This is a genomic window from Enterobacter pseudoroggenkampii (genome assembly GCF_026420145.1).
Lineage (GTDB): Bacteria > Pseudomonadota > Gammaproteobacteria > Enterobacterales > Enterobacteriaceae > Enterobacter > Enterobacter pseudoroggenkampii.
On sequence record NZ_JAPMLV010000002.1, the window covers coordinates 461,373 to 505,675 of the forward strand.

The following is a 44,303-nucleotide window of genomic DNA, read 5'->3' on the forward strand; positions in this document are numbered from 1 at the left end:
TGGCACCAGAACGCGTACCACGCGCGCTTCGCGGCGACCTTTACGGTCAGCGCCCAGCGGCTGCGCCAGGATCTGGTCGCCGTGAATGCACATTTTCATCTGTTCAGATGAGAGATACAGATCGTCTTTACGGCCTTCCACGCGCAGGAAGCCGAAGCCATCGCGGTGACCAATGACGGTCCCTTTCAGCAGGTCGAGGCGTTCTGGCAGCGCGTAGCACTGGCGGCGGGTAAAGACCAGCTGCCCGTCACGCTCCATTGCGCGCAGGCGGCGGCGAAGGGCTTCAATTTGCTCTTCACCTTCAATGTTCAGTTCAACGGCAAGTTCTTCACGATTGGCGGGTTTTTCGCGTTTTGTTAAGTGTTCAATGATGAACTCGCGGCTGGGAATAGGATTCGCGTATTTTTCGGCTTCGCGTTCCTGGAAAGGATCATGTGACATGTCGGTTCCTCCGTTGTCAGCTCCGGTGGAAATTTTCTTCATTCCACCAGCAATAATTTATAAAGCGGTTGATTCTCTTCAACCAAATCGGCCAGCGTGTAGTTATCCAGTTCCATGAGAAAACTTTGCACGGCCTTTGAAAGCGCCTTTTTCAGGCGGCAAGCGGGCGTGATGTGGCAGAACTCGCTGCTGCAGTTCACCAGAGACAGCGGCTCCAGTTCACGTACCACATCGCCCACACGAATACTCTGTGCCGGTTTACCGAGACGGATCCCACCATTCTTCCCGCGGACGGCAGCAACGTACCCGGCACGACTAAGTTGATTGATTATTTTGACCATATGATTACGGGATACGCCGTAGACCTCTGTAACTTCAGAGATACTGGTCATCTTCCCCTCGGGTAACGACGCCATGTAAATCAGCGCACGTAAGCCGTAATCGGTGAAACTTGTTAACTGCACATCAACCTCAGGAAAAAAGGGAAAACGCGGTCAAACCGCAGAGATATTCATTAATGATGATAAACCAGCCAGATAGTTAGCGGCTAATTTATTTGACAGACGGGGCGAAAAAGCGGAGATCCAGGAGCGTTCGCCGGATGGCGCTACGCTTATCTGGCCTACGGGTCCCCCCGCAGGCCAGCATTCACGAAGATTATGCGTCGAACGGGTCGCGCAGGATCATCGTTTCAGTACGATCCGGGCCGGTAGAAATAATATCGATCGGCACTTCGGTCAGTTCTTCAATACGCTTGATGTAATCCAGCGCCGCCTGCGGCAGGCCGCTACGCTCTTTCACACCGAAAGTGGTCTCAGACCAGCCCGGCATGGTTTCGTAGATTGGCTCAATGCCTTCCCAGTCGTCAGCTGCCAGCGGAGTGGTGGTCACTTCGCGGCCGTCTGGCATACGGTAGCCTACGCAGATTTTCACTTCTTTCAGGCCGTCCAGTACGTCCAGCTTGGTCAGGCAGAAGCCAGAGAGGGAGTTGATCTGCACTGCACGACGTACTGCAACCGCATCCAGCCAGCCGGTACGACGACGACGACCGGTGGTCGCGCCAAACTCGTTACCTTGCTTGCACAGGAACTCGCCGGTTTCATCAAACAGCTCGGTCGGGAATGGACCCGCACCCACGCGAGTGGAGTACGCTTTGATGATGCCCAGAACGTAATCCACATAACGTGGACCCAGGCCAGAGCCGGTCGCCACGCCACCTGCAGTGGTGTTAGAGGAGGTGACGTACGGATAGGTACCGTGGTCGATGTCCAGCAGCGTACCCTGCGCGCCTTCGAACATGACGAAATCGCCACGCTTGCGCGCCTGGTCCAGCAAATCGGACACATCAACAACCATACCGGTCAGAATGTCAGCAATCGCCATGACGTCATCCAGCACTTTCTGGTAGTCAACAGCGTCAGCTTTGTAGAAGTTCACCAGCTGGAAGTTGTGATATTCCATCACTTCTTTCAGTTTTTCAGCGAAGGTTGCTTTGTCGAAGAGGTCACCTACGCGCAGACCGCGGCGTGCAACTTTATCTTCGTAAGCCGGGCCGATGCCACGACCGGTGGTACCGATCGCTTTCGCACCGCGCGCTTTCTCACGCGCGACGTCCAGCGCCACGTGATAATCCAGGATCAGCGGGCAGGCTTCGGAGAGCAGCAGACGCTCACGAACAGGGATACCACGGTCTTCCAGACCTTTCATCTCTTTCATCAGCGCAGCAGGAGACAGCACAACGCCGTTACCGATGATGCTGGTGACGTTATCACGAAGAATGCCTGATGGAATAAGATGGAGGACGGTTTTTTCACCGTTGATTACGAGAGTATGGCCTGCGTTGTGACCGCCCTGGTAGCGTACAACATATTTAGCCCGTTCAGTCAGAAGATCAACAATCTTCCCTTTACCTTCGTCACCCCATTGGGTGCCCAGTACGACGACGTTGTTACCCATTTTTTTCAAAATCACCGTTTGCTTAAAAATGGATTCTACCATCGCTTTTTCAGATATACAGCACTTTTTGACCTCAAAATACGCCGATTGCGCCTACTTTTTGATCAGCCAATCGTTTTCCTCAACATGTAGTAGATCACGATGCCCGCAACCACAAGACCACCGCCAAAACGACGCAAAATATTATCCGGCAGTTGGCTCATCGTGGCGATCATTCGACGCCAGGCGCGTGGATAGAGCATCGGTCCAAGGCCTTCCAGCACCAGGACCAAAGCCAGTGCGAGCCAGATCGTTGAATTCATTTTTATTCCTTATAAAAGAAAACCACCGCTCCGTTAAGAGCGGTGGTTTGAATACTCAAACGAGCCTGAGTTTATCGCGTTGCGTTAGTCGGCGTCTTCATATAACGGAAGAAATCGCTGTCCGGGCTGAGCACCATCACATCCTGATTGCTCTGGAAGCTATTCTCGTAAGCACGCAGGCTACGGATAAAGGCGTAGAAGTCAGGATCCTGGCTGAAGGCATCAGCGAACAGCTTTGCCGCTTCGGCATCACCTTCACCGCGCAGGATACGGCCCTGGCGCTCAGATTCCGCCAGCGTCTTGGTGACTTCGTAATCCGCTGCTGCACGCAGCTTCTCAGCCTCTTCCTGGCCCTGTGAACGGTGACGACGGGCTACCGCTTCACGCTCGGCGCGCATACGGTTGTAAATCGCCTCAGACACTTCTGCTGGCAAGTTGATCTGCTTGATACGCACGTCAACCACTTCGATACCCAGCGCAGCCATACTGTTCGGGTTGATCACCGGCACTTTACCGTTGGTCTCCGCCTGAACGCGTTCAGCCGCTTTGGCAATCGCATCATCTGCTGCCGGGGTTGAAACTTCGTCTTCCGTGCCCGCGGTACCGGAGTTCAGGGCATCGCGAACTTCCAGGGTCAGACGACCACGGGAGTCGGTCACGATGTCTTTCACATCCAAACGACCAATCTCGGAACGCAGACGGTCAGAGAACTTACGCTTCAGCAGCACTTCTGCCTGAGAAACGTCACCGCCGCCCGTTGCCAGGAAGTAACGGCTGAAATCGCTGATACGCCATTTGATATAGGAATCAACGATCAGGTCTTTCTTCTCTTTGGTCACGAAACGGTCAGCCTGGTTATCCATGGTCTGGATACGCGCATCAAGCGTTTTCACTGACTGAATGAACGGCACCTTGAAGTGCAGGCCCGGCTCGTAAATTACCGGGCGTTTGTCGCCATCACGCACGACGCTGCTGAACTGGAACTTGATCCCACGCTCGCCTTCTTTCACCACAAAGATCGAGGTATAAAGCACGACCAGTACGATGACGATGATCGCAATAACTGACTTACGCATCCTTATTCCCCCTGACGCTGGTAGTCGTTACGCTGCGCGTTAGCACGGCGTTGGTCCATAATGTCACCATCGTTCGAAGAAGGCGTTGTGTTCGTGCTGGCGCTGCCTGTTGAGGCTGGCGGCAGACGCAGCAGGTTGTTCGCGCCGCTGGTGTCGCCTTTCGCTGCTGGCGCAGAACTGCCTTTCAGCATCTGATCCAGCGGCAGAACCATCAGGTTTCCGCCTTTATTGTCGTTAACCAACACTTTGCGGGTGTGGCTCAGCACTTTTTCCATGGTCTCGATATAGAGACGCTCACGGGTAATTTCCGGTGCCGCTTTATATTCCGGCAGGATCTTCGCAAAGCGAGCCACTTCACCCTGAGCTTCCAGGATGGTCTGCGTCTTATACGCGCGCGCTTCTTCCAGAATACGCTGCGCCTGACCGTTAGCGCGTGGCTGAACTTCGTTGGTGTACGCTTCTGCTTCACGGATGTACTGCTGTTCGTTTTCACGGGCAGCAATCGCATCGTCAAATGCGGCTTTCACCTCTTCCGGCGGACGCGCAGCCTGGAAGTTGACGTCCAGCAGGGTGATACCCATGTTGTACGGACGAATGGTCTCTTCCAGCTCGCGCTGGGTATCGCTACGAATAACGGTACGACCTTCGGTCAGGATACGGTCCATGGTGTATTTACCGATCACACCGCGCAGGGCGCTGTCGGTCGCCTGACGCAGGCTGTCATCGGCGCTGGTCACGCTAAACAGATAACGCTCAGGATCGGTCACGCGGTACTGCACGTTCATCTCAACGCGCACCACGTTTTCGTCAGAGGTCAGCATCACGCCAGAGGCGGCCAGTTCACGGACGGATTCCACGTTTACCGCGGTCACGTCGTCAATGAAGGTCGGCTTCCAGTTCAGACCCGGCTCAACCAGATGGCTGAACTTGCCGAAACGGGTGACCACGCCGCGCTCTGCTTCTTTAATGGTGTAGAATCCGCTGGCTGCCCAGATGATGACCACCGCAGCGGCCACGATGCCCACTACGCGGCCCCCCATTGGCGGGCGCGAACTCTGAGTGGAATTGCCACCCGAGCCAGAACCTTTTCCTCCGCCAAGGCCACCAAGCTTCTTGCTCAGCTTGCGGAAGATATCATCCAGATCCGGCGGCCCCTGCTCGCGACCACCTTTGTTGCCATTTCCCTCAGAGTTGCCGCCAGGTTTGCTGCTTCCCCACGGGTCGCGGTCTTGTCCGTTATTACCGGGCTGATTCCACGCCATGTATATGCTCCATATTTGTTATGCAAGGGCGAATTATTCAGGCATCCCCTTTCTGATCAGACGATATAGTCGACCAGCGCAGGTTCTTGTTTACAGAGGCGACGCCAGTCAACGATCGGCATACGCACCTGCATCCCCACGCTGCCGTCATCCTCCATCCACTCTTTTTCTATCGCCTGAAGCTGATAAAACCGGCTGCGCAGCCTGCCTTCCTGTGGCGGCAGTCGCAGCGTGTGCTGAGCTACCTCACCGGAAAGACGTTCTGTCAAAGCCTGGAAAAGCAGTGGCACACCAATACCGGTCTGGGCAGAAAGCCAGACCCGAATCGGTTTGTTCTCTTCATCTCTGTCGATACGCGGTTCGAAATCGTCCAGCATATCGATCTTGTTCATGACCAACAGCGTGGGAATTTCGTGGGCGTCGATCTCTTCGAGCACCACGTTCACCGCGTCGATGTTCTCCTGCACGCGCACGTCTGCCGCATCAATCACGTGCAGCAGCAGCGTCGCCTGTCGCGTCTCCTGCAGGGTGGCCTTGAATGCCGCCACCAGGTCATGCGGCAGGTGACGGATAAACCCTACGGTATCCGCCAGCACCGTTTCACCGACGTCTGCGACGTCAATACGGCGCAGCGTAGGGTCCAGGGTCGCAAACAGCTGGTCTGCGGCATAAACCTGGGCCTCGGTTATCTGGTTAAACAGGGTGGATTTACCGGCGTTGGTATACCCCACCAGCGACACCGTCGGGATGTCGGCTTTCGTTCGTGCCCGACGCCCCTGCTCACGCTGTTTCTCAACCCTTTCCAGACGTGAGAGGATCTGGGTAATTCGGCCACGCAGCAAACGACGGTCGGTTTCGAGCTGGGTTTCACCCGGGCCGCGCAAACCAATCCCGCCTTTTTGTCTTTCAAGGTGTGTCCAGCCACGCACCAGACGCGTTGCCAGATGGCGCAGCTGCGCCAGCTCAACCTGCAGTTTCCCTTCGTGGGTACGTGCACGCTGAGCAAAAATATCTAAAATCAAACCCGTGCGATCGATAACACGGCATTCGCAAAGGGCTTCCAGGTTGCGCTCCTGGGCTGGAGACAGCGCATGATCAAACAACACGACTGACGCGCCGGTTGCTTTTACGGCATCCGCAATTTCGACTGCTTTACCTTCACCAACAAAATACTTTGGGTGCGGCGCTTTACGGCTACCGGTAATCACCTGCATTGCTTCGACACCGGCGGAAGAGACCAGAGATTCAAACTCCTGGAGGTCTTCCATATCTTTGTCTTGCGAAAAATAGATGTGTACCAGCACCGCCTGCTCACCGGCATCATAACGGTCAAACAAGCGTAAACCTCTCTAAAAAGATCAGCGGGGAACGCAGGATCCCTGGCTCCCCGTGTGGATAACAGTGCGAAACCTTATTCGGTTTCGTCGCTGTCCTGCGCCGGCGTTGAAGAGCCCTGCGCGCTGCTGCCATGATGGTAGTTACTACCAGTGCCGCCGCCAGCGTTATTGCTGTGATGAGATACCGGACGGGACGGAACAACAGTAGAAATAGCGTGCTTGTAGACCATCTGACTGACCGTGTTTTTCAACAGAATCACAAACTGATCGAAAGACTCAATCTGACCTTGCAGCTTAATACCATTCACCAAATAAATAGAAACTGGAACACGTTCCCGACGCAATGCGTTCAGGAACGGATCTTGTAAAGATTGCCCCTTAGCCATTCTATCTTTTCCTTATATGCTTGTTTTGTACTTAGAACCTTGCGATTCTGAAAAATTGCGCACGATACGTCTCAATTGTACACATTCAGTGAGCGATATCACCAACAACCTCAATCACTTCGTTTAACGCCTGTTGCGGTTTTTCACTGTCTAGCCAGTGAACGCCGTCCCAACCGCGCAACCAGGTGATCTGGCGCTTCGCTAACTGTCTCGTGGCGCAAACACCTCTATAAACCATTTCATCGTATGAAATCTCACCTTCAAGATACGACCACATCTGGCGGTATCCCACACAACGAATGGAAGGCATGTCCGTATGCAAATCTCCACGGGCAAATAACGCCCGCACTTCTGCTTCAAAATCTGAAGCTAACATCTGATGAAAACGCTGCTCAATTCGCTGATGGAGCAGTTCACGGCTCGCCGGGGCGATGGCGAACTGATGCACCTGATACGGCAGAGCGTCTCCTGACGTTTGCGTCAGTTCCGTTAAAGTTTTACCCGAAATGAAAAAAACTTCCAGTGCCCGGGAAAGCCTTTGCGGATCATTTGGATGGATCCGTGCTGCGGCAACCGGGTCAATTTCCGCCAGTTGCTGATGCAAAACGTCCCAACCCTGCTCTGCCGCCTGCTGCTCAATTTTCGCTCTTATTTCCGGATCCGCGGATGGCAGGGGTGACAACCCCTCCAGCAACGCCTTGAAATAGAGCATGGTTCCGCCAACCAACAGCGGTATACGTCCCGCCGCCGTTATCTCGGCCATCTCGGCTAAGGCATCCCGGCGGAAATCCGCTGCGGAGTACGCCTGAGCCGGGTCGAGAATATCCAGCAAACGGTGCGGTGCCGCACGCAGCTCTTCTGCGTCAGGCTTCGCCGTGCCGATGTCCATCCCCCGGTAGATGAGGGCGGAGTCGACGCTAATCAACTCTACAGGCAAAACTTTACGCAACTCAATGGCGAGCGCCGTTTTGCCGGAGGCCGTTGGGCCCATTAAAAAAATTGCCTTAGGCAGGCTCGCCTTACTTGCGTCAATCATGTTTCAGGGCGTTCATCGCCGTTTGTAAATCAACAGGTTGTAATAACCCACCCGGCGGCGTTTTCACCAGATGCGGACAGAGGCGTTCCACCTCCGCCAGCACGCTAATGGCCTGCGCCATACTCCACGGCGTGTGTTCGCTTGCCAGATGGCGGGCGATCCACTGCGCGGTGTTGGCGGCATCAAACGCTGTTTGCTGCGCCAGGTAGCCTATCAGTTCAGGAATCAAGTTTTGTAAATTTTGTTGGCGTAAGGGTAAAGGCACTGCACGAATTGTCACATGTTGTGGTTCGAGCACAGTTTCAATACCCATCTGCGCCAGCTGCGACTCGGCGCGCTGCAATACCCTTGTTTCATCAGGGGATATTTTCAGGCGAACCGGAATTAACAACGGCTGCGCGCAGGCGGCATTTTCGCCAGGCGTGAGCTGCACCTGCTTAAGCCAGCGTTCGGCGACCGGCAGTGCCAGAAGCATCAATTTGCCGTCACGCTCAAGCAGTGCCATATCCGGCGCGATAATCGTCAGCACCCGGCCAAAACTCTGGCTATGGCCGTCCAGAGAAGGCTGAGCGGCCGGAATGTGCTCTTTACGTTCCACGGCTGGCGTTTCCAGCAGCTTGCGGTACAACGCGCCCTGCTGCTTCTGATAGCCAGGCTGGGCATTCGGATAGTTCGCGCCCGTTGGACGCGGCGCGCTACCAGCCGGGGAGTAACGCGGGGCTTCCGGTTCACGCGCAACGGCAGGCTCCGCAAAATGGTTGCGCCCTGCCGCCACACGGTTTTCGGGCAGCGGACGCGGTGCAGGAGCGTCGTTCTCCAGCGGCAGCGTTGGCTCTGCCTGCTGCTGCAACACGGTGGCCACGCCCTGATAAATGAAGTCGTGAACCAGACGCGACTGGTGGAACCGCACCTCATGCTTGGCGGGATGGACGTTCACATCCACCTGATGGGGGTCGATGTCCAGATAAAGGACGAATGCAGGCTGCTGATCGGCACCCAGTTTGTCTTCGCAGGCCTGGCGAATCGCGTGATTGATGAGACGGTCGCGCATCATGCGGCCGTTGACGTAGCAATACTGGATCTCCGCAAACGCAGCACTGCTCGCGTTTGGATCGGCAACCCAGCCGCGCAGCGCCAGATCGCCGTGCTGCCACTCAATGGCCAGGGCCTGTTCAAGGAACGGCGTACCGCAGATCGCCCCCAAACGGCGCTCTTTCTGTCCACCTTCTGCCACCGCGCGATACTGGCGCATCACCTTGCCGTTGTGGCTGAGGTTGATGGTGACATCGAATCGCGCCAGTGCGATACGCCGGATGATCTCGTCGATATGGCCGAACTCGGTCTTCTCGGTACGCATAAACTTGCGTCGGGCGGGGGTGTTGTAGAAGAGATCTAATACTTCAAGCGTCGTGCCGACAGGGTGTGCTGCGGGTTTAACCGTGACATCCATATCGCGCCCTTCGGCGTAAGCCTGCCAGGCTTCCTGCTGTTCGGCGGTACGGGAGGTCAGCGTTAAGCGCGAAACCGAGCTGATACTGGCCAGCGCTTCACCGCGAAAACCGAGGCTAATAATCGCCTCCAGGTCATCCAGAGAGGCAATTTTACTGGTGGCGTGACGGGCCAGCGCCAGCGCGAGCTCGTCTTTTTTAATGCCACAGCCGTTGTCGCGAATGCGAATAAGCTTCGCGCCACCGCGTTCGATATCAATATCGATGCGGGTTGCGCCCGCATCGAGGCTGTTTTCCACCAGCTCCTTCACCACCGACGCAGGGCGTTCCACCACCTCACCGGCGGCGATTTGGTTCGCGAGCTGCGGCGGTAGAACCTGAATCGGCATGAATTCTCCTTAGTTGGTCGCGGTCATCTCACCCGGCAGCGCTGCGCTGGCCGTCTGGCCAGCACCACTCTGTGGCGCAGACTGCAGCGGATGGGCATCAAAGTATTTACGCAGACCGTTATAAATCGCTTCGGCAATTTGCTGCTGGTAGCTGTCGCTTCCCAGCAGACGCTCTTCACCGTTGTTACTGATAAAGCCCGTCTCTACGAGGATGGACGGAATATCCGGCGAGCGCAGAACGCCGAGGCTGGCATGTTCCGGACGACGCTTATGCAGCACGCCAACGCTTTGCAGCTGGTTCAATACGTTAGTGGCGACATCATACCCGACGCGCTGAGAATGACCGAACTGTAAATCCAGCACCGCCTGGCTGAGGTACGGATCGGACTGGCTGTTCGCCAGCACATCGCCCGCGCCGCCTAACAGTTCAGACTGCTTCTCATGCTCTTCCAGCCAGTTGGCCATTTCGCTGTTGGCGCGACGGTTTGACAGCACCCAAACCGAGGCGCCGGTCGCGCTACGATTCGGTGCGGCGTCCGCATGAATGGAGACCAGGAAGTTCGCGTTTTGCTTACGCGCCACATCCGAGCGTCCCATTACGGAGATAAAGTAATCCCCGTCGCGGGTCAACACGCCTTTAAACATCGGGTCGTCATTGAGTAGCGAACGCAGTTTACGCGCGATAGCGATCGTCACGTTTTTTTCTCGCGTGCCGCCAGGGCCAATCGCCCCCGGATCTTCCCCGCCGTGACCCGCATCAATGGCGATAATCACTTTGTCACCGCTGGCCGTCGCGCGTCGCGCGCTGGCAGCCGGACGCGTCACCGTATTGCTGCTGGTTGCCGCAGTAATGCGATCGTTCTGCGATTTAAACGGATTACGCGCAGGTTCAGAAGGACGGGGCGTATACACCGGTTCTTCCACACGCTTCGCTACGACCGGCGGCGGTGGAGGCGGTGGCGGTGCGTCGGCATTGATGGTAAAGACCACCGTATAGTTCGCTCCGTTTTGCTGCTTCACCGCCTTCGTTATGCCCTTTTCGGTCAGATCGACCACCAGGCGTAGCGACTGGCTATCCTGCGGTGTTCCCGAACGGATGCTTTTCACCAGGTTGTTACCGCTGAACCGCAGCGGTAGCCCCTGAATCACGCCTGTCTGTTTGATATCCAGCGCCACGCTGTGGCTGTCTGGCTGTGAAAACGCATATTCAGGATCGCCCATAAAGCTGAACGTGATCCGGGCCTGGCTTTCGCCGTTCGATACCTGAATATCTGAGAGGTTTGCCGCCCCGGCCTGCGCGCACAGCAGCACGGTGGCAGCCAACAACCAACCTTTAACGCGATTTATCATCCCGTCATCCCTACGCTTAACCGGCCAGTCGCGCCAGTAAGGAACTGCCTGATGAGGAAACAGCACTGATGCGTGCCTCACGCCCTTGTGCCTGGTAATCTAAGTGAATTTCGACATCCGGGTCAGGCAGCACACCCGCACCTTGTTGCGGCCACTCCACCAGGCAAATGGCGTCGTTGGCAAAATAATCACGGATCCCCATAAATTCCAGCTCCTCAGGATCCGCAAGGCGGTATAAATCGAAGTGGTACACCATGAGATTTTCAAGGGTGTACGGTTCTACCAGCGTGTAGGTTGGGCTTTTGACATTCCCGTTATGCCCTAACGCCTGCAAAAAACCCCGGCTAAAGGTGGTTTTACCCGCACCTAAATCACCATACAGATAAATGACGGTTGCCCCCTGACAGGCCTGCGCCACGCGCTTGCCGAGTTCTAAAGTGGCTTGTTCATCAGGTAAAGGAATCGCTCGATTAGTCATTTTCTACGTCAATCACATCCGGGTTAACAACACGCCGCAGCGTGCAAAAGAGATCGGTGGCCAGCATACCGCGTGTACCGTAACGCGCAGCCAGTTTATCCGCCGCAACGCCGTGAGCCACGCAGCCCGCGCAGGCTGCATCATAAAGGGGAAGTTTCTGTCCAAGCAATGCGCCGATGATGCCGGAAAGCACATCGCCCATGCCGCCGATCGCCATGCCCGCATTTCCGGCATCAATAATGCCCTGCGTCTCGTCACAGGCGACAACGGTTCCTGCCCCTTTCAAAACAGCAACACCTCCGTAACGTTTTACCAGACGCTGAGCAGAAAGTAAGCGATCGCTTTCAATTTCTGCCACGCTGCAGTTAAGCAGCCGCGCGGCTTCGCCGGGGTGTGGCGTCAGAATGCGATTGTGACGCTTATCCGGGTTTATTGCCAGAAGGTTAAGCGCGTCGGCATCCCACAGCATCGGTTTACGAAAATTCTCGACCTTTTGCAGGGCCTGTTTACCCCATGCCTGTTGCCCAAGCCCAGGGCCAATCACCACCACATCCGCCCATTCAAGGCTCTCTTCAAGCGACTGGGGCGTAAGCTCGTGCACCATCAACTCCGGTCGGGCAGTGATGATTGGCGCAATATTCTCAATGCGAGTGAGCACTCGCACTAATCCGGCGCCGCTGCGCAAAGCCGCTTCACCGGTCATGCGAATCGCACCTGCCGTACCGTGGTCGCCGCCCACAATGACCAGCCTGCCGTGATCGCCCTTATGGGACGTCGACCGGCGCGGCGGGAGCCACGCTGGGAGCTGCGAGGCGTCAAAGCGTGACAGTTTCGTTTCCTGCCCGGCGAGCCAGCTCTCCAGCCCCAGCGCACTGTGGTGCAACACGCCGACGACATCCCGCGCTTTGCCAGTCAGTAAACCCGGCTTCAGGGCAATGAAGGTCACCGTATGTGCCGCCTGAATCACCGCCCCCGGCGTCGCGCCGGTTTGTGCTATCAGTCCAGAGGGAATATCCAGGGCGACTACCGGCGCGGAATGTCTGTTAGCGTGTTCAATGAGTGCGGCAACGTTTTCGCGCGGCGCGCTGCGCAGCCCGGTGCCCAGCAGCCCGTCAACAATCAGATCAACATCCTCTGGCCAGACGATATCAGGCGCATGAATCACACCGCCTGCGTTCAGCCATGCCTCCCGCGCCGCGCTGGCCTCTTCCGGCAGCGGTTTATCACTTTCAAGAGCCAGCAAGGTCACGCGGAGACCCGCAGCCACCGCGAGACGGGCAACGACGTAGCCATCACCGCCGTTGTTGCCGTGACCGCACAGAATCAGCCAGTGGGCCGCCTGCGGGAAGGCGCTTCGGGCTACGTCAAACGCCGCCTCACCCGCGCGCAGCATCAGTTCATACAGGGTAATCCCGAGGCTGTCTGCGGCCTCTTTTTCGGCGCGCCGGAGGTCATCCGCATGCCAGATGGAATGTGGTATACTTGCGGGGTTTTTCTTCACCGTATGGTCCGTCATGTCACAGCCCCTCGATCTCAATGAATTAGCGCAAAAAATAAAACAGTGGGGTGCTGAGCTTGGCTTCCAGAAGGTGGGCATTACCGATACCGACCTTTCCGCCAGCGAGCCGAAACTGCAGGCCTGGCTGGACAAACAATACCACGGCGAAATGGAGTGGATGGCGCGCCATGGCATGATGCGCGCCCGTCCACACGAGCTTTTGCCGGGGACATTACGCGTCATCAGCGTGCGCATGAACTATCTGCCCGCCAACGCGGCCTTTGCGCGCACGCTAAAAAATCCCTCTTTGGGTTACGTCAGCCGGTACGCCCTGGGACGTGATTACCATAAGCTTTTGCGTAACCGTTTAAAAAAACTCGGGGAAACTATTCAGCAGCACTGTGTTTCGCTGAATTTTAGACCCTTTGTCGATTCTGCGCCTATTCTTGAGCGCCCGATTGCCGAAAAAGCCGGGCTTGGCTGGACAGGTAAGCACTCACTAATCCTCAGCCGCGACGCCGGATCGTTCTTCTTTCTGGGTGAACTGCTGATTGATTTACCGCTGCCGGTAGACGGCCCGGTAGAGGAAGACTGCGGCCGTTGCGTGGCCTGTATGACCATCTGCCCAACGGGCGCCATCGTTGAGCCTTACACCGTTGATGCCCGTCGCTGTATCTCCTACCTCACTATCGAACTGGAAGGGGCCATTCCAGAGGAGTTCCGACCGCTTATCGGCAACCGCATCTACGGCTGCGACGATTGCCAGCTCATCTGCCCGTGGAACCGCTATTCACAGCTTACGGACGAAGAGGATTTCAGCCCGCGTAAGGCGCTCCATGCGCCGCCGCTCATTGAGCTGTTCGCCTGGACCGAGGCCTGGTTCCTGAAGGTGACGGAAGGTTCGGCCATTCGCCGTATCGGGCATCTGCGCTGGCTGCGAAATGTGGCCGTCGCGCTGGGTAATGCCCCGTGGGATGAAGCGAACGTGCAGGCGCTTGAAAGCCGTAGAGGTGAGCACCCACTTCTTGATGAGCACATAGAATGGGCGATTGCGCAGCAAATTGAGAAACGTAATGCCTGCGTGGTCGAGGTGCAGCTACCGAAGAAACAGCGTCTGGTGAGGGTGATTGAAAAAGGGCTTCCGCGGGATGCCTGAACTATTCACAGCCTGTGAATAAAATTACAAACTCAAGCGCCATCTGGGCTGGAGAAGAGGTCAAGTGATCTCAATAACATTTTGAAATCAAATTTTATACTGTAAATACAGTGCTTTACGAAGATATTATTCACCATGCTAAGTTTTAACCCTGTTTCGGTTAAGCGCAGTTTCTGTGGATAACTCTGTTCACAAGAGTATTTCAGAGACAACAGAAAACGTCCCCAGCGATGCTTTTCGCTGTGGATATTTTAGAGATGAAGAAGAATTTGGAGCGGGAAACGAGACTCGAACTCGCGACCCCGACCTTGGCAAGGTCGTGCTCTACCAACTGAGCTATTCCCGCTTGGGTGGTCCGTGCTGTGGAAGCACTTTCAAATTTTGGAGCGGGAAACGAGACTCGAACTCGCGACCCCGACCTTGGCAAGGTCGTGCTCTACCAACTGAGCTATTCCCGCTTGGGCAGTCTGTGCTATGGAAGCACTTTCAAATTTTGGAGCGGGAAACGAGACTCGAACTCGCGACCCCGACCTTGGCAAGGTCGTGCTCTACCAACTGAGCTATTCCCGCAAATCTGCACTGCTTTTGTTGCTGTCGTAACGTGTAATTCTCTGTCGTTACGGGAGGCGCATTATACGAGAAATCCTTTTAGCTGCAACCCCCCTTAAAGCGATTTTTTCGAAATTAAGTTCAAATGCTTATTTAATCGGCAAGCTGAACAATTTAACGACAAAAACCCGGCCACGCAAGGCGCCGGATCGCAAAATCACAGCTTAATAAAGTTTTCGCGGTAGTAGGAAAGCTCCGCCACGGACTCTCGGATATCATCCATCGCCTGATGCGTGCCCTGTTTTTTAAAGCCGTCGAGGATTTCAGGCTTCCAGCGACGCGCCAGCTCTTTCAACGTGCTGACGTCCAGATAGCGGTAGTGGAAGTAAGACTCCAGCTCCGGCATGTACTTAAACAGGAAACGACGATCCTGGCCGATGCTATTCCCACAGATTGGCGATTTGCCTGCCGGAACCCACTGTTTCAGGAACTCAAGCGTCGCCAGCTCCGCCTCACGATCACCCATAGTGCTCGCCTTTACCCGCTCCACCAGACCGCTGCCGGTGTGGGTACGCACGTTCCACTCATCCATCAATGCCAGCTGGTCATCGGACTGATGCACCGCTATCGTTGGCCCTTCCGCCAGGATATTCAGGTTGGCGTCCGTCACCAGGGTTGCAATTTCAATAATGCGATCGCGCTCGGGATCCAGCCCGGTCATTTCGAGATCGATCCAAATCAGGTTGTTTTCATCCGCGCTCATGTTATTTTCCACCCTTCTCGCATAACCGGCAGTAGCAGGTTAACTAGTATTAATTAGAGTGTATCATAGAGGTTTTGCCCCCTACGGGCGACCAGGAGCCAGTGCGATTGAGTAAAAATAAACTCTCCAAAGGGCAGCAGCGCCGCGTGAATGCCAATCACCAGCGCCGTCTTAAAACCACTGCGGAGAAGGTCGATTACGACGACAACCTGTTTGGCGACCCAACGGAAGGCGTAGTCATCAGCCGTTTCGGTATGCACGCTGACGTGGAATCCGCCGATGGTGCGATTCACCGCTGCAACATCCGCCGGACCATTCGTTCTCTGGTGACCGGCGACCGCGTCGTCTGGCGGCCGGGTAAAGAGGCGGCGGAAGGCGTGACGGTAAAAGGCATCGTTGAAGCGGTCCATGAGCGCACGTCCGTATTAACCCGTCCCGATTTCTACGACGGGGTCAAACCGATTGCCGCCAACATTAACCAGATTGTTATCGTATCGGCGATTTTGCCCGAACTGTCGCTCAATATTATCGACCGATATCTCGTCGCCTGCGAAACGCTGCAGGTTGAACCGATTATCGTGCTGAACAAAATCGATCTGCTGGACGACGACGGCATGGCCTTCGTCAATGAGCAGATGGATATCTATCGCAAGATTGGCTACCGCGTTCTGATGGTCTCCAGCTATACCAAAGATGGCCTGAAACCGCTGGAAGAGGCGCTTACCGATCGCATCAGCATCTTTGCGGGCCAGTCCGGCGTGGGCAAATCGAGCCTGCTGAACAACCTGCTTGGCCTCCAGCAAGAGATCCTCACCAACGATGTCTCTGATGTCTCGGGCCTGGGCCAGCACACCACCACCGCGTCACGCCTGTATCACTTCCCGCACGGGGGCGATGTCATCGACTCCCCGGGCGTGCGAGAGTTCGGTTTATGGCACCTGGAGCCGGAACAAATCTTTAACGGATTTGTCGAATTCCATGATTATTTAGGCGCTTGCAAGTACCGCGACTGTAAACACGATAACGACCCAGGCTGCGCTATCCGTGAAGCGGTTGAGAAAGGCGAGATCGCGGAGACCCGCTTCGAGAATTACCACCGTATTCTTGAGAGCATGGATCAGGTAAAAACGCGTAAAAACTTTTCTGATTCTGATAACTGACAACTAAGCTAAGCATCGCTAAAATCGTCCCCTTTTTTCAGGTTCCGGCGGCATAACGCCGGATCAGGAACGACAAAACAATGGCCTGGAGGCTACCTTGTTAAACGCATTTAAACTTTCGCTTCAATACATTCTGCCAAAACTGTGGCTCACTCGCCTGGCGGGCTGGGGCGCAAGCAAACGCGCGGGCTGGCTGACCAAACTGGTCATCGACCTTTTCGTAAAATATTACAAGGTCGATATGAAAGAGGCGCAGAAGCCGGACACCGCCAGCTACCGCACCTTCAACGAATTCTTCGTGCGCCCGCTGCGTGACGACGTGCGCCCGCTGAACACCGACCCTAACGTCCTGGTGATGCCGGCAGACGGCGTCATTAGCCAGTTGGGTAACATCGAAGACGACAAAATTCTGCAGGCGAAGGGCCATAATTACAGCCTGGAAGCGCTGCTGGCGGGTAACTACCTGATGGCGGATCTGTTCCGCAACGGTACCTTTGCCACCACCTATCTGTCACCGCGCGACTACCACCGCGTGCACATGCCGTGTAACGGCATCCTGCGCGAGATGATTTACGTCCCGGGCGATCTGTTCTCCGTGAACCACCTGACCGCGCAGAACGTGCCGAACCTGTTTGCCCGTAACGAGCGCGTCATCTGTCTGTTTGATACTGAATTTGGCCCTATGGCACAGATTCTGGTGGGTGCAACCATCGTAGGCAGCATTGAAACTGTCTGGGCCGGCACCATCACTCCACCGCGTGAAGGCGTGATCAAACGCTGGACCTGGCCTGCCGGTGAAGCGGAAGGCTCTGTGGCCCTGCTGAAAGGTCAGGAAATGGGTCGCTTCAAGCTGGGCTCCACCGTGATCAACCTGTTTGCGCCAGGCAAAGTGAAGCTGGCTGAACAACTCGAAAGCCTGTCGGTCACCAAACTGGGCCAGCCGCTGGCGGTCTCGACAGAAACCTTCGTGACGCCAGAGGCAGAACCTGCTCCGCTGTCACAGGAAGAGATCCAGGCCGAGCACGACGCCAGCCCGCTGGTTGAAGACAAAAAAGACGAAGGCTAACAACAGAAGGATCGCTGACGTGCGCCCGATTATCGTTCTACTGATGGCCTGGTGCCTCAGCATGGGGGCGTACGCAGCGACAGCCCCCGACGCCAAACAGATAACCCAGGAACTGGAGCAGGCAAAAGCGGCCAAACCCGCTCAGCCAGAGACCGTCGAGTCGCTCCAGGCTGCTCTGAACGCGCTTGAGGAGCGGAAAGGCTCGCTTGAGCGCGCTCAGCAGTATCAGCAGGTTATCGACAACTTCCCCAAACTCTCCCAGACGCTGCGCGCGCAGCTCAATAATCTGCGTGACGAACCGCGCGATGTGCCGGCAGGCATGACCTCCGACGCGCTGAACCAGGAGATCCTGCAGGTCAGCAGCCAGCTTCTGGAAAAGAGCCGCCTTGCTCAGCAGGAGCAGGAGCGAGCGCGTGAAATTGCCGACTCCCTCAGCCAGCTTCCGCAGCAGCAAACCGACGCCCGTCGCCAGCTTAATGAAGTTGAGCGCCGCGTGGGTACGCAAAACGGCAACACGCCACAGGCGCAGGCCCAAAATCTGGGCCTGCAGGCAGAATCGGCTCGCCTGAAGGCCCTTGTCGATGAGCTGGAGCTGGCGCAGCTTTCCGCCAATAACCGCCAGGAGCTGTCACGAATGCGCTCTGAACTCGCTCAGAAGCAGAGCGAGCAGCTGGACGCTTACCTTCAGGCTCTGCGCAATCAGCTCAACAGTCAGCGCCAGCGTGAAGCGGAGCGCGCGCTGGAAAGTACCGAGCTGCTGGCGGAAAACAGCGATAACCTGCCTTCCGGCATCGTCCAGCAGTTTAAGGTCAACCGTGAGCTTTCTGCCGCGCTGAATCAGCAGGCGCAGCGTATGGATCTGGTTGCCTCGCAGCAGCGTCAGGCGACCAATCAAACCTTGCAGGTTCGTCAGGCGTTAAACACTCTGCGCGAGCAGTCCCAGTGGCTCGGGTCATCAAACCTGCTGGGCGAAGCATTGCGTGCCCAGGTCGCGCGCCTGCCGGAAATGCCTAAGCCGCAGCAGCTGGATACCGAGATGGCCCAGCTACGCGTTCAGCGCCTGCACTTTGAAGATCTTCTCAATAAACAGCCGCAAATCCGACAGATCCGTCAGGCTGATGGACAGCCGCTGACCAGCGAGCAAAACCGTATTCTGGAAGCCCAGTTGCGTACCCAGCGTGAATTGCTGAACTCTCTGCTGCAGGGCGGGGATACGCTGATTCTGGAGCTGACCAAGCTGAAGGTTTCTAACAGCCAGCTGGAAGATGCGCTGAAAGAGGTGAACGAGGCGACGCACCGTTATCTCTTCTGGACGTCCGACGTGCGTCCGATGACCTTCTCGTGGCCGATTGAGATTGTCCAGGACCTGCGCCGCCTGATTTCGCTGGATACCTTCAGCCAGTTGGGACAGGCCAGCGTGATGATGTTCACCAGCAAAGAGACCATTTTCCCGCTGCTGGGGGCGTTGATTCTGGTGGGCTTCAGCATTTACTCGCGCAGACATTTCACCCGTTTCCTGGAGCGTTCCAGCTCCAGGGTCGGGAAAGTTACCCAGGATCACTTCTGGCTGACGTTGCGCACCGTATTCTGGTCGATTCTTGTCGCCTCTCCGCTGCCGGTGTTGTGGATGACCCTGGGCTATGGCCTGCGGGAAGCCTGGCCCTATCCGCTCGCAGTAGCGATTGGCGATGGCGTCACCGCCACGGTGCCGCTGCTGTGGGTGGTGATGATATGCGCCACCTTCGCGCGCCCCAATGGCCTGTTCATCACCCACTTTGGCTGGCCGCGTAATCGCGTTGCGCGCGCCATGCGTTACTACCTGATGAGCATCGGGCTGATTGTGCCGCTGATTATGGCGCTGATCATGTTCGATAATCTCAACGACCGGGAATTCTCAGGCTCGCTGGGCCGCCTCTGCTTTATGCTGATATGCGGGGCGCTGGCCATCGTCACGCTCAGCCTGAAACGCGCGGGTATTCCGCTCTATCTGGATAAATCCGGCAGCGGCGACAACATGTTCAACCGGCTGCTCTGGAACCTGCTGCTTAGCGCGCCGCTGTTTGCAATGCTGGCAGCCGCGGTGGGCTATCTGGCAACCGCGCAGGCGCTGCTGGCGAGGCTAGAAACCTCGGTGGCCATCTGGTTCCTGCTTCTGGTGGTGTACCACGTGATCCGCCGCTGGATGCTGATCCAGCGCCGCCGTCTGGCGTTTGACCGTGCCAAGCACCGCCGGGCGGAGATCCTCGCCCAGCGCGCGCGGGGTGAGGAAGAGCCAAACCACGTCAACAGTACGGAAGGCACGACGGAAGCGGACGAGGTCGAGCTGGATCTGGATGCCATTAGCACCCAGTCCCTGCGCCTGGTTCGCTCCATCCTGATGCTGATTGCCCTCCTCTCGGTCATCTTCCTGTGGTCGGAGATCCACTCCGCGTTCGGCTTCCTGGAGAACATCTCTCTCTGGGACGTGACCTCCACGGTGCAGGGTGTTGAAAGCCTGGAGCCGATTACCCTGGGGGCGGTGCTGATTGCCATTCTGGTGCTGATCATCACCACCCAGCTGGTGCGTAACTTCCCGGCGCTGCTGGAGCTGGCGCTGCTGCAGCATCTGGATTTGACGCCGGGTACGGGCTATGCGATCACGACCATTACCAAATATCTGATCATGCTGTTTGGCGGGCTGGTTGGCTTCTCGATGATCGGTATTGAGTGGTCGAAGCTCCAGTGGCTGGTGGCAGCGCTCGGTGTAGGGTTAGGTTTTGGTTTACAGGAGATCTTCGCCAACTTCATCTCTGGCCTGATCATTCTGTTCGAAAAACCGATCCGTATTGGCGATACCGTCACGATCCGCGATCTGACCGGCAGCATCACGAAGATCAACACCCGTGCGACGACGATCAGCGACTGGGATCGGAAAGAGATCATCGTGCCAAACAAGGCGTTTATTACCGAGCAGTTCATCAACTGGTCGCTGTCAGACTCCGTTACCCGTGTGGTGCTGACGGTGCCGGCACCGTCGGACGCCAACAGCGAAGAGGTTACCCAGATCCTCTACACCGCCGCTGAGCGCTGCTCGCTGGTGATCGACAACCCGGCGCCGGAAGTCTTCCTTGTGGATTTACAGCAGGGGATCCAGATTTTCGAGCTGCGTATCTACGCCGCCGAAATGGGACACCGTATGCCGCTGCGCCATGAGATCCACCAGCTGATTCTGGCGGGCTTCCGCGAGCACGGTATTGATATGCCGTTCCCACCGTTCCAGATGCGTCTGGAAAGCCTGGACGGGCGTAAAACGGGAAGAACGCTGACGTCAGCGGCGCGTACGCGCCCGGCGGGCAGTTTATAACGCGTCTCCCCTCCCTTTCGGGAGGGGACTATTCCCGCTACGCCACTTCTGCGACGTATGCCATCGCGCGTCGACGGTAATTCTCATAAATCCCCATCGCCAGCAGCGAGAAGAAGATTGGGCCGCCCACCATCCACAGCGCGCTGTTCCAGTCGTTCGCCTCAATTACCGGCTGGATAATGGTGAAGATGTTGGCAAACGCCACCACCAGCACCACCACCGTGGTGGCCAGCAGCGTTGCCGCGCGGCTTTTAAAAATCACAAACGGACGTTCAAGATCCTGCTTCGCCTTAAAGAACGGGAACGCCAGGGTCAGGAACAGGTACGGCAGGGTCATCGACACGTTCGCCATCAGGGTTAGCTTGTTGTAAAACGCAGACGCCGTATCGCCGCCAAATGACACCAGCAGAATGAACACGCACACCAGCACACACTGCATCCACATGGCGTTGGCAGGCATGCCTGCGGTGTTCAGCTGGGTCATACGTGCTGGCCACAGCGCTTTTGGCGTACCCTGAATAATCGCTTTCAGCGGCGAATAGATCAGCGTGAAGAATGCGCCGGTATAGGCCAGGAACATCGACAGGCCGGTAATACGCGCGAACCAGACCCCCATTACCGATGCCGCCTCGGGACTCAGGTTCATCGCCTGCCCCAGCGTCATCCCCAGGCTTTTCATCAGCACATAGGTGATGTTGCCAAGGTTAGTGGTGTTGTTGCTCAGCACCTGCTGCCAGTTGGTGCTGACGCCCCAGAGAAAAATCGCCAGCGAATAGCCGATGGAAATCACGATGGCGGCAAAAATAATGCCTTTCGCAAAGTTCTTTTCCGGGTTTTCCGTCTTATCGACCAGGCCGCCTACGGCTTCAATACCGCCGTAAGCGAAGATGGCAAACACCACGAAGGAGAGCATCGCGAGCCCGGACTGGTAGCCCGGATTCGGCGAGGAGGCAAAGTTAACATCCTGTGCAAAATGACCACCGTTCAGGCACAGGATAGCGATGCTCACCAGCAGCAGCACCAGGTTCAATCCCATCACCGAGATCCCGCCCACGGCGGTAATCCGGGCAATTTTATTGATGCCTTTAGACGCCACCAGCGTCACGACAACCATCCAGCATACCGCCAGAATCCCGACGACCTGCGTGGAGCTCAGCCCGGCCAAAGACCAGACCTGCGTTTTATCGGCGCCGAAAAGAAACGTTGAGAACGGCACCCAGACTTTGGCCGCCGTACTCACCATCCAGACGACGTAGGATGAAAACCACATAAACGTGCCGATAAACGCATAGCGCGGCCCGACGCTGTTATTCATCCATGAGTAGATCCCACCCTCTTCTTTCCGGTAAGCCGAGCCCATCTCCGCCATCATCAGCGCAAACGGGATAAAGAAGAACAGAGCAGAAACGATATAAAACGGCGTCGCGCTGTAGCCCATCAGATAGAACGCTGACGGGCTGTTGGCAAAGCCAAAGACTGAGGTAAATATCATCAGGATGAGCCCGGTGAGGGTCATCTTTTTGAGTGACTGGGACATAGAACCATCCAAAGAGGAATTAAACTGCGCGGATGGTAGCAGAAGACCAGACAGATATTGTGGCTATACGGGGCAAATTAAGAAAAAGACCCGTGTATAGGGAATGTGGCAGTTTTTAATGTTGTCGTGCTGAAATGGAAAGGTTAATTGACAGGAATGGTAGGCCGGGTAAGCGCAGCGCCACCCGGCATTTTATTAGGCGCGATCGACCGTAAAGGCAATCACATCGCCAAGCTGCTCTGCGCCCAGGGCCAGCATGACCAGACGGTCAACACCCAGCGCCACGCCGGAGCAATCCGGCAGACCTGCTTTCAATGCTTCAAGCAGATTAACATCAATAGGCTGCTGCGGCAGACCGCGCGCGGCGCGCTTGCGGTTATCCTGCTCGAAGCGCTGCGCCTGCTCGCGAGCGTCGGTCAGTTCATGGAAGCCGTTCGCCAGCTCGATGCCTTTGTAATAGACCTCAAAACGCTCTGCGACACGATGATCTTCGGTACTGATCTGCGCCAGTGAGGCCTGGCTTGCCGGGAAGTGATAAACAAACGTCGGACGGTCTTTGCCAATCTGCGGTTCCACGCCGAAGGTGAACAGCAGCTGCAGCAGCGTGTCGCGATCCTCTTCGGTATCCGCCACGTTGCTCAGATCCAGTTTTGCCGCCACTTCGCGCAGCTGGGTTTTGTCCGCCGACAGCGGATCGATTTCCAGATGGCGCTGGAAAGCCTGCTGATAGGAAAGGGTTTCGGCTTCCGAGCAGTCCAGGACCTGCTGCAGCAGATCGTCCACCTCATTCATCAGGCGGTACATATCATAATGCGGGCGGTACCACTCCAGCATGGTGAATTCCGGGTTGTGGTGACGACCCATCTCTTCATTACGGAAACTGCGGCACAGCTGATAGACCGGACCACACCCCGCTGCCAGCAGGCGTTTCATGTGGTATTCCGGGCTGGTCATCAGATACAAATTCATGCCCTGAGAGTGGCCGGGGCCAACAAAACGGGTTTCAAACGGGACCAGATGAATATCCGTTACCGTTGCCTGACTCATGCACGGGGTTTCCACCTCCAGGACGCCGCGGTCGGCAAAGAAACGGCGGATCTCCGCCATAATTGCAGCGCGTTTTAACAGATTAGGGATGGATGCGCTCGGCTGCCAGGTGGCCGTTTCGCTCATGAGTTGTTCTCCGATTTCAGACAAGGGCACGAAGTCTACTCGTTAGCCGGGGCAGAGACAAATTTTGTGCAGTAAAAAAGCGCATTTCATTTAGGTGAACAATTGCGTGACGTATTTCATCAATCTTCATGATAAATCGCCTGACAGAACAGCAAAAAAATCGAACACGTCAAATTTCCCTGACATCTACACGGTTATACTGTTTTACCCATAAAGGAGCAGTGGAAACGCTTTCGCAATCGTCCTTTTGGACGGGTGAACTACCTTTAGTTTGTCGCGTTGCGAAATAACAAAAATCTGGAGGAATGTCGTGCAAACTTTTCAAGCCGATCTTGCCGTAATAGGCGCTGGCGGGGCTGGATTACGTGCTGCGATTGCTGCAGCACAAGCTAATCCCAACGCTAAAATCGCATTGATTTCAAAAGTCTATCCAATGCGTAGTCACACAGTGGCAGCAGAAGGAGGGTCCGCCGCCGTTGCGCAGGATCATGACAGCTTTGAATACCATTTCCACGACACGGTTGCAGGGGGCGACTGGCTTTGCGAACAGGATGTCGTTGACTACTTTGTGCACCATTGTCCAACGGAGATGACCCAGCTTGAACAGTGGGGATGTCCATGGAGCCGCCGTCCGGACGGCAGCGTCAACGTTCGCCGCTTCGGCGGCATGAAGATCGAACGCACCTGGTTCGCCGCCGATAAGACCGGCTTCCACATGCTGCACACCCTGTTCCAGACCTCCCTTCAGTTCCCACAAATCCAGCGCTTTGATGAGCATTTCGTCCTCGACATTCTGGTGGATGATGGACAGGCGCGCGGCCTGGTGGCGATGAACATGATGGAAGGCACGCTCGTCCAGATCCGCGCCAATGCGGTGGTGATGGCGACGGGCGGTGCGGGTCGCGTTTATCGTTATAACACCAACGGCGGCATCGTTACCGGCGACGGTATGGGCATGGCGCTCAGCCACGGCGTGCCGCTGCGCGATATGGAATTCGTGCAGTATCACCCAACCGGCCTGCCGGGCTCCGGCATTCTGATGACGGAAGGCTGCCGCGGTGAAGGCGGTATTCTGGTCAATAAAAACGGCTACCGCTATCTGCAGGATTACGGCATGGGCCCGGAAACCCCGCTCGGCGAGCCGAAGAACAAATACATGGAGCTCGGCCCGCGTGACAAAGTCTCTCAGGCTTTCTGGCACGAGTGGCGCAAAGGCAACACCATCTCCACGCCGCGCGGCGATGTGGTCTATCTCGACCTGCGTCATCTGGGCGAGAAGAAACTGCTGGAACGTCTGCCGTTCATCTGCGAGCTGGCGAAAGCCTACGTTGGCGTGGATCCGGTTAAAGAGCCGATCCCGGTGCGTCCAACCGCGCACTACACCATGGGCGGTATCGAAACCGATCAGCAGTGCGAAACCCGCATTAAAGGGCTGTTCGCCGTCGGCGAATGTTCTTCCGTTGGCCTGCACGGCGCTAACCGTCTCGGGTCTAACTCGCTGGCAGAGCTGGTTGTCTTTGGCCGCATGGCGGGCGAGCGCGCAATGGAGCGTGCGGCAACCGCAGGTGAAGCCAACGGTGCCGCGCTGGATGCGCAGGTCGCAGACGTTGAAAAACGCCTGAAAGATCTGGTGAACCAGGAGGGTAACGAGAACTGGTCTAAGATCCGCGACGAGATGGGCCTGTCGATGGAAGAAGGCTGCGGTATCTACCGTACCCCTGAGCTGATGCAAAAAACCGTCGACAAGCTGGCGGAACTGCAGGAGCGCTTCAAGCGCGTGCGCATCACCGACACCTCCAGCGTATTCAACACCGACCTGCTCTACACCATCGAGCTGGGCCACGGTCTGAACGTCGCGGAATGTATGGCGCACTCTGCGCTGGCGCGCAAAGAGTCGCGTGGGGCCCACCAGCGTCTGGACGAAGGCTGTACCGAACGTGACGACGTCAATTTCCTGAAACACACTCTCGCCTGGCGCGATGCGGATGGCACCACGCGTCTGGACTACAGCGACGTGAAAATCACCACGCTGCCGCCGGCAAAACGCGTGTACGGTGCAGAAGCAGAAGCCGCCGAGAAGAAGGAGAAGGCGAATGGCTGAGATGCAAAAAATGAAAGTTGAAGTGGTGCGCTACAATCCGGAAGTGGACGCCGCACCGCACAGCGCTTTCTATGAAGTGCCTTATGACGAGCAAACCTCCCTGCTGGACGCGCTCGGCTATATCAAAGACAACCTGGCGCCAGACCTGAGCTACCGCTGGTCCTGCCGCATGGCGATCTGCGGCTCCTGCGGCATGATGGTCAACAAGGTGCCGAAGCTGGCCTGTAAGACCTTCCTGCGCGAGTACACTAAAGGTATTAAGGTCGAAGCGCTGGGCAACTTCCCGATTGAACGCGATCTGGTGGTCGATATGACCCACTTTATCGAAAGCCTGGAAGCCATTAAGCCGTATATCATTGGTAACCCACGCACGCCGGATCAGGGGCCAAACACCCAGACCCCGGCGCAGATGGCGAAATACCATCAGTTCTCCGGCTGCATCAACTGCGGTCTTTGCTACGCCGCCTGTCCACAGTTTGGCCTGAACAAGGAGTTCATCGGCCCGGCCGCCATTACCCTGGCGCACCGCTATAACGAGGACAGCCGCGACCACGGTAAAAAAGAACGTATGGCGCAGCTTAACAGCCAGAACGGCGTCTGGAGCTGTACCTTTGTGGGCTACTGCTCCGAAGTCTGTCCGAAGCACGTCGACCCGGCCGCCGCTATTCAGCAGGGTAAAGTGGAAAGCTCGAAAGACTTTCTTATCGCTACCCTGAAACCACGCTAAGGAGTGCATGATGACGACTAAACGCAAAGCCTATGTGCGGCCAATGCCGTCCACCTGGTGGAAAAACCTGCCGTTTTATCGCTTCTATATGCTGCGTGAAGGCACGGCGGTACCGGCGGTCTGGTTCAGCCTTGAGCTGATGTACGGCGTTTTTGCCCTCAAGCACGGTCCGGAAACCTGGGCCAACTTTGTCGGTTTTCTGCAAAACCCGATCATCGTTGTGCTGAACCTGATCGTGCTCGCGGCCGCGCTGCTTCATACCAAAACGTGGTTTGAACTGGCGCCAAAAGCGGCGAACATCATCGTTAAAGACGAAAAAATGGGGCCAGAGCCGGTGATTAAAGGGCTCTGGGCGGTGACGATTCTGGTCACTGTGGTCATTCTGTTTGTCGCACTGTTCTGGTAAGGAGACACCTGTGATCAATCCAAATCCAAAACGTTCTGACGAGCCGGTCTTCTGGGGCCTGTTTGGCGCAGGCGGCATGTGGAGCGCCATCATCGCCCCCGTCATCATCCTGCTGGTCGGCATTATGCTGCCGCTGGGGCTGTTCCCGGGCGATGCGCTGAGCTACGAGCGCGTACTGGCGTTCGCGGGCAGCTTTATCGGTCGCGTGTTCATCTTCCTGATGATCGTCCTGCCGCTGTGGTGTGGTCTGCACCGTATTCACCATGCGATGCATGACCTGAAAATCCATGTCCCGAGCGGTAAATGGGTGTTCTACGGTCTGGCGACCATCCTGACCGTGGTGACGCTGATTGCCGTGGTCACCATCTGACGCTTCTGGCCCGCCATCCGGCGGGCCTTTTATTTCTGCATCTTCCCCACCAGCCACTGGGCAAACTCGCGCATTGCGGGCGTTTCTGTCCGTGACTGTAGTCTTGTGAGCCAGTAGCTGCCAAGGTCAATCTGCGTTGCAAACGGCTGCACGATGCGCTCGCTGCTGAGTAAATGGGTAAACATGTCGACAGGCGCAATGGCAATCCCGACGCCTGCCTGGGCCGCTTCCAGCATGGTCACGGACGAGTCAAACACCATCACCCGGTGCGTCGGCGAGGGAGGATGTTCACCCGCTGCCTGCATCCACGCAGCCCACTCGTCGCGTCGGTAGGAGCGCAGCAGGGTAAACTTCAGGATATCTGCCGGGCTTTTCAGGCAAGAGGCAATATCGGGTGTACAGAGCGCAGACAGCGGCGCGGCGCAAAGAAATTCAGCATCGGTTCCATGCCACGCACCGCCACCGTAGCGAATGGTGTAATCAAGTCCTTCAGCCGCCGGATCGACGCGATTGTTATGGGTGGAAAGCTGAAGATCAATATGCGGATAGCAGCGGCGAAAGTCCGCGAGCTCTGAGAATAAAACACCCGTGGCAAAGGTCCCTACCACACCTATTTTGAGCTTCTCCTGAGCGCGCTGGCTGGCAAAGCGATCCAGCATCCCGGCAATACGATCGAACGAGTCATTCAGCACCGGCAGCAAATTCTCGCCTTCGGTGGTCAACATCAGCCCGCGCGAAACGCGGACAAACAGCTGGCAATTAAGGTGCTGCTCCAGCGCCTTTACGTGCTGGCTAATCGCGGAATGGGTGACGTTCAGCTCGATTGCGGCATGCGTAAAACTGAGGTGCCTGGCAGCAGCTTCAAACGCCCGCAGGGAATTAAGAGGAAGATAGCTGCGCGTCATAGTCTCGTCCGTTAGAAAAATTAACAGCTAATGCTAAATTTAACCGTTTGTCAGCCATAGTCAAATCCAACAGACTACAGCGGTCTGACGGGCCCGGACACTCCCTTGAACCGCTATTACGGAAGATAACTGATGATGAAAAAATCCCTAAGCTGTGCCCTGCTGCTCAGCACCGCCTGCTCGGTATTGGCTGCACCGATGTCAGAAAAACAGCTGGCTGAGGTGGTGGAACGTACCGTTACGCCGTTGATGAAAGCGCAGGCCATCCCGGGTATGGCGGTGGCGGTGATTTATCAGGGTCAGCCGCACTACTTTACCTTCGGTAAAGCCGATGTTGCGGCAAACAAACCTGTCACCCCACAAACCTTGTTCGAACTGGGCTCTATAAGTAAAACCTTCACCGGCGTACTGGGTGGCGATGCCATTGCTCGCGGTGAAATATCGCTCGGCGATCCGGTGACAAAGTACTGGCCTGAGCTGACGGGCAAGCAGTGGCAGGGGATTCGCATGCTGGATCTGGCGACCTATACCGCAGGTGGTCTGCCGTTACAGGTACCGGATGAGGTCACGGATAACGCCTCCCTGCTGCGCTTTTATCAAAACTGGCAGCCGCAGTGGAAGCCGGGCACCACGCGTCTTTATGCCAATACCAGCATTGGTCTTTTTGGCGCGCTGGCGGTCAAACCTTCCGGCATGAGCTATGAGCAGGCCATAACGGCGCGGGTCTTTAAGCCGCTCAAGCTGAACCATACGTGGATTAACGTTCCGAAAGCGGAAGAGGCGCATTACGCCTGGGGATACCGTGACGGTAAAGCGGTCCACGTTTCGCCAGGCATGCTCGACGCGGAAGCCTATGGCGTAAAAACTAACGTGAAGGATATGGCAAGCTGGGTGATGGTGAACATGAAGCCTGACTCCCTTCAGGATACTTCACTCAGGCAAGGCATTGCCCTGGCGCAGTCTCGCTACTGGCGCGTGGGGGCCATGTATCAGGGGTTAGGCTGGGAAATGCTTAACTGGCCGGTCGATGCCAAAACCGTAGTTGAAGGTAGCGACAATAAGGTGGCGCTGGCACCGTTGCCTGCGAGAGAAGTAAATCCTCCGGCACCGCCGGTTAAGGCCTCCTGGGTTCATAAAACAGGCTCTACCGGCGGATTTGGCAGCTACGTGGCCTTTATACCTGAAAAGCAGCTCGGCATTGTGATGCTGGCAAATAAAAGCTATCCGAACCCTGCACGCGTTGATGCGGCATACCGCATCCTCGACGCGCTGCAGTAAAACATTGCCGGGTGGCGGCTTCGCCTTACCCGGCCTACAAAATCCACGGTGTGACGCCGTACAAAAACCACATTTTCCTTGCCGTCATCTACACTTAACAAAAAACAGTAAGGAAACTTATATGCGCATTTTGCCTGTTATTGCCGCGGTGACAGCCGCGTTTTTAGTGGTTGCCTGCAGTTCCCCTACCCCACCGCCTGGCGTTACCGTCGTCACGCCTTTTGATGCACAACGCTTCCTTGGAACATGGTATGAAATCGCGCGCCTCGACCACCGGTTTGAGCAGGGCTTAGAGAAGGTCACTGCGAATTACAGCCCGATGGATGATGGCGGTATTCAGGTGATCAACCGGGGCTATAACCCCGACCGGGAGATGTGGCAACAGTCGATTGGGAAAGCGTACTTCACGGGCGACCCGCGGCGGGCCGCGCTTAAAGTCTCGTTCTTTGGCCCGTTTTATGGCGGCTATAACGTGATCGCGCTCGACAGAGAGTACCGTCACGCGCTGGTCTGCGGGCCGGATCGCGACTATCTGTGGATACTTTCCCGCACGCCAACACTTTCACCAGAAATGAAGCAGCAGATGCTGGACGTCGCGACCCGGCAAGGGTTTGATGTGTCAAAACTTATCTGGGTGAAACAACCCCATTAATGGGTGCTGAGCTTCAGCCCAACGATCCCGGCCACAATCAAGGCGAGGCTGGCGATACGCGCCAGACTCGCTGACTCTCCCAGCAGCAAAATGCCGGTGATAGCGGCACCCACCGCGCCAATACCCGTCCAGACGGCATAAGCCGTTCCCACAGGCAGAGAGCGCATCGCCCAGGATAACAGAACGATACTGACTATCATGGCGGTAACGGTAATGACGCTGGGCGTCAGGCGGGTAAATCCGTGGGTGTACTTGAGACCAATCGCCCATACCACTTCGAGCAGGCCAGCAATAAAAAGAATGATCCAGGACATGTCAGGCTCCTTAACTTAATACAAGTTGGGGCCGTCCCCGGTGAAAGAAACGCTTACGGGTCGTCCCGTAAGGCAGAGATTACGCCACCTATTGTGGTTAGCGTGCTATTTTTTTTCAATCATTTTTTGCTGAACACGTTAAGGCAAGAAATAGCCGCAGTATGGCGCGGAGTTCCGGCTTTTAGCACTCATCCGACTTCTCTATGATGATGTGCTTTCTGATGGCAGGAAGCCAAACCACTAGCCGACTGCGAATAAAATATGTTCAAAATTCTTTTGATTGACCGTTGTCACTTCACCCGCACGGGGTTTGAAGCATGGCTCAATCATTCCGGTTTGTTCCCGGGACACTACGTTGTGACCGGGCTGAATAATCTGTTTCTTGCCAGAGAACACATTCTGCAATGGAAACCTACGCTGGTTATTGCTGACCTGTACGGCTTCAGGCAGGACATTCACCATTTTCAGCAGCTTTCTTCTCTGCTTAACGCCAGTGAACGCTTACCGTTTATTTTGCTGCAATCGGGAGAGGACAGCGGCATGACAGACTGGCTCGGACAGTTCCCGGTGTGGTCGTCGTTGTTGAAAAACGCCAGTCTCGAAGAAGTGGCAACGGTTATCAACGACGCATTGATCTCGCGCTCATGCGCAGAAAGGCCAGCGGCGGCCGCCCCCTTGCTGACCCGGCAGGAAGAGAAAGTGCTGACATTGTGGATGGACGGCGCGAGCAATCAAAAAATTGCCGCTCACCTGAGTATCAACGGAAAAACGGTCTATACCTATAAACGCAATATCCGCATGAAATTGCATATGGATACGCGTTTTTCTCCGTTTTTATCCCTGCAGGAATCGGAAAGCTGACGGTACGAAACCCGGCTGGTCCCGTACCGTTTATTCATTACTGCTGAGCTTTTGTTGCTGCACCAGAGATTGCGCTACCACCTTCAGAAATATCCTGACCGACGCCACGCGTGGTATTACAGGCCGTTAACACTGAAGAAAGTACCAAGACTGAAAAGATCGCTGCAATTGTCTTCTTAACCATAATATCTTCCTTTTATAGCCAAAGTTGTTTTGTGTATAGCAACTTAAGAATAGACAAGATCCCGCCGGTTGACGGAAAAGGACGCATTTTTAGGAAAATTAGACGAACTTAGCTGGCGGCGTGAGAAATGATATGACCGAGCTCCTGGATGTCTTGTCCCATTCCACGCGTGGTGTTACAGCCGGAAAGCAATGCGCAGGAAAGCGCTAACAGAAGCAGAATTTTCACGGTACGTTTCATCATCCCTGCCTGCAAGAATCAGGCGCAGCGGGCGCTGCGCCTTCAATCATACGTAAATTACTTCACGCGGGACACGTATTCGCCGGAGCGGGTATCCACTTTGATCACTTCGCCAGTCTGTACGAACAGTGGCACTTTAACCACGGCGCCGGTAGACAGTTTGGCTGGTTTACCGCCGGTACCTGCGGTATCACCTTTCAGACCTGGATCGGTTTCAACGATTTCCAGTTCTACGAAGTTTGGTGGGGTCACAGCGATAGGCTGACCGTTCCACAGGGTCACGATGCACTCAGCCTGATCCAGCAGCCATTTAGCGCTGTCACCTACCGCTTTCTCATCAGCAGACAGCTGTTCGAAAGTGGAGTTGTTCATGAAATGATAGAACTCACCGTCGTTGTACAGATAGGTCAGGTTCATATCAACAACATCAGCGCCTTCAGCGGAGTCAGTAGACTTGAAGGTTTTCTCAACACGGGTACCGGTCAGCAGACGGCGCAGCTTAACGCGTGCGAATGCCTGGCCTTTACCTGGTTTAACGAATTCGCTGGCTTCAACCGCGTACGGTTCGCCGTCCATCATGATTTTAAGACCAGCACGAAAATCGTTGCTATAGTACGTTGCCATAAGGCCCTCTAAATTTGTTAACTGGTAGCTAAGCCACAAAATGGCGCATATTGTAACCCTAAACACCCCGTCCAGAGAAGATTGGTTATCGCAACTTGCCGATGTAATCACCAGTCCTGATGAATTGCTGCGTCTTTTAGACCTCGATCAGCACCCAGAGTTGCTTGCAGGCCGCGAGGCAAAGCGCCTGTTCGCCCTGCGCGTTCCCCGCGCGTTTGTGGCGCGGATGGAGAAAGGCAATCCCGACGATCCGCTATTAAAACAAACGCTTACTTCGCAGGATGAGTTTGTCACCGCGCCGGGTTATAGCACCGATCCGCTGGAAGAGCAGAACAGCGTGGTGCCCGGTTTACTGCACAAGTATCTCAACCGCGCCCTGCTGCTGGTAAAAGGTGGCTGTGCGGTAAATTGTCGTTATTGCTTCCGTCGGCACTTCCCTTATGCCGAAAACCAGGGCAATAAACGCAACTGGCAGGTCGCGCTGGACTATATTGCCGCCCATCCGGAACTGGATGAGATTATTTTTTCCGGCGGCGACCCGCTGATGGCAAAAGATCATGAGCTGGACTGGCTGCTGACTCAGCTTGAAGCCATCCCGCACATTAAGCGCCTGCGCATTCACAGCCGTTTACCGATTGTTATTCCGGCACGTATCACGGACGGCCTGGTGTCACGCCTGGAGCAGTCCCGATTGCAGGTGCTGCTGGTGAACCATATTAACCACGCGAACGAAATTGACGATGCGTTTCGCGCGGCGATGGCGCGACTGCGTAAAGCGGGCGTGACGCTGCTGAACCAGAGCGTGCTGCTGCGCGGCGTCAATGACAGCGCCCGCGTGCTGGCCGATCTGAGCAATGCCCTGTTTGATGCGGGCGTGATGCCCTATTACCTGCACGTGCTGGATCGCGTTCAGGGCGCGGCCCATTTCATGGTGACGGACGAAGAAGCCCGGCAGATTATGCGCGAACTGTTAACGCTGGTTTCAGGCTATATGGTGCCGAAGCTGGCACGCGAGATTGGCGGAGAGCCGAGCAAGACGCCGCTGGATTTGCAGCTGCGGCAGCACTAGTTTCCCCTCACCCTAACCCTCTCCCACAGGGAGAGGGAAAAAGGCAATCAGTTCGGGCACTTGTAGACCTGGCCGCTCATCTGGCTGGCGGTCGGCACGAAGCTGGACAGCATACTCTGCGTTGGGCTGCTCACGCCGTAAATCACGTTGCCACCCATTGCCGCAGCCTGGTTACGCAGGGCATTCGCCGCACCGCGCATAGAGCCACCTTCTTCGCCATGCTGACCAGACATCCAGTTGCTTTGCTCACCGGTTGCCGTGCCTAACAGCTGGCATTCACTGCCTGGCTTATCTTCCACAAAGCGAACACCCTGGCCCGCTGCCGACAGCTCATTGCTGGAGCTACAACCCGCCAGCAGCAATGCTGCCCCTACAATCCCTGCACAGACTTTTACGCGCATGTTATTCCTCGTTTTCAATAAGCTGGACAGTAGTTGTCCGTGTGTAAATCTTATACCTAAAAGATGACCAAAAGAAAAACCCCCGAGCATTTCTGCCCGGGGGTTTTTCACATTCTACGACGTAGAGCGCACGATTACATCATGCCGCCCATTCCGCCCATGCCGCCCATACCAGCAGCACCTAAGTCAGGCGCATCGCCTTTTGGCAGGTCGGTCACCATGCACTCGGTGGTGATCATCAGACCAGCAACAGAGGCCGCATACTGCAGAGCAGAACGGGTTACTTTAGTTGGGTCCAGGATACCGAAGTCGATCATATTGCCGTATTCTTCGGTTGCCGCGTTGTAACCGTAGTTACCTTCGCCCGCTTTAACGTTGTTCGCCACAACAGATGGCTCTTCACCGGCGTTGGACACGATCTGACGCAGAGGCGCTTCCATTGCGCGCAGCGCAACTTTGATACCCACGTTCTGATCTTCGTTCTGAGCGGTCAGGCCAGCCAGTTTAGCGGCCACGCGCACCAGCGCAACGCCACCACCCGCAACCACGCCTTCTTCTACCGCAGCACGGGTCGCGTGCAGGGCATCGTCAACGCGTGCTTTTTTCTCTTTCATTTCAACTTCGGTCGCAGCACCAACTTTGATTACCGCAACGCCGCCAGCCAGTTTCGCTACGCGCTCCTGCAGTTTTTCACGGTCGTAATCGGAAGTCGCTTCTTCGATCTGCTTACGGATCTGACCCACGCGGCCCTGAATAGCAGCTTCTTCACCCACGCCATCAATGATGGTGGTGGTGTCTTTGTTGATCACAACGCGTTTCGCCTGGCCCAGGTCTTCCAGGGTCGCTTTTTCCAGCTCCATACCGATCTCTTCAGAGATCACGGTACCGCCGGTCAGGGTAGCGATATCCTGCAGCATGGCTTTACGGCGATCGCCGAAGCCAGGTGCTTTAACCGCAGCCACTTTCACGATGCCGCGCATGGTGTTAACCACCAGAGTTGCCAGCGCTTCGCCTTCAACGTCTTCAGCGATGATAACCAGCGGTTTGCCTGCTTTAGCAACGGCTTCCAGCACTGGCAGCATTTCGCGGATGTTGGAGATTTTCTTGTCAGCCAGCAGGATGAACGGGCTTTCCAGCTCAACAGCGCCAGTCTCTGGCTTGTTGATGAAGTATGGGGACAGGTAACCGCGGTCGAACTGCATACCTTCAACCACGTCCAGTTCGTCTTCCAGACCGGTACCGTCTTCAACGGTGATCACGCCTTCTTTACCGACTTTATCCATCGCTTCTGCGATCAGTTTACCTACGGTTTCGTCGGAGTTAGCGGAGATGGTACCAACCTGAGCAATGGCTTTAGAGTCAGAGCACGGTACGGACAGCGCTTTCAGTTCTTCAACAGCGGAGGCGACAGCTTTGTCGATACCACGTTTCAGATCCATTGGGTTCATGCCCGCAGCAACGGCTTTCAGACCTTCAGTGATGATAGCCTGCGCCAGAACGGTCGCGGTGGTGGTACCGTCGCCTGCAGCGTCGTTCGCTTTAGAGGCAACTTCTTTCACCATCTGCGCGCCCATGTTTTCGAACTTGTCTTCCAGCTCGATTTCACGTGCTACAGAAACACCATCTTTGGTGATGGTTGGCGCGCCGAAGGATTTATCCAGCACTACGTTACGGCCTTTCGGGCCCAGGGTCACTTTAACTGCATCTGCCAGTACGTTTACGCCGCGGAGCATTTTTACACGAGCGTCGTTACCGAATTTTACGTCTTTAGCTGCCATGTTCTTATTTCCTCAAATTCTCGTGCGTAAATTAAGCTTCAACAATTGCCAGAATGTCGCTCTCGGACATGATCAACACTTCTTCATTGTCGATCTTCTCGGATTTCACGCCGTAGCCATCGTTGAAAATTACGATGTCACCAACTTTAACGTCCAGCGGCTGCACAGTTCCGTTTTCCAGGATGCGGCCCTTACCGACAGCGATGATTTCGCCACGCGTTGATTTGGCTGCTGCAGAACCGGTCAGAACGATGCCGCCAGCAGACTTGGTTTCAACTTCTTTACGTTTGACGATCACACGATCATGTAACGGACGAATACTCATTGATAGCTCTCCTTTGAGAAAGTCATTATCAGTTATGGATGACGCCGGCCCGCAAGCGGTTTTCCGACTAGTGCCCTGAGAGATGGGGATAGCTTTTTACCCCTTCAAGGGGGAGTTGAAAAAAAAATTTGCGAAAGTGTTACCATCGCCTCTCTTTTGGTACTGGCAGGGCGATGTCAATGAGTGGACTCAAGCAGGAGTTAGGGCTGGCGCAGGGCGTTGGCCTGCTCTCAACCTCCTTGTTAGGTACGGGCGTGTTTGCCGTACCGGCACTGGCGGCGCTGGTCGCGGGAAATAATAGCCTGTGGGCGTGGCCAGCGCTGATTGTACTGGTTTTCCCGATAGCCATTGTGTTTGCCATCCTGGGGCGGCATTTCCCCAGCGCGGGCGGCGTGGCGCACTTTGTCGGCCTGGCCTTTGGGCCGCGGCTGCAGCGTGTCACCGGCTGGCTGTTTCTCTCCGTCATTCCGGTTGGCCTTCCTGCGGCATTGCATATTGCGACCGGCTTTGGTCAGGCGCTGTTTGGCTGGCATAACGAGCAGTTATTGCTGGCAGAACTGGGCACGCTGGCTATCGTCTGGTGGGTGGGCTCTCGCGGAGCCCGCTCCAGCGCCAACCTGCAGACGCTGGTTGCGGTGCTGATTGTCGCGCTCATTGCCGCTATCTGGTGGGCGGGCGATATCACGATCAAGGAAATTCCCTTCCCGGCGGTGACAGACGTCGACCATTCACAGCTTTTCGCCGCGCTCTCCGTCATGTTCTGGTGTTTTGTGGGTCTGGAAGCCTTTGCCCATCTTGCCTCTGAATTTAAGCAGCCTGAGCGCGATTTCCCCCGGGCGCTGATGATAGGCCTGCTGCTGGCAGGTACGGTCTACTGGGCGTGTACCGTGCTGGTGTTGCACTTCCACGCGTTCGGCGCGGATCTCGCCGCCGCGGCATCGCTGCCGGGTATCGTGGTTAATCTGTTTGGCGTGAAGGCGCTGTGGATCGCCTGCGTCATCGGCTATCTGGCCTGTTTTGCCAGCCTGAATATTTATATCCAGAGCTTTGCCCGGCTGGTGTGGTCGCAGGCGCTCGACAAACCTGAAAATCGCCTCGCGCGCCTGTCTAAACGCCAGCTTCCGCTGAATGCCCTGAATGCCGTACTGGGCTGCTGCGTGTTGAGCACGCTGTGTATTTACGCACTGAAGATCAATCTGGACGCGCTGATCGTCTACGCCAACGGTATTTTCATTATGATCTACCTGCTGTGCATGCTGGCGGGATGTCGTTTGCTGCAAGGTCGCTATAAAACACTGGCGGTCATCGGGGGTGGGCTTTGCCTGCTGTTGCTGGCGATGGTGGGATGGAAGAGTCTGTACGCGATTGTCATGCTGGCAGGACTGTGGCTGTTTTTACCAAAGCGCGATGCGCACCAGTAGCGCCCGGTAAGCGAAGCGCCACCGGGCAAATCTATCACCGATCGTCTTTATGGTCTAAACGGTCGTGCTGTTCATCTTTACGCTGATATTCCCCTTCAAAGGTATCGCCTGGCCCGGTGCTGAACCCACCGCCAGGCATACGGTTAAAGCGCAGATGCGGCAGCAGCTTCATGGTCAGGTGCTTTTGCACCGGCGGCAGAAGCAGCAGAAGGCCGAGAAAGTCGGTGAAGAACCCCGGCAGGATCAGCAGCAGCCCCGCAATAATCAGCGATACGCTTTTGATCATCTCCGCTGCCGGGCTTTCGCCTGCGGCCATCTTCTCCTGCATTAACAGGAAATTTTTGAAACCCTGATTACGCACCAGCGACATGCCGATGACGGAGGTGAAAATCACCAGAATCAGCGTCAGCAGGACGCCCAGCACATGGGCAACCTGGATGAAAATGGAAATCTCAATGTAAACATAGAGAAAGAAAGCAATAAACGGTATCCAGCGCACTGGCATCTCCTGTGTGGCAAGGGCCGGCGGGCCCCTGTCTGAATGTGTTCGCGACGCGCGTTTGTATGAGATGGTGACGGTTAGCGAAAATTCAATCAGTTTGCACGGATATTTTTTTCGGAAATATTAAAGCGGTGACCCATTTCACAGATTAATAATTATCATGGAATCGGCTCGATAATAAGTGATCCAGCTTACGGCAATTCGCTATCATCAGCATATGATCTCGAACATCTGGCTGATTGAGGGAATAATCGTCGGCCAGAAAATATTCAAAACCACATAAATACTGTGTGTTTAGTACAATCCATCGGCAGCTTGAAAAGAAGGTTCACATGTTAAACAACATTCGTATCGAAGAAGACTTGTTGGGTACCAGGGAAGTTCCAGCGGATGCCTACTACGGTGTTCACACTCTGAGAGCGATTGAAAACTTCTACATCAGCAACAGCAAAATCAGCGACATCCCTGAGTTTGTCCGTGGCATGGTGATGGTGAAGAAAGCCGCAGCCCTGGCCAACAAAGAGCTGCAAACCATTCCTAAAAGCGCGGCAAATGCGATTATCGCAGCCTGCGATGAAGTGCTGAACAACGGCAAATGCATGGACCAGTTCCCGGTTGACGTCTATCAGGGCGGCGCGGGCACCTCCGTCAACATGAATACCAACGAAGTACTGGCAAACATTGGCCTGGAGCTGATGGGTCACCAGAAAGGTGAATACCAGTACCTTAACCCGAACGACCACGTTAACAAATGCCAGTCCACCAACGACGCTTACCCTACCGGCTTCCGTATCGCGGTGTATGCCTCTGTAGTGAAACTGGTGGATGCGATCAACCAACTGGGTGATGGCTTCCAGCGTAAAGCGGTTGAGTTCCAGGACATCCTGAAAATGGGTCGTACCCAGCTGCAGGACGCGGTGCCTATGACCCTCGGCCAGGAATTCCACGCGTTTAACGTGCTGCTTAACGAAGAGACCAAAAACCTGCTGCGCACCTCCGAGCTGCTGCTGGAAGTGAACCTTGGCGCAACCGCCATCGGTACACGTCTGAACACCCCGGATGGCTATCAGCAGCTGGCGGTACAGAAGCTGGCTGAAGTCTCTAACCTGCCGGTTGTGCCTGCAGAAGACCTGATTGAAGCGACCTCCGACTGCGGCGCCTACGTCATGGTACACAGCGCGCTGAAACGTCTGGCAGTGAAATTGTCCAAAATCTGTAACGACCTGCGCCTGCTTTCCTCCGGTCCGCGCGCTGGCCTGAACGAAATCAACCTGCCAGAGCTGCAGGCGGGTTCGTCCATCATGCCGGCCAAGGTGAACCCGGTTGTGCCAGAAGTGGTGAATCAGGTTTGCTTCAAAGTCATCGGTAACGATACAACCGTGACCATGGCCTCTGAAGCGGGTCAGCTGCAGCTGAACGTGATGGAGCCAGTGATTGGCCAGGCGATGTTTGAATCTATCCACATCCTGACCAACGCCTGCTACAACCTGCTGGAAAAATGCATTAACGGCATCACAGCGAATAAAGAAGTCTGTGAGGGTTATGTCTATAACTCCATCGGGATCGTCACCTACCTCAACCCGTTCATCGGTCACCACAACGGTGACATCGTCGGTAAGATTTGCGCCGAAACCGGTAAGAGCGTACGTGAAGTGGTGCTGGAGCGCGGGCTGTTGACCGAAGCGGAGCTGGACGATATCTTCTCGGCCCAGAACCTGATGCACCCGGCATATAAAGCAAAACGATATACCGATGAAAGCGAACAGTAACCGTTCAGGCTAGGCTTCTTAAGGCACGTCACTTGTGACGTGCCTTTTTTCTTTTTAGGCGTTACCGAAATACAACAATTCAATATCAACTTGTTAATAAGCAAGGAAGGTCCTTATGTTTGGAGCAGAACTCGTCATCGTCTTGTTGGCGATTTATTTGGGAGCAAGACTCGGGGGTATCGGCATCGGTTTTGCTGGTGGTCTCGGGGTGCTCGTTCTTACCCTTATCTTTCAGATTAAACCCGGCGCAATCCCGTTTGACGTTATCGAAATCATCATGGCCGTTATTGCCGCTATCGCCGCCATGCAGGTGGCAGGCGGTATGGACTACCTGGTGAGCCTGGCGGAGCGTATGCTGCGCCGCCATCCAAAATACATTACCTTCCTTGCCCCGCTGGTGACCTGGTTTATGACCATTCTCGCCGGTACGGGCCACACCGCCTTCTCCACGCTGCCGGTGATTACCGAAGTGGCGAAAGAGCAGGGTATCCGTCCGTCTCGTCCGCTCTCTATTGCCGTCGTCGCGTCCCAGATTGCGATTACCGCCTCGCCGATTTCCGCTGCGGTGGTCTTCTTCGCCGGTATCCTTGAACCGATGGGCGTGAGCTACCTGACGCTGCTGGCGATCTGTATCCCGGTGACGCTGATTGCAGTGATGATTACTGCCGTGCTGTGTAACTTCCTCGGCGCTGAACTGAAAGACGATCCGGTTTATCAGGAGCGTCTGGCAAAAGGTGAAGTGAGCCTGCGCGGCAGCCAGGTCTTCGAGCTGAAGCCACATGCGAAGCGCTCCGTGCTACTGTTCCTGATTGGGATTGTCGCCGTCATGTTCTATGCGACCGCCATCAGCGATACCGTGGGCCTGATCCAGAACCCGGTCCTGCCGCGTAACGAAGCGATTGTGGTGTTCATGCTGACCATCGCAACACTGATTAGCATCACCTGTAAAATTGATACCAGCGAAGTGCTGAACGCCAGCACCTTCAAATCCGGTATGAGCGCCTGCGTGTGCGTACTGGGCGTGGCGTGGCTCGGTGATACCTTCGTGAAAGCGCACATCAGCGACATTCAGACCGTAGCAGGCGACCTGCTGCACAACTATCCGTGGCTGCTGGCGGTGGTGCTGTTCTTTGCCGCTACCCTGCTTTATTCCCAGGCGGCGACCACCAAAGCGCTGATGCCTGCGGCACTGATGCTGGGCGTTACCCCGCTGACGGCGATTGCCTCTTTCGCGGCGGTTTCTGCCCTGTTCGTTCTGCCAACCTACCCAACCCTGCTGGCTGCGGTGGAGATGGACGACACCGGCTCAACCCGTATCGGTAAGTATGTGTTTAACCACGCGTTCCTGATCCCGGGAGTGGTCGCCATTTCACTTTGCGTGATCCTCGGCTTTATCATTGGCGGCGTGGTGCTGTAAACGGTGAGTGGTTGTAAAAATAGTTAAAATCGGGCCGCTCTGCGGCCCGTTTCATTAATGACCAATCGCCTTGCGTGATATAGTGAAGACTTTCGTGATGAGGAGGTCGACTTGTGAACACGCCTGATGCTGTTGTCGTACTGTGTACCGCCCCTGATGAAGCCTCTGCCCAGGATCTCGCCGCCAAAGTGCTGGCCGAAAAGCTGGCTGCCTGCGTGACGCTCCTCCCTGGTGCCACCTCCCTTTATTACTGGGAAGGCAAGCTGGAGCAAGAGTACGAAGTTCAGATGTTGCTCAAAACTAATCTGGCGAATCAGCAGGCTCTCCTGGACTGCCTCAAATCTCATCATCCTTACCAAACCCCGGAGCTGCTGGTCCTGCCAGTGGTTCATGGCGATAACGACTATCTCTCATGGCTCAACGCTTCCTTACGCTGATCCTGCTGCTGTGCAGCACGTCAGCTTTTGCCGGGTTGTTTGACGCGCCCGGCCGTTCGAACTTCATCCCTGCCGATCAGGCTTTCGTTTTCGATTTTCAGCAAAACCAGCATGACCTTACGCTCAACTGGCAGGTGAAAGAGGGTTATTACCTCTATCGCAAGCAGGTAAGCATTACGCCTGCTCAGGCCAGCGTGGGCGCTTTACAGATGCCCTCTGGCGAGTGGCATGAGGACGAGTTCTACGGCAAGAGTGAAATCTACCGCCAGCGCCTGAGCGTGCCTGTTACGGTGAATCAGGCGGATAAAGGTGCGACCCTGACGGTGACCTATCAGGGGTGCGCGGACGCGGGATTCTGCTATCCGCCTGAAACGAAGGTCGTTCCGCTCAGCGAAGTTAAGGCTGCCGCCGCTTTCTCCCCTCTCCCCTCTGGGGAGAGCGGTAAAAGTGAAGCCGCGTCAGACCTTCCGTTCTCCGCGCTGTGGGCCTTGCTGATCGGTATCGGCATTGCCTTTACGCCGTGCGTGCTGCCGATGTATCCGCTCATCTCTGGCATCGTGCTGGGCGGTAAGCAACGGCTTTCCACCGCCCGCGCCCTGCTGTTGGCCTTTATTTATGTGCAGGGCATGGCGTTGACCTACACAGCCCTTGGCCTTGTGGTTGCCGCTGCCGGGTTACAGTTCCAGGCCGCACTGCAGCATCCTTACGTCCTTATTGGCTTGTCGGTGGTGTTTATCCTGCTGGCTCTGTCGATGTTCGGCCTGTTTACCCTGCAGTTACCGTCGTCTCTGCAAACTCGCTTAACGCTAATGAGTAATCGCCAGCAGGGTGGCTCGGCGGGTGGGGTATTCACGATGGGAGCCATCGCTGGTTTAATTTGTTCCCCTTGCACCACCGCACCGCTGAGTGCCATCCTGCTCTATATTGCCCAGAGCGGGAATCTGTGGCTTGGCGGCGGTACGTTGTACCTTTACGCGCTGGGCATGGGCCTACCGCTGATTCTGGTCACGGTTTTCGGCAATCGACTTCTGCCGAAGAGCGGCCCGTGGATGGAGACGGTGAAAACCGCGTTTGGCTTTGTGATTCTGGCGCTGCCGGTGTTCCTCCTCGAGCGTATCATCGGCGACGTCTGGGGTTTGCGTCTGTGGGCGATGCTCGGCGTAGCATTCTTCTCCTGGGCGTTTATCGTCAGTCTGGGGGCGAAAAAAGCGTGGATGCGCCTGGTGCAAATCCTCCTGCTCGCCGCCGCGCTGGTGAGCGTGCGTCCTCTTCAGGACTGGGCGTTCGGCTCGCCGGTAGACCAGACGCAGGCGCATCTGAACTTCATCCAGATTAAGAACGTTGATGAGCTCAACAGCGCGCTCGCACAGGCAAAAGGCAAACCGGTGATGCTCGATCTCTATGCCGACTGGTGCGTTGCCTGCAAAGAGTTTGAGAAATATACCTTTAGCGATCCGCAGGTGCAAAGTGCCCTGAAAGAGACCGTTTTGCTTCAGGCGAACGTGACCGCCAATAATGCGCAGGATAAGGCTCTGCTGAAGCAGCTTAACGTGCTCGGGCTGCCAACCATTCTGTTCTTCAATCAGCAGGGCCAGGAGCAGCCAGAAAAGCGTGTAACCGGGTTTATGGATGCAGCGGCATTTAACGCGCATTTGCGCAATCGCCAACCGTAAACAACACTTTAAACGGGACAAACCGTTGGGAATAGCGGAGGAGATAACCGTGCAACGTGAAGACGTACTGGGACAAGCCCTGCAATTACTTGAGATTCAAGGGATCGCCAGCACCACGCTTGAGATGGTAGCCGACCGTATCGATTACCCCTTGGATGATCTTAAGCGCTTCTGGCCGGATAAAGAGGCGCTCGTTTATGATGCCCTGCGCTATCTCAGCCAGCAGGTTGATGTCTGGCGCAGGCAGCTGATGCTGAACGAAGAACTGACTGCGGAACAAAAGCTGCTGGCGCGCTATACCGCCCTGACGGAATGTGTCAGCAACAACCGGTACCCGGGTTGTCTGTTCATCGCCGCCTGCACTTATTTTCCCGACCCAGGCCATCCTGTCCATCAGCTGGCGGATCAGCAAAAACGGGCGGCACATGACTTCACCCACGAGCTACTGACCACGCTGGAAGTGGATGACCCGGCAATGGTGGCGAAACAGATGGAGCTGGTGCTGGAGGGCTGCCTGAGCCGCATGCTGGTGAACCGTAGCCAGGCCGACGTGGATACGGCGCACCGGCTGGCGGAAGATATTCTGCGCTTTGCTCAGTGCCGTATGGGCGGGGCATTGACGTAAGCGAACCTGTTAAATTCGACGTATTCGGCGCGTAAACCGCCAGATTGCCGCAAACTTAAGCAGTTGAACAGCTTTTCCCGAAATAATGTTGACGCTAGAGCGTGATTGCGGTTTAATGCGCTCCGTTGCCCGGATAGCTCAGTCGGTAGAGCAGGGGATTGAAAATCCCCGTGTCCTTGGTTCGATTCCGAGTCCGGGCACCACTATTTAAAGAACCCAGCCTATGGCTGGGTTTTTGCTTTTCTGCGTTTATCAAAACCTTCCCTGTTTTTATATACCTGTATCTCTTTCCAGTAAGAGTGTGCGGTCTGGTCTGCCCGGTGGCACTGCGCTTACCGGGCCTACGGATTTTGCAGGCAGGATAAGGCGAAGCCGCCATCCGCCATAATTTCTGACGCACAAAGCAAAAAACCCCGCACCTTACGGTACGGGGTTCTTCTTAATTGATGCCTGGCAGTTCCCTACTCTCACATGGGGAGACCCCACACTACCATCGGCGCTACGGCGTTTCACTTCTG

General features: G+C 55.7%; 43 protein-coding genes and 4 tRNA genes (1 of these 47 only partly in view). 19 read left to right on the forward strand and 28 right to left on the reverse strand.

What is annotated here, in order from left to right; all coding sequences use genetic code 11:
- The 13 genes from rnr to nnr form a co-directional block, all read right to left on the reverse strand.
- Window positions 1-441 carry the beginning of a ribonuclease R gene (rnr, locus tag OTG14_RS15355; protein ID WP_024907331.1) on the reverse strand. 2,004 nt of this gene lie to the left of the window's left edge, so 441 of the gene's 2,445 nt are visible here — the first part of the coding sequence; the start codon lies at window positions 439-441; its stop codon lies beyond the left edge, outside the window.
- A 38-nt stretch (window positions 442-479) separates the two neighbouring features.
- Window positions 480-905 carry a nitric oxide-sensing transcriptional repressor NsrR gene (gene nsrR, locus OTG14_RS15360; RefSeq protein ID WP_023334253.1) on the reverse strand — a complete coding sequence of 142 codons (426 nt, stop codon included), beginning with the start codon at window positions 903-905 and terminating at the stop codon, window positions 480-482.
- 193 nt (window positions 906-1,098) lie between these two features.
- Window positions 1,099-2,397 (reverse strand): adenylosuccinate synthase, encoded by a 1,299-nt coding sequence (locus OTG14_RS15365; protein ID WP_024907332.1) that lies wholly within the window; start codon window positions 2,395-2,397, stop codon window positions 1,099-1,101.
- Window positions 2,398-2,501: 104 nt separating this feature from the next.
- Window positions 2,502-2,699, reverse strand: a complete 198-nt coding sequence (locus OTG14_RS15370; RefSeq protein ID WP_003855996.1) for a DUF2065 domain-containing protein — start codon at window positions 2,697-2,699, stop codon at window positions 2,502-2,504.
- 71 nt (window positions 2,700-2,770) lie between these two features.
- Window positions 2,771-3,775 (reverse strand): protease modulator HflC, encoded by a 1,005-nt coding sequence (gene hflC, locus OTG14_RS15375; protein ID WP_024907333.1) that lies wholly within the window; start codon window positions 3,773-3,775, stop codon window positions 2,771-2,773.
- Window positions 3,776-3,777: 2 nt separating this feature from the next.
- Window positions 3,778-5,037: an FtsH protease activity modulator HflK gene (hflK, locus tag OTG14_RS15380; protein WP_024907334.1), complete on the reverse strand. Its 1,260-nt coding sequence runs from the start codon at window positions 5,035-5,037 to the stop codon at window positions 3,778-3,780.
- Between the two features lie 56 nt (window positions 5,038-5,093).
- Window positions 5,094-6,374 carry a ribosome rescue GTPase HflX gene (gene hflX / locus OTG14_RS15385; protein WP_023310136.1) on the reverse strand — a complete coding sequence of 427 codons (1,281 nt, stop codon included), beginning with the start codon at window positions 6,372-6,374 and terminating at the stop codon, window positions 5,094-5,096.
- A gap of 74 nt (window positions 6,375-6,448) precedes the next feature.
- A complete protein-coding gene (gene hfq / locus OTG14_RS15390; RefSeq protein WP_023334248.1) occupies window positions 6,449-6,760 on the reverse strand; it encodes an RNA chaperone Hfq in 312 nt (103 codons plus the stop codon).
- Between the two features lie 85 nt (window positions 6,761-6,845).
- On the reverse strand, window positions 6,846-7,796 hold the full coding sequence (gene miaA, locus OTG14_RS15395; protein ID WP_032651346.1) for a tRNA (adenosine(37)-N6)-dimethylallyltransferase MiaA: 951 nt from the start codon (window positions 7,794-7,796) through the stop codon (window positions 6,846-6,848).
- Window positions 7,789-9,633, reverse strand: a complete 1,845-nt coding sequence (gene mutL, locus OTG14_RS15400; protein WP_048989506.1) for a DNA mismatch repair endonuclease MutL — start codon at window positions 9,631-9,633, stop codon at window positions 7,789-7,791. The genes miaA and mutL overlap by 8 nt, the downstream gene beginning before the upstream one ends.
- 9 nt (window positions 9,634-9,642) lie before the next feature.
- Complete coding sequence (gene amiB / locus OTG14_RS15405; protein ID WP_048989509.1) at window positions 9,643-10,983, reverse strand: N-acetylmuramoyl-L-alanine amidase AmiB; 1,341 nt, start codon at window positions 10,981-10,983, stop codon at window positions 9,643-9,645.
- Between the two features lie 16 nt (window positions 10,984-10,999).
- A complete protein-coding gene (tsaE, locus tag OTG14_RS15410) occupies window positions 11,000-11,461 on the reverse strand; it encodes a tRNA (adenosine(37)-N6)-threonylcarbamoyltransferase complex ATPase subunit type 1 TsaE (RefSeq protein WP_013095283.1) in 462 nt (153 codons plus the stop codon).
- Entirely contained in the window at window positions 11,454-12,977 is a 1,524-nt protein-coding gene (gene nnr / locus OTG14_RS15415; RefSeq protein WP_267215332.1) for a bifunctional ADP-dependent NAD(P)H-hydrate dehydratase/NAD(P)H-hydrate epimerase, read from the reverse strand. Before nnr ends, tsaE begins: the two co-directional genes overlap by 8 nt.
- Here nnr and queG point away from each other — a divergent pair.
- Window positions 12,976-14,115, forward strand: a complete 1,140-nt coding sequence (gene queG / locus OTG14_RS15420) for a tRNA epoxyqueuosine(34) reductase QueG (protein ID WP_061716098.1) — start codon at window positions 12,976-12,978, stop codon at window positions 14,113-14,115. The two genes, nnr and queG, sit on opposite strands and share 2 nt — an antisense overlap.
- A gap of 270 nt (window positions 14,116-14,385) precedes the next feature.
- Here the strand turns inward: queG and OTG14_RS15425 are convergent.
- From OTG14_RS15425 to orn, 4 genes are all read right to left on the reverse strand, one after another.
- A tRNA-Gly gene (locus tag OTG14_RS15425) sits at window positions 14,386-14,461 on the reverse strand.
- A gap of 36 nt (window positions 14,462-14,497) precedes the next feature.
- A tRNA-Gly gene (locus OTG14_RS15430) sits at window positions 14,498-14,573 on the reverse strand.
- A 36-nt stretch (window positions 14,574-14,609) separates the two neighbouring features.
- Window positions 14,610-14,685: transfer RNA gene (locus OTG14_RS15435), tRNA-Gly, on the reverse strand.
- Window positions 14,686-14,881: 196 nt separating this feature from the next.
- On the reverse strand, window positions 14,882-15,427 hold the full coding sequence (orn, locus tag OTG14_RS15440) for an oligoribonuclease (RefSeq protein WP_008502926.1): 546 nt from the start codon (window positions 15,425-15,427) through the stop codon (window positions 14,882-14,884).
- A gap of 107 nt (window positions 15,428-15,534) precedes the next feature.
- On the opposite strand from orn, the gene rsgA reads away from it, so the two are divergent.
- The 3 genes from rsgA to mscM all read left to right on the forward strand — a co-directional run bounded on the left by rsgA (window position 15,535) and on the right by mscM (window position 20,996).
- On the forward strand, window positions 15,535-16,587 hold the full coding sequence (rsgA, locus tag OTG14_RS15445; protein ID WP_008502927.1) for a small ribosomal subunit biogenesis GTPase RsgA: 1,053 nt from the start codon (window positions 15,535-15,537) through the stop codon (window positions 16,585-16,587).
- Between the two features lie 97 nt (window positions 16,588-16,684).
- Window positions 16,685-17,653: an archaetidylserine decarboxylase gene (gene asd, locus OTG14_RS15450; RefSeq protein ID WP_248272854.1), complete on the forward strand. Its 969-nt coding sequence runs from the start codon at window positions 16,685-16,687 to the stop codon at window positions 17,651-17,653.
- 19 nt (window positions 17,654-17,672) lie between these two features.
- The gene (mscM, locus tag OTG14_RS15455; protein WP_061716099.1) at window positions 17,673-20,996 is read left to right on the forward strand and encodes a miniconductance mechanosensitive channel MscM; all 3,324 of its coding nucleotides are present in this window, start codon (window positions 17,673-17,675) and stop codon (window positions 20,994-20,996) included.
- A 37-nt stretch (window positions 20,997-21,033) separates the two neighbouring features.
- Here mscM and yjeM read toward each other — a convergent pair whose 3' ends face one another.
- Window positions 21,034-22,533, reverse strand: a complete 1,500-nt coding sequence (gene yjeM, locus OTG14_RS15460) for a glutamate/gamma-aminobutyrate family transporter YjeM (RefSeq protein WP_048990211.1) — start codon at window positions 22,531-22,533, stop codon at window positions 21,034-21,036.
- A 195-nt stretch (window positions 22,534-22,728) separates the two neighbouring features.
- A complete protein-coding gene (gene epmA, locus OTG14_RS15465; RefSeq protein WP_023310126.1) occupies window positions 22,729-23,706 on the reverse strand; it encodes an elongation factor P--(R)-beta-lysine ligase in 978 nt (325 codons plus the stop codon).
- 310 nt (window positions 23,707-24,016) lie between these two features.
- Between epmA and frdA the strand changes: the two genes are divergently transcribed.
- From frdA to frdD, 4 genes are read left to right on the forward strand one after another with little or no spacing between them, the layout of a single operon-like run.
- A complete protein-coding gene (gene frdA / locus OTG14_RS15470; protein WP_024907346.1) occupies window positions 24,017-25,807 on the forward strand; it encodes a fumarate reductase (quinol) flavoprotein subunit in 1,791 nt (596 codons plus the stop codon).
- A complete protein-coding gene (locus OTG14_RS15475) occupies window positions 25,800-26,534 on the forward strand; it encodes a succinate dehydrogenase/fumarate reductase iron-sulfur subunit (RefSeq protein WP_023310124.1) in 735 nt (244 codons plus the stop codon). Before frdA ends, OTG14_RS15475 begins: the two co-directional genes overlap by 8 nt.
- Window positions 26,535-26,544: 10 nt before the next feature.
- Window positions 26,545-26,940 (forward strand): fumarate reductase subunit FrdC, encoded by a 396-nt coding sequence (gene frdC, locus OTG14_RS15480; RefSeq protein ID WP_024907347.1) that lies wholly within the window; start codon window positions 26,545-26,547, stop codon window positions 26,938-26,940.
- A gap of 10 nt (window positions 26,941-26,950) precedes the next feature.
- A complete protein-coding gene (frdD, locus tag OTG14_RS15485) occupies window positions 26,951-27,310 on the forward strand; it encodes a fumarate reductase subunit FrdD (protein ID WP_013095272.1) in 360 nt (119 codons plus the stop codon).
- A gap of 29 nt (window positions 27,311-27,339) precedes the next feature.
- Here the strand turns inward: frdD and ampR are convergent, their stop codons facing one another.
- Window positions 27,340-28,215 (reverse strand): LysR family transcriptional regulator AmpR, encoded by an 876-nt coding sequence (ampR, locus tag OTG14_RS15490; RefSeq protein ID WP_024907348.1) that lies wholly within the window; start codon window positions 28,213-28,215, stop codon window positions 27,340-27,342.
- 132 nt (window positions 28,216-28,347) lie between these two features.
- Here ampR and blaACT point away from each other — a divergent pair, with 132 nt between their 5' ends.
- Both blaACT and OTG14_RS15500 read left to right on the forward strand, forming a co-directional pair.
- Window positions 28,348-29,493, forward strand: coding sequence for an ACT family cephalosporin-hydrolyzing class C beta-lactamase (gene blaACT / locus OTG14_RS15495; RefSeq protein ID WP_267215333.1), 1,146 nt, complete (start codon window positions 28,348-28,350; stop codon window positions 29,491-29,493).
- Window positions 29,494-29,614: 121 nt separating this feature from the next.
- A complete protein-coding gene (locus OTG14_RS15500) occupies window positions 29,615-30,145 on the forward strand; it encodes a lipocalin family protein (protein WP_024907350.1) in 531 nt (176 codons plus the stop codon).
- On the opposite strand, the gene sugE is transcribed toward OTG14_RS15500, so the two are convergent.
- Window positions 30,142-30,459, reverse strand: coding sequence for a quaternary ammonium compound efflux SMR transporter SugE (gene sugE, locus OTG14_RS15505; protein ID WP_008502938.1), 318 nt, complete (start codon window positions 30,457-30,459; stop codon window positions 30,142-30,144). The two genes, OTG14_RS15500 and sugE, sit on opposite strands and share 4 nt — an antisense overlap.
- Window positions 30,460-30,720: 261 nt before the next feature.
- Between sugE and OTG14_RS15510 the strand changes: the two genes are divergently transcribed.
- A complete protein-coding gene (locus tag OTG14_RS15510; protein WP_024907351.1) occupies window positions 30,721-31,320 on the forward strand; it encodes a helix-turn-helix transcriptional regulator in 600 nt (199 codons plus the stop codon).
- A gap of 37 nt (window positions 31,321-31,357) precedes the next feature.
- On the opposite strand, the gene ecnB is transcribed toward OTG14_RS15510, so the two are convergent.
- The 3 genes from ecnB to efp all read right to left on the reverse strand — a co-directional run bounded on the left by ecnB (window position 31,358) and on the right by efp (window position 32,368).
- The gene (gene ecnB / locus OTG14_RS15515) at window positions 31,358-31,504 is read right to left on the reverse strand and encodes a lipoprotein toxin entericidin B (RefSeq protein ID WP_003025482.1); all 147 of its coding nucleotides are present in this window, start codon (window positions 31,502-31,504) and stop codon (window positions 31,358-31,360) included.
- A gap of 108 nt (window positions 31,505-31,612) precedes the next feature.
- Window positions 31,613-31,744, reverse strand: coding sequence for an entericidin A/B family lipoprotein (locus OTG14_RS15520; RefSeq protein ID WP_267215339.1), 132 nt, complete (start codon window positions 31,742-31,744; stop codon window positions 31,613-31,615).
- A gap of 57 nt (window positions 31,745-31,801) precedes the next feature.
- Window positions 31,802-32,368 (reverse strand): elongation factor P, encoded by a 567-nt coding sequence (efp, locus tag OTG14_RS15525; RefSeq protein WP_010427766.1) that lies wholly within the window; start codon window positions 32,366-32,368, stop codon window positions 31,802-31,804.
- A gap of 40 nt (window positions 32,369-32,408) precedes the next feature.
- On the opposite strand from efp, the gene epmB reads away from it, so the two are divergent.
- A complete protein-coding gene (gene epmB, locus OTG14_RS15530) occupies window positions 32,409-33,437 on the forward strand; it encodes an EF-P beta-lysylation protein EpmB (protein WP_049123429.1) in 1,029 nt (342 codons plus the stop codon).
- Window positions 33,438-33,484: 47 nt separating this feature from the next.
- On the opposite strand, the gene OTG14_RS15535 is transcribed toward epmB, so the two are convergent.
- From OTG14_RS15535 to OTG14_RS15545, 3 genes are all read right to left on the reverse strand, one after another.
- Window positions 33,485-33,838 carry a DUF4156 domain-containing protein gene (locus OTG14_RS15535; protein ID WP_024907354.1) on the reverse strand — a complete coding sequence of 118 codons (354 nt, stop codon included), beginning with the start codon at window positions 33,836-33,838 and terminating at the stop codon, window positions 33,485-33,487.
- Between the two features lie 134 nt (window positions 33,839-33,972).
- Window positions 33,973-35,616 (reverse strand): chaperonin GroEL, encoded by a 1,644-nt coding sequence (gene groL, locus OTG14_RS15540; protein ID WP_023310114.1) that lies wholly within the window; start codon window positions 35,614-35,616, stop codon window positions 33,973-33,975.
- Window positions 35,617-35,647: 31 nt separating this feature from the next.
- Window positions 35,648-35,941 carry a co-chaperone GroES gene (locus OTG14_RS15545; protein ID WP_003855929.1) on the reverse strand — a complete coding sequence of 98 codons (294 nt, stop codon included), beginning with the start codon at window positions 35,939-35,941 and terminating at the stop codon, window positions 35,648-35,650.
- 179 nt (window positions 35,942-36,120) lie between these two features.
- On the opposite strand from OTG14_RS15545, the gene yjeH reads away from it, so the two are divergent.
- Window positions 36,121-37,362, forward strand: a complete 1,242-nt coding sequence (gene yjeH / locus OTG14_RS15550) for an L-methionine/branched-chain amino acid transporter (RefSeq protein WP_267215334.1) — start codon at window positions 36,121-36,123, stop codon at window positions 37,360-37,362.
- 34 nt (window positions 37,363-37,396) lie between these two features.
- Here yjeH and OTG14_RS15555 read toward each other — a convergent pair whose 3' ends face one another.
- Window positions 37,397-37,861, reverse strand: coding sequence for an FxsA family protein (locus OTG14_RS15555; protein ID WP_024907356.1), 465 nt, complete (start codon window positions 37,859-37,861; stop codon window positions 37,397-37,399).
- A gap of 335 nt (window positions 37,862-38,196) precedes the next feature.
- Here OTG14_RS15555 and aspA point away from each other — a divergent pair, with 335 nt between their 5' ends.
- The 6 genes from aspA (at window position 38,197) to OTG14_RS15585 (ending at window position 43,988) form a co-directional block, all read left to right on the forward strand.
- Complete coding sequence (gene aspA, locus OTG14_RS15560; protein ID WP_003855923.1) at window positions 38,197-39,633, forward strand: aspartate ammonia-lyase; 1,437 nt, start codon at window positions 38,197-38,199, stop codon at window positions 39,631-39,633.
- Between the two features lie 115 nt (window positions 39,634-39,748).
- Window positions 39,749-41,050, forward strand: a complete 1,302-nt coding sequence (locus OTG14_RS15565) for an anaerobic C4-dicarboxylate transporter (protein ID WP_024907357.1) — start codon at window positions 39,749-39,751, stop codon at window positions 41,048-41,050.
- A 113-nt stretch (window positions 41,051-41,163) separates the two neighbouring features.
- The gene (gene cutA / locus OTG14_RS15570) at window positions 41,164-41,487 is read left to right on the forward strand and encodes a divalent cation tolerance protein CutA (RefSeq protein WP_014168278.1); all 324 of its coding nucleotides are present in this window, start codon (window positions 41,164-41,166) and stop codon (window positions 41,485-41,487) included.
- Complete coding sequence (locus OTG14_RS15575) at window positions 41,463-43,160, forward strand: protein-disulfide reductase DsbD (protein ID WP_267215335.1); 1,698 nt, start codon at window positions 41,463-41,465, stop codon at window positions 43,158-43,160. The genes cutA and OTG14_RS15575 overlap by 25 nt, the downstream gene beginning before the upstream one ends.
- A gap of 49 nt (window positions 43,161-43,209) precedes the next feature.
- Entirely contained in the window at window positions 43,210-43,785 is a 576-nt protein-coding gene (locus OTG14_RS15580; protein WP_032651314.1) for a transcriptional regulator, read from the forward strand.
- A 127-nt stretch (window positions 43,786-43,912) separates the two neighbouring features.
- Window positions 43,913-43,988 (forward strand) — tRNA-Phe (locus tag OTG14_RS15585).
- Window positions 43,989-44,303 lie beyond the last annotated feature (315 nt).

Coding starts and splice junctions, on each gene's coding strand:
- OTG14_RS15365 (WP_024907332.1), bottom strand. CDS start 2,397: ATGGGTAACAACGTCGTCGTACTGGGCACCCAATGGGGTGACGAAGGT.
- OTG14_RS15370 (WP_003855996.1), bottom strand. CDS start 2,699: ATGAATTCAACGATCTGGCTCGCACTGGCTTTGGTCCTGGTGCTGGAA.
- hflC (WP_024907333.1), bottom strand. CDS start 3,775: ATGCGTAAGTCAGTTATTGCGATCATCGTCATCGTACTGGTCGTGCTT.
- hflK (WP_024907334.1), bottom strand. CDS start 5,037: ATGGCGTGGAATCAGCCCGGTAATAACGGACAAGACCGCGACCCGTGG.
- hfq (WP_023334248.1), bottom strand. CDS start 6,760: ATGGCTAAGGGGCAATCTTTACAAGATCCGTTCCTGAACGCATTGCGT.
- miaA (WP_032651346.1), bottom strand. CDS start 7,796: ATGATTGACGCAAGTAAGGCGAGCCTGCCTAAGGCAATTTTTTTAATG.
- mutL (WP_048989506.1), bottom strand. CDS start 9,633: ATGCCGATTCAGGTTCTACCGCCGCAGCTCGCGAACCAAATCGCCGCC.
- amiB (WP_048989509.1), bottom strand. CDS start 10,983: ATGATAAATCGCGTTAAAGGTTGGTTGTTGGCTGCCACCGTGCTGCTG.
- tsaE (WP_013095283.1), bottom strand. CDS start 11,461: ATGACTAATCGAGCGATTCCTTTACCTGATGAACAAGCCACTTTAGAA.
- queG (WP_061716098.1), top strand. CDS start 12,976: ATGTCACAGCCCCTCGATCTCAATGAATTAGCGCAAAAAATAAAACAG.
- nnr (WP_267215332.1), bottom strand. CDS start 12,977: ATGACGGACCATACGGTGAAGAAAAACCCCGCAAGTATACCACATTCC.
- orn (WP_008502926.1), bottom strand. CDS start 15,427: ATGAGCGCGGATGAAAACAACCTGATTTGGATCGATCTCGAAATGACC.
- yjeM (WP_048990211.1), bottom strand. CDS start 22,533: ATGTCCCAGTCACTCAAAAAGATGACCCTCACCGGGCTCATCCTGATG.
- epmA (WP_023310126.1), bottom strand. CDS start 23,706: ATGAGCGAAACGGCCACCTGGCAGCCGAGCGCATCCATCCCTAATCTG.
- OTG14_RS15475 (WP_023310124.1), top strand. CDS start 25,800: ATGGCTGAGATGCAAAAAATGAAAGTTGAAGTGGTGCGCTACAATCCG.
- frdC (WP_024907347.1), top strand. CDS start 26,545: ATGACGACTAAACGCAAAGCCTATGTGCGGCCAATGCCGTCCACCTGG.
- ampR (WP_024907348.1), bottom strand. CDS start 28,215: ATGACGCGCAGCTATCTTCCTCTTAATTCCCTGCGGGCGTTTGAAGCT.
- blaACT (WP_267215333.1), top strand. CDS start 28,348: ATGATGAAAAAATCCCTAAGCTGTGCCCTGCTGCTCAGCACCGCCTGC.
- OTG14_RS15500 (WP_024907350.1), top strand. CDS start 29,615: ATGCGCATTTTGCCTGTTATTGCCGCGGTGACAGCCGCGTTTTTAGTG.
- sugE (WP_008502938.1), bottom strand. CDS start 30,459: ATGTCCTGGATCATTCTTTTTATTGCTGGCCTGCTCGAAGTGGTATGG.
- OTG14_RS15510 (WP_024907351.1), top strand. CDS start 30,721: ATGTTCAAAATTCTTTTGATTGACCGTTGTCACTTCACCCGCACGGGG.
- ecnB (WP_003025482.1), bottom strand. CDS start 31,504: ATGGTTAAGAAGACAATTGCAGCGATCTTTTCAGTCTTGGTACTTTCT.
- OTG14_RS15520 (WP_267215339.1), bottom strand. CDS start 31,744: ATGAAACGTACCGTGAAAATTCTGCTTCTGTTAGCGCTTTCCTGCGCA.
- efp (WP_010427766.1), bottom strand. CDS start 32,368: ATGGCAACGTACTATAGCAACGATTTTCGTGCTGGTCTTAAAATCATG.
- epmB (WP_049123429.1), top strand. CDS start 32,409: ATGGCGCATATTGTAACCCTAAACACCCCGTCCAGAGAAGATTGGTTA.
- OTG14_RS15535 (WP_024907354.1), bottom strand. CDS start 33,838: ATGCGCGTAAAAGTCTGTGCAGGGATTGTAGGGGCAGCATTGCTGCTG.
- groL (WP_023310114.1), bottom strand. CDS start 35,616: ATGGCAGCTAAAGACGTAAAATTCGGTAACGACGCTCGTGTAAAAATG.
- OTG14_RS15545 (WP_003855929.1), bottom strand. CDS start 35,941: ATGAGTATTCGTCCGTTACATGATCGTGTGATCGTCAAACGTAAAGAA.
- yjeH (WP_267215334.1), top strand. CDS start 36,121: ATGAGTGGACTCAAGCAGGAGTTAGGGCTGGCGCAGGGCGTTGGCCTG.
- aspA (WP_003855923.1), top strand. CDS start 38,197: ATGTTAAACAACATTCGTATCGAAGAAGACTTGTTGGGTACCAGGGAA.
- OTG14_RS15565 (WP_024907357.1), top strand. CDS start 39,749: ATGTTTGGAGCAGAACTCGTCATCGTCTTGTTGGCGATTTATTTGGGA.
- OTG14_RS15575 (WP_267215335.1), top strand. CDS start 41,463: ATGGCTCAACGCTTCCTTACGCTGATCCTGCTGCTGTGCAGCACGTCA.